Consider the following 57,671-nt stretch of genomic DNA (forward strand, 5'->3'; position numbering starts at 1 on the left):
CGGCACAGTGGCCGCGCAGCAGTTCGGACTTGTGCGCGAATTCGGCCGGATCCCCGGAGAAGTTGGTGTACTGCGCGTACTTCGCCGCAATGCGCAGTGTCACCTTCTCACCGCCACCCGCGATCCAGATCGGAATGCCGCCCTCCTGCAACGGAAGTGGGCGGACAATGGCGCCGTCGACCTGGTAGTGCTTACCGTCGAGCGTGACCGACCCCTCGGTCCAGGCCTGCTTGAAGATCTGCACACCCTCGTCCAGCCGGCCCAGACGCTCACCGGCGGGCGGGAATCCATAGCCGTAGGCGCGCCATTCGTGCTCGTACCAGCCGCCGCCGATGCCCATTTCGAGGCGTCCGCCGGAGATCAGATCCACCGTCGCCGCCACCTTGGCCAGATAGGCCGGATTGCGGTAGCTGATGGCGGTGCACATCTGCCCCAGCCGAATTCGCGAGGTGCTGGCGGCGAAGGCCGACATCAGCGTCCAAGCCTCGTGGGTGGCCTCCTCGGTGGGCTCCGGCACGGTGTGGAAGTGGTCGTACACCCAGACCGACTCCCAGGCCTCCGTCGCATCGGCGCGCAGGGCGAGGTCGCGCATCACGCCCCACTGCTGCGCCGGGTCGATGCCGACCAGGTCGAGCCGCCAGCCCTGGGGAATGAAATGGCCGAAGCGCACGAGTGACTCCTCCGTTTGATCTTGGTCTGCGAATACCGCGCACCACTGTTCCCGCTCCACGGCGGATGGGCAACCATTCGGCGCTGGGCGCGCCTAATGCTGGTGTCCGGGTCGTCCCGAAACCGGGAGATGTCGTCCGGGGACGAACTAGAATTCTGCGGCAGCGATCATCCCGTGTTCGCACGTCTAGGGGAGGGAGCTCGACTGTGGGCTCAATACAGTTGAAGGCGCCGGACGGGCCCGTCGAGGCCCACCTGGAAACGCCTGCCGGCGACGGACCGTGGCCGGGGGTGGTGGTCCTGCACGACATGGTCGGAGTCCACACCGCGATGCGCGAGACCACCCGGATGCTGGCTGACAACGGCTATCTGGCCCTCGCCCCGAACCTGTTCTCCCGCGGCGCGGTCCGGTGTGTGCCGAGCATGATCCGGGACCTGATGTTCAGCGGTAAGGGCGCGACGGTGCGCGATATTCTCGCCGCCCGCGACCAGCTCACCGCGGATCCGAACTGCACGGGCAAGATCGCGGTGGTGGGTTTCTGCCTCGGTGGCGGGTTCGCCCTGCTGGTCGCGCCCGAGGGCTTCGATGCCGCGGCCCCGTTCTACCCGGCCGGTCGTGCCAAATATGAAGAAGTTCTGCGCGGCGCGTGCCCCGTGGTCGCCAGTTACGGTTCGCGCGATCCGCAGAATATCGGCGGCGGTACCAAGCTCGAGCATGCGCTCACCGACCTCGGCATCGAGCACGATGTGAAGACCTATCCGGGTGTCGGGCACTCCTTCGCCGACCACCATCCCGGCCAGCCGCTGGTCCGCGTACTGGGCCTCGGCTACGACGAGGACGCCACCCGCGATGCCTGGTCGCGCATCTTCGCCTTCTTCGACACCCATCTGTCACCCGGCGACCAGCCCGGCGGACCGAACGCGTAACCGGCCCAGTCCCGAATCCTCCTGCTGGAGCGCAGGTCTCGCCAGAGCGCGCCGAATTCGTAGTACTGCAGGGTGAATACGCTGGTGCTCTCGATATTCTTGGTCAAACCGTAGGTGGGCCGGAAGGTTTCGGCGCGGAAGGTGCCGAACAGCCGGTCCCACAGAATGAAGATGCCGCCGTAATTGCGGTCCAGGTATTCCGCATCGCTGGCGTGATGCACCCGGTGGTGCGAGGGCGTATTGAAGACGAACTCGAACCAGCGCGGCAGCTTCCCGATGGTCTCGGTATGCACCCAGAACTGGTAGATCAGATTGCAGGACCACGCCGTGAACACCATCCACGGCGGCACGCCCAGCAGTGGCAGCGGAATCCACGCCAGCAGTTCGAACCACGGATTCCACTTCTGCCGCAGGGCCGTCGCGTAATTGAAGTACCGGCTGTTGTGGTGCACCTGATGCGCCGCCCACACCACCCGAACCCGGTGTGACGTGCGGTGATACCCGTACCACAGCAGATCCACCGCCAGCATCACACCGATCCAGCTGAGCGGGTTGCGCGGATCGATATGCCAGGGCGCGTGCACATAGAGCACCGCGTACCCGATCAGCGCGACGAACTTGGCCGCCCCGCTGACGAACACCGATACCGCGCCCATGACCAGGCTGTTGCGCGCATCGCCCTTCTCGTAGCCCGCCCGCTCCTCGCCGTGCGCGCGCAGCGAGAGGATCTCGACGACCAGGGCGAGCACGAAGAACGGGATCGCATACGTCACGGGTTGATTGATCTGGTCCCACAGGTCCACGGCGACCGCTCCACTCCCGCGCCGATGCCCGCGCACTCACTACATCTGCACCGACTGTAAGGCTCGCGGCGTTATCTCCGGAAGGGGCTCAGTCGCGGCGGCAGCGGGTGATGAGAGCGAGGCAGGCTGTGGCGGCCAGCGCGAGCACCGTGAACATGGCGGGATAGCCGACGCCGGTGCCGTCGTGCAGCATGGCCATGACCGCCGGGAAACCGAAGCCGAGGTAGCTGACCGCGTAGAAGACCGCGGTGAGTCCGGCGAGGTCGTCGGGGCGGGCCATGCGCTCGATCTCCAGCAGTCCGGCGACCAGGCCGATGCCGAAGCCCAGACCGAGGACGATCGCGGTGGCGACGGTCAGCCACAGTGTCAGTGCGCCCGAGGCCGCCGCGGCCAGCGCCAATCCGGCGACGATCAGGGCCAGCGCCAGTACCGGCAGCCGGATGGTGCCCGGCCGGTCCAGCCTGCGCGCCACCGATTGAATGCCGAAACCGCAGCCGAGGGTGATCACGGTGATCAGCGCCGAGAAGGCGATGGGCGCACCGTGCACCTTGGGCATCATGAGGGTCGGCATGATGGCGTATGCCGTTGCGGAACAGGCGAACAGCCACAGCGCGATCGGGAGGGCCACCAGTCGGAAGCGCCGATGCGCGCCGACCGGAACCTTCAGATCATCCAGCAGCCGGGCCGTGTTCCGCTGCGGCGCAGTCGTTTCCGGCGCGCGGGCCAGCCACGCCGCCGCGGCCAGGCAGAGTCCGGCATTGATCAGATACGGCAGGGTGTCCGGCCAGGGACCCCACTGCGCGAGCACACCGGCGACACCCGCACCCACGCCGAATCCACCGGTGAGACTCATGGCCGAGCGCCGCGCCCCCGTGCCGGACGCGGTTTCGGGCGCGAACGGCGGCTGCGACAGCTCCTTGAGCCAGCTGCTGCCGACCGCCATGGCCAGTCCGAGTGCGATGCCGCACAGCACACGACCGGCGGAAAGCATTGGTACGGATGACGATCCGAATGCCAGCAGCAGCGACCCGGCCGCGGCGATCAGCGGCGCCGGCCGCATGAGAAGCCGCCGCCCATAGCGATCCGACAGCGGCCCGCCGATCAGCAGCGCGGGCACGATGCCCAGCACATACTCGAACAGCAGCAGGTCAACCGTGGTGACCGGCAACCCGTCCCGCTTGTACATGACCAGCAGCGGCGTGAATTCGTTTCCACCCCAGGCAATCGCGAAGATCGCCCCCGCCACGCTCATCCACGCGCGACTCGACGACCGCGCTCCAGCGGCGAACCGACCGGAAGCAGCGCTGGAAGATATTGCGCCGGTGTCGGTCAGGCCGCCGGCGGAGGTCGATGTTGTCATCACAGTCCTCTCGACCTCATGTTGTCCGCATCCATCGGGTGGTCGGCATCAGCGGGGGTGAAAGCGGCGCTGGGAGTGGTGGCAGTCGCTCCAGCCGAGAGAGCGGCGGTCGTGCAGTGCGCCGAAGCGGTTGTGGCCGAGGCGGTCAGAGCGCCGGCGGAGGTCGAGGTCGGCATCACAGTCCTCTCAAGCGCACGCCGTGCACGGCCATCAGGTGGTCGGCGAGGGCGGTGGCGAATCCGGCGGTGTTCCCGGCCTCGATGAGGTCGGCCAGGCCCGCGTGCTGGGCGATGATGCGGTCGGTCTCGATCGGGCCGTGGCGCAGGGCGACGCTGTTCATGCGGCGCTGGCGTTCGCGCAGGGAGTCGTAGAAGCCGGCCAGGAGGGGATTGCCCGCGGCCACCACGTATTCGCGATGGAAGTCGGCGTCGATGACGGCGAACCGGTCGAGGTCTCCGGCGGCGGCCAGTTCCCGCTGATGGTCGAGCGACGCGCGCAGCTTCGTCAGGAGGGCCGACCGGTCGATGTCGGCCAGCATGCGTACCGCGCCCGTCTCCACGACGTATCGGGCCTGCGTGACGTCCTCGGCCTCGTGTGCGGGCACGGGCACGATGAGCGCACCGCGCTTGGGGTACAGCTTCATCCAGCCTTCGGTCTCCAGCCGGAGGAAGGCCTCCCGCACCGGCGTCCGCGAGGTGCCGAGCGTGGTCGCGATCTCGCCCTCGCTGATGAGCTCGCCCCCGGGAAGTTCCCCGCTCAGGATGCGTTCCTTGACCTCGCGGTAGGCGCGCTCGGCAGATGAATACGTCATAGACACAAGAGGCATCCTAGGAGTCCGACCGGTCGGATTTGCTGGGATGTGGCCGGACTCACGGGGCTGAACAGGTGGCAGGTGCCCGCAGACTTGCGCGACCTACACCTTTCGAACAATGATCTGGCGTGTTGGCATAGCGCCAGTAAGTGAGACAGGGAGGTCCGCATGGCGAACGACGCCACCCCGCCGCTGCATGAAATCGTGAACAGCGCGCTCGAGTTCACGGTTCCGATCGCGCACAAGATGGGTGTCCAGGCGACCGAGGTGCGGCCCGGCTACGCCTCCACCAAGGTCCCGGTCGAGGGCAATGGCAATCACTTCGGCGTCATGTACGCTGGCGTGCTCTTCACCGTCGCCGAGGTGCTCGGCGGGGCGCTCGCGCTCGCCAGCTTCGATACCTCGAAGTACTACCCGCTGGTCAAGGATCTGCACATTTTCTTCCGCAGGCCCGCCGCCACCGACGTGACGGCCGTGGCCACCATGTCGGAGGAGGAAATCGCCCGCGTCGCCGAAGAGGCGGACCTCAAGGGCAAGTCGGACTTCAGCCTGAAGGCCGTCGTCACCGATGCCAACGGTGTGGTCGTCGCGGAAACCGAAGGGCTGTACCAGCTCCGCGCGCACAACAAGTAGCGCGCGGGCTGTCGCGGCGCGGGCGGCTCATCCCTGGGTGAGCTGCCCGAACTGCGCCATATCGAAGTAGTCGCGCCAGGCGGCGATCTTGCCGTCGGCGATCTCGAACACGCCCATGACCGGCAGCTCGATCTGCTTGTCGCCGAGGGTGAAACGGTCGGTGCGCTCATTGAGCACCACATTCCCGTGGGCGGACTGGTGGTGAATGCCGAAGTCGATCCCGCCGAACGCGCCGATGAAACCGCGCAGGAAATCGAGAATGGCCGCCCTGCCGAGCAGCGGCTGCATGGGGATATTGTGGTAGACGGCATCCTCGGCGAAATACTTGGCAATGGATTCCGGTGTGCCGCTGAGCCATTCGGCACAGAAGGCGGTGACCAGGGCTTCGGGGGACTGAGTGGTCATGTGGCGGGGAGCCTTTCGATTCAGTGGATGTGCAGGGGGAGGGTCTGGTGGCGGCGCACGAGAATGCTCGGGAACCATTGCGGCGGTGCGTCATCGACGAGGGTGAACCGCGAGCTGCGTTCCAGTAGCGCCGTGAGGGCGGCGGTGGCCTCCATCCGGGCCAGCGCCGAACCGACACAGAAGTGCACACCGCGGCCGAAGGCCAGATTGTTCGCACCGCTGCGGCGGTCCAGGTCCAGTGTGTCCGGCTGCTCGAACCGGGCCGGATCGCGATTGGCGGCACCCCACATCAGCAGCAGATGACTGCCGGCCGGGAGAGTGACGCCGCCGAGCACGGTGTCCTCGGTGACGTGCCGATGATGGCCGCGGAACGGCGATTCCAGGCGCAGCGCCTCGTCGATGAAGGCCGGAATGAGGGCGGGCTCGCGGCGCAGTTCGTCCTGGAGTTCGGGATCGGCGGCGAGCATGCGCGCCGAATTGGCGATCAATCCGGCACTGGACTCGCCTCCCGCGCCGACCAATTGGACCAGTACCAGCACCGCGACGGTATCGCTCAGTTCGCCTGCCGCACAGGCGCGGGCGAGTACGCCGAGCAGATCGTCGCGCGGATTCGCCTCAGCGGCTTTGAATGTGGTGTACAGATACCCGGTCAGCTCGGCGGCGGCCGTCACCGAATGGCCGAATCGATCGCCGTCCACCACCCCGCCCAGCATTTCGGTGCTGTCGTAGGCCCAGGAAAGCAGTTGCGGCACATCCGATTCCGGGAGGCCGATGATATCGGCGACCAGTGCGAGTGGCAGCTGGTCGGCCATGCCGGTGGCCCAGTCGATGCGCCCGCTGTGCAGATTCCGTGACCACAGCTCGTCCACCAGTTCGCGCACGGTCGGGCCGAGACCGCGAATTCGCTTGGCCAGCAGCGGCTGCACCAGTTTGCGGTGGGTGAGATGGGCCGGATCGTCGGCGGTGGCCAGCACGTGCACGGCCTGCCCGCCGCCATCCATATCGAAGGTCACGTGCGGCCCGTCCGGCTGACGCAGCAGCACACCGGTGAGGTTCGAGGAGAACGCCTCGGGCTGATTCACCGCTTCGGCCACCAGATCCCACGAGGTCACCAGGTAGAAATCGGTGCCCGGAATGCGGTACACCGGCGATTGCTCACGCAGTTGCCGATAGAGCGGATTCGGATCGTCGAGGTGGACGGGATCGAAGATGTCGATCGCATCCGGTGAGGTCAGCGTCATTGCCACTCCGAAGTCGGGAACCTGTGCTGAGCACACGGTTTCCCGTGCCGAATCGACTGTCAAGAAGTGTCTCGGTGCGAGAATTATGCACAGGTGGATGCTGCGGAGACTTCCACGCCCATCTGCCATATTTGCTGCTCAGGCCATATATCAAAAGCGAGACAATCAGAAGTGATTGTCTCGCCATGAGATGCGGTGATCCGCGTCAGCGGCCGGTGGTGTCGCGCCGCCGGGTCGCTTCTATTCGCTGTGGGACAGGCGCACCAGCATCTTGCCGGTATTGGCGCCGTTCATCAGCGCGGTGAAGGCCTCGAGGGTCTGGTCGATGCCGTCCACCACCGTCTCCTCGGTGCGCAGCGAACCGTCGGCCAGCCAGCCGGCCGCCTTGCCGATCCACTCCGGCGCCTGGTGCAGATGATCGGTGACATTCATGCCGAGCAGATTGATCCGCTTGCCGATGGCGAGCACCAGATGGCGCGGTCCGGGCGGCAATTCGGTGTCGTTGTACACGGAGATGGCCCCGCACAGTGCAATTCGGCCGCGCAGGTTCATGGTGGCCAGGGCGGCGTCGAGATGATCGCCACCGACATTGTCGAAGTAGACGTCGATGCCCTCGGGTGCGGCGGCGGCCAGCTGCCCGGCGAGATCACCCTTGCGGTAATCGATGGCGACGTCGTAGCCGAATTCGTTCAGGAGCCGAGCGGTCTTCTCCGGCCCGCCCGCGGAGCCGATGACCTTGGCCGCGCCCAGGCGCTTGGCGATCTGCCCGGCAACGGAACCCACCGCGCCCGCCGCACCCGAGATGAAGACGACATCGCCCTCGCGCACCGGCGCGACCTCGGTGAGCCCCGCGTACGCGGTCAAACCGGTGGTGCCGAGAACGCCCAGATATGACTGCGGGGAGGCGATTTCGGTATTCAGCACCTGCACGCCCGCGGCGTCCGCCAGTGCGTATTCGCGCCAGCCGTAGAAGTGGCTCACGACCGTGCCGACCGGAACCGTCTCCGCGGCGGAGGCCACCACGGTGCCGACCGCGCCACCGGTCATGGCCTCACCCAAACCGAAAGGCGGAATATAGGATTCGACATCGTTCATGCGGCCGCGCATATACGGATCCACCGACAGCCAGTCATTGCGGACCAGCACCTGACCCGGAGCGGGCTCGGGCAGCGTCACGGTGGCGAACTCGAAATCGGCCGGCTTCGGCTCGCCGATCGGACGGGCGATCAAACGCCATTCGCGGCTGGATACGGTCATTGCTGTTCTCCTTCGGGAGGTTTCATCGGATTCGCGGCGAGGCCGCGCAGAATGGTGTCGGTCGCGCCGCGCAGCAGGTCCGGCCGGTCGGCCGCGAGCAGGCCGATTGCGGTGGCCAGCACGATCTGCGCGGCATCGCCGGGTTGTGCGATGCCCGCCTCGGTGAGCACGCCGGTGAGCAGTTCGCGCAGATCGCCGGTGAAGCTGCGGCAGATATCGCCGCACAGCCGCGCCTGCTCACCGAGAAGTTCCGCGGCATGCGGAGATTCGGCGAAAGCACCGGAGGCCAGGGTCGCCTTGGCGGTGACAATGCCGAATACCTTGTCCGCGAGTGGAATCGGTGCGGCGGCGGCCGCGTGCGCCTCCGTCAGCGCACGCTCGTGCAGCCGCTCGGCCAGCCGCCGCACCGCATCGTCTTTATTGCGCACGTACTGATAGACCGCCGACCGGGAAACGCCTGTCTCCGCGGCGATATCGTCCATGGTCGTGCGCCGCGCCCCGTAGCGCAGCAGACAGCGCAGGGTGGCGTCGAGTACGTCGGCGGTCCGGTCGGGCATGCGTGTCAGAGCGCCTTCAGCAACTCCGCCGCCAGTGGCGCCGACGAAGCCGGATTCTGGCCGGTGTACAGATTGCGGTCCACCACCACGTGCGGGGCCCACGGCTCGCCCTCGCTGTAGTCCACGCCCAGCGCGATGAGCCGATCCTGCAGCAGCCACTTCGCCTTGTCGGCGAGCCCGGCCTGGGTCTCCTCGGCATTGCTGAAGGCCGCCACCCGGTATCCCGCGAACGGGGACTTGCCGTCGGCGTCCACCGTCGCCAGCAGGGCGGCCGGGGCGTGGCAGACCACACCGAGCGGCTTGCCCGATGCCAGTGCGGCATTGAGCAATCGCCCCGAGGTGGCGTCGACGGCGAGATCCTCCATCGGGCCGTGGCCGCCCGGGTAGTAGACCGCGTCGTAATCGGCCAGGTCGACCGCGGCGAGGTCGATGGGCTGCGTCAATTCGGTTGCCTTGCGCAGGGTTTCGGCGATCTTCTCGGCGCCCTCCGGGCCGCCGTTGGCTCCGGGTGCGAGGCTGCCGCCGTCGACGGTCGGCACCACCGCACCGGGGGTGGCCACCACGATCTCGTGCCCGGCGGCCTTGATGGCCTCGTAGGGTGCGGCGAACTCCTCGGCCCAGTACCCGGTGGGGTGCCTGGTGCCGTCGGCCAGCGTCCAGTAGTCGACGCCGGTCATGACGAACAGGACCTTGGCCATGATGCTCCTCGAGTCTGTGGATGAACTGACACTGTGTATGCAGAATGTCAGGTTGTCGCAGTCCCTACCGTAGGTGCCGAAATATCGGCTGACCAATAGACTCGCCTATATGAGACATAGGCAGGCCGATGGTTCCGTGGACTTGACGCAGCTCCGCACGTTTCTGGCGGTCTACCGGGCCGGATCGATCACCGCGGGCGCCGGTCAGGTCGGCCTGTCCCAGCCCACTGTGACAACGCAGCTGCAGGCGCTCGAACGCCGATTGGGCCGACCGCTGTTCGAACGTCTGCCGCGCGGCGTCACCCCGACCGCCGCCGCCCACGATCTCGCGGCCCGGGTCGCCGGACCCTTCGACGCGCTGGAAATCGTGGTCGGTGATGCTCCGGCCGAGCACACCCAGGAGCCACCGGTCCTGCTCGGTGGTCCCGCCGAAATGCTGGCGGCGCTGACACTGCCCTCCCTTGCTCCGCTCGTCGCGCATGGCATCCGCTTCACCATCACCACCGGGCTGGCCGATGAACTGCTGGCGGATCTGCGTCTGGGCAAGCTCGATCTGGTGCTGTCCACCATTCGCCCGCGCGGCCGGACCGTCCTCGCGGAACCGCTGGCCGATGAGGAGTTCGTGCTCGTCGCCGCGCCACAGGTGGCGGCCGCGGTGGATGTGGCGCGGCTACGGGTCAACGACCTCACCGGGATTCCGCTGATCAGCTATGCGCCGGATCTGCCCATTGTGCGCCGATATTGGCGGCACGTCTTCGACACCCGGCTGGAAGCCGAAGCCGCCCTTGTCATTCCGGATCTGCGCGCGGTACTGGCCGCCGTGGTCGCGGGGGCCGGGGTGAGTGTGCTCCCGCGCTATCTGTGCGCGCGGGAGCTCGAGGCGGGCGGGATCGTCACACTGCTGGATCCCGAAGACTCCCCGATCAATACCGTGTATCTCGCGCGCCGGGTGGGCGGCCAGTCCCGTCCGCACGTCGATCTGGTCCGCACCCGGCTGCTCGAGGCGGCCGAAGTGTGGCGCACGTGCGTGCACTGACCGCCCCCGGGCCTATTTGCCGATCAGCCCGAATTCCGTGAGCAGTTCACCGATTTCATTGCCCTCCAGGCGCTTCATCAAGCGCTTGCGCAGAATCTGCGGTCCCGGTAGATCGATGGCCGCGCCATCGCGCAGCCGGCTGGTGGCCGCCAGCAGCGAACGGACGTCGTAGGTGGAGGCGAAGACCTCCGGTACCCCGCGCTCGATATCGAGCAGCTGATACGCGGCCTCCATACCGGTGCGCACCGAGTACTCGGTGGTGAAGATGCAGTCGCGGCTGGTCTCGGAGAACTGGCCGATGAAGGCGAAGTTCACCGAACCCTCCGGCACCACCTGCGGGCGGTCACCGGCCTTGCGCGGCATGAAGAACGAGGTCACGTACGGCATCATGCAGGGGACGCAGGTGCTGGCATTCGCGGCGAGCTCGGCGATGTCCTCGACCGGAACGCCCATGTGGTACAGCCACTCCTGGGTGATCTCCTCACCCGTGCACTCCTGCATGGTCTTCTTCACGTAGTCGCCGGGGACGTCCACGAACAGTGAGTAGACCCAGACGACGATCTGATCCTTGGGCTGCTGCTTGAAGTGCGGCTGCCGGTTGACCGTCCAGCTCAGCAGCCAGCTGGAGTCCTTCGCGGTGACGATGCCGCCGGTGACGACCTTGCCGCTGAACGGATCTCGCTTACAGATCTTCTGAATGTATTCGGGGATACGCTGATCCAGCGTGGTGACGGTGGCCGATTCCCATTTGGTCTTCTCGATATCGCCGGCGAACACGTCCGGATGCCCGAAGGCCGGATCCTTGGCCGCCAGCGTCCGCCACAGATCCCAGGCGGGTGCGGGGCCGGTCTTCAGCTTCGCGGGAGTGTGCTGGTCGCCCTCATCGGAATTCTCCGTCAGCGAGCCGATGGTCATGAGCAGCAGATCGTTCTCGCCCAGATCCACGCCGCCCTCGACGCCCTCGGACACCCAGTGGATTCGCTTGGCCTGCTTGCGTTTCGCGCTCAGATCGAAATCGACGTCGGTGACCGTGGTATCGAATTTGAAGGTCACACCCTGCTCGAGCAGCCACTGGTAGAGCGGCAGCACCAGTGATTCGTACTGGTTGAATTTGGTGAACTTCAGCGCCGAGAAGTCCGGCAGACCGCCGATGTGATGGATGAAGCGGTGCAGGTACAGCTTCATCTCCAGGGCGCTGTGCCACTCCTCGAAGGCGAACATGGTGCGCCAGTACATCCAGAAGTTGCTCTCGAAGAAGTCCTTGGAGAAGACCTCGTCGATGCGCTTGTCCTCCATCTCTTCCCGGCTCGCCAGGAAGATCTTGATGATGTCCTTCTGCGCCTTCTCGTTCAGCGTGAAGAGGCCGTCGGTGTGCGCGTCCTGACCGCGATCGACGGTGGCGCGCTGCAGCGAGGAGTTCGGGTCATCCTTATTGAGCCAATAGAATTCGTCCAGCACACTGCCGTCCACCTCCATGGAGGGGATGGTCCGGTACAGATCCCACAGGCATTCGAAATGGTTCTCCATTTCGCGGCCGCCGCGAATGACGAAGCCCTTCTTCGGCTTCTTGATGCCGTCGAGGGCGCCGCCGGGAAGCTTCAGCTCCTCCAGAATGGTGATCTTGCTGCCCGGCAGCTGTCCGTCGCGGATGAGGAAGGCCGCTCCGGACAGCGAGGCGAGGCCGGACCCGACGAACCAGGCCGTCTTCTTGTCCACCCCAGCGGGTTTGCGGGGCCGTGCGAAGGCTTCGTAGTTGCCATTGCTGTAGTACATATGACTCCTATTCCTGAAGCGGATTCGAACCGGTTGCCGAACAGAGCGTTACGCGGAGTACTTGTAAAAGCCCTCACCGCTGGAGATCCCGAGCTTGCCCTTGTCGATGTAGTTGTCCTTCAACCACTTCGCGAGCTGCTTACCGCCCGGCTCGGTGCTGTTGACGAGAATGTTGTACGGCGTGGTCAGCCCGATGACATCGAGAATCTGGAACGGACCCAGCGGCGCGCCGGTGGCAATGCGCCAGGTCTTGTCGACCGCCTCAGGTTCGGCGTAACCGCCTGCGCTGAGCGACATTCCGGCATTGAGCAGCGGCACCAGCAGCGAATTGAGAACGTAGCCGGCCTTCTCCCTGTGCAGCTCGATCGGCACCATGCCGATGGCGGAGGCGAAGTCGACCACCGCCTGGTACACCTTGGGATCGGTCTCCGGCGTGCCCATGACCTCGGCGGTATTGAACTGCCACACCTGATTCGCGAAGTGCAGCGCCAGGAAACGGTCCGGGCGGCCGGTGAATGCGGCCATATCGCTGGGCAGCAGGGTGGAGGAGTTGGTGGCGAAAATGGTTCGCTCCGGCGCGAATTCGCCCAGTTTGGTATAGGTGTCCTGCTTGATGCTGAGCACCTCGGGCACCGCCTCGATCACCAGATCGGCCTCTGCCACCGCCTGTTCCAGATCGGACCTGAGGGTAATGCCCGCGGCGGCCTTCTCGGCCTTGCCGTCACCGCCCCCGGCCACCTGGGACTTGTAGATCTCCGAGAGTTTGACGAACCGTTCGCGGGCGGCGTCGAGGGCCTTGTCGTCGATATCGTAGGCCGTGACTTCGAATCCGCTGAACGCTGTCTGGAAGGCGATCTGCGAACCCAGGACCCCCGTTCCCAGCACCGTTACCTTGCGGATGTCGATGGTCAATGTGTTCTCCTCTCCAGGGCGTCGTCGGACGCCGCCGGGAGGGCAGCGAAGAATCCGGCGACTATGTGGCAGATTTGGGCTCGCAGATCCGCGAGCGGGTCGTACTCCGGATGCGCGCCGGTCGCCGGCCGCGCCAGCGCCAGGTGCAGTACGGCGAAGACGCTGCGCCCGGCCAACCGTGAATGTTCTTCCAGCACTGCGCAATCGAGCCCGCGGGCGCGGGCCGCACCGGCGAGCCGTGCGGCGACCATGGCCTCCAGTCGCGCCACCAGGGCCAGGCCCTCGGCCCGGTACTTCTCGGTGGGCGAACCGAACAGCAACTCACGCTGATAGGCGACGGTGTTCTCGGCATTGCGCCCGGCGGCCCGCACGGTCGGACTGATGATCTCGATGACCGCCTCCGCCGGCTCGGTGTAGTCCCGCAGTCGGCGCTCCGCGAGATCGAGGGCCGCCCGGAAGTCGGCGTTGTAGACCATGAGCAGCAGCTCGCCCTTGGACGAGGCGTAGCGGAAGAGCGTCCCGGCGGCAATATCCGCGCGGTCGGAGATCTGCTGTGTGGTCACCTGCGCGAATCCGTGTTCGGCAAACAGCGCGGCGGCGGCCTCGAAGATGCGGTCCTGCTTGTCGAGCATGCCCCTGACACGGCGGCCGACCGGTGTCGCATGCTCTGGCGCGGTCATTCGACACCTCCGGATCAACGTCAGTAAATGAGCGGACTCATTTCCGAGCGTACCTCTGGCTATCGAAAGCGCAAGCAGCGATCACCGGTCGTGCGCACAAACGGCGTGATCAGTAACGCAGAACCGCGATGGAGGCGGGCGCGACCGAACTCTTGAACAGTGCGGTGAGCTCCTCGGGTTCGAGCATGTAGACCGAGCCCTTGTTCTCCAGGGTCTTGACCGTCGCGTACTCGGTCAGGTCGATCACCGATGTGCCGGGCTCCGAATGGGTTTCGACGGCATCGGCCATTTCGTCGAAGCGGCCCCACTCCACCGCGCCCGCGGTCAGCAGCAGTGTCTCGACGCGTCCCTGGAAGGCCGCGCGCACCACTTCGCCGATGGTGACCGCCACCTTGGTGGGCCCGTCCGCGAGCAGGTGCGCGGCTCGCTCGAGGGCGGCGCGCTGCCCGGCCTCGAAGTGCGGCCGCACCACGTCGTAGGTGGTGGCGTGCAGCTTGCCGTTGACGAGGGCCGCGGGATTGGTATCGACCGTGCCGACGAGCAACGGGCCCAGGGTGGTTCGCTTCTTGAACTGCCCGGTGAGCTCCGGATCGGCGACCACCACCAGGGGAATCGCGCGATCGGCCAGACGGCGATCGACCGCGGAGGCCACCTTGCCGACCCATTCGTCGAGGGCGGTTTTGCGCCAGTCGGTGGGGGTTTCGCCATAGGCCTGCGTACTCGTGGTGGCTTTGCCGCCGGTATGCGGTCGGGCGGTCGGGCTGGCCAGTATGCGGCTCTGATTGTCGTCGTCGAGATTGTCCGTCGGGCCGGCCGGCAGCAGGGTGTCCGGTTCCTGTGTCAGCGCGAATTTGGAGCCGCCGTAGAACGTCGCGCCGTCGGCGGTCATGGTGAGCACCGCGTATTCACCGTCGGCGGCCAGCAGCGGCAGCAGTGGCTTCACATAGAAGCCCGGTTCGATGTGTACCTGCTCGGTGAACGTCAGCGGCACGGTGAACTGATACTGCGAGCCGTCGGCCCCGAGGAAGAGCGCCAGCCCCTGATCTTGATACCGCCAGAATCGCTCATCCTCGATGAGTGCGTGCCCCGGAGCCAGCAAACTTTCCGCTTCGGATTTACCGACACCCGCCGCGAGTAACCGGCCGTGCGCGTCGGTGAGCAGATTGCGGAGCCGAATCGGGTCCTGCCGCGTTTCCGGGCCGCTGTTGTGCGTGGGCAGATAGATCGAGACACCACGCCCCGGCGCGGCGGAAATGAGCGTCGACAGGTCGGACTGTTTGAACATCGGCCGTCCTTCAAGTAGAGGTTGGTTGGTCGATTTTCATGCAGGTCTGGTTAGCCTACGCCCCGATCCGAGCCTTCGGGCCGGTGCTGGGACCAGGGCGCGACGCGCTCGATGGCCGCCGCCAGGCGCAGAACGGTGGCATCGGCGAGGTGACGGCCGATGATCTGCAGGCCCACGGGCAGACCGTTTCCGGTCCACCCGGCGGGGATGCTGGCGGCCGGCTGACCGGTCAGATTGGCCGGGTAGTTGAAGCCGATCCAGGCGGAGTCGGAGACCGTGCGGCCATCGATCTCGGTCGGGCCGTGACTGCCGATCGGGAAGGCCGGGACCGCCGAGGTCGGGGTGACCAGTACATCGATACCGCTCATCAGTCTGGCCATGGCATTAACCACAGATTTGCGGACGATATTCGCGTCGGTGAAATGCTGTGCGGTCCAGTCCTCGCGCATCCACGCCACCAGATGCGGTGACATGTGTTCGCCGTGCTCCTCGATCATGCGCCGCATACCGGTGAGGTCGGTGTCGGCGACAATGAGGGCGGAGAAGGCCGCGGCCGGATCGGGCCAGCCCGGGACGACCGTTTCGACATGGCAGCCGAGTTGTTGCTCGAGCACCTCGTGCACGGCCCGGTCGATCACACCGCGCACCTCCGGATCGACCGCCAGATACCCGAGATCGGGGCTGTATCCGATGCGCAATCCGGTGACGGCCCCCTCCCTTTCGCCGGCGCGGGCCGCGCCGATCCAGTCGATATCCCCGCACGGAATGGAGTGCCGATCGCGCGGATCGGGTCCGGCGAGCACCGACAGCAGCAGCGCCGCATCGCCCACGGTCCGGGTGATCGGCCCGATGTGTTCCAAACTCTCCCAACCGGATACGCCGGGCAACCGTTCGTCCCGGCAGCCCGGATAGACCGGCACCCGGCCCATGGAGGGTTTGAAGCCGACCAGTCCGCAGAGCGCCGCGGGTATGCGCACCGAGCACCCGCCGTCACTGCCCAGCGCCACCGGGACGATCCCGGCCGCCACCGCCGCCGCCGAGCCGGCGCTCGAACCGCCCGGTGTGAGTGCGGGATTCCACGGGTTGCGGGTGATCGGGAACAGCGTGTTCTGTCCCGTTGCGCTGTAACCGAATTCGGAGGTGTTCGTCTTGCCTACACAGAGCGCGCCCGCCGCCAGACTGCGCTCGACCACGATATCGTCCTCCTCCGGCACGAAGTCGCGATAGACCCAGGAGCCCGAGGTGGTTCGCACGCCCGCCGTGGACAGCAGATCCTTGATGCCCATCGGCACCCCGGCCAGCTGTCCCGGCGCCTGTCCGCGGGCCAGCGCGTCGCCCAGCCGAATCGCCTGTGCGCGAGCCAGATCCGGGGTGGGTGTGCAGAAGGCGTGCAGCGTCGGCTCCACCTCCCGCATCCGATCCAGCGCGGCGTCGAGGACTTCGACCGGGGACAGCTCGCGCCGGCCGATGCGGGCGACGATCTCGGTGGCGGGCAGGTAGCAGAGTTCGTCGCGCTGGGAGGTTCGCATCCGCTGTCCCGTTCAGGCCGTGGCGATTTCGACGGCCGGTTCCGGGGATGCGGCCGGAACAGTCCGGGCGAAGGTCAGCCCCGCCAGCGCGAGCGCGGCGACCACGAACCCGACCACGGCATCCACCGACCCGGGCAACTGATAGTGCGCCACGGCGGCGGCCAGCGCGCCGATTGCCCACGCCGCGAACGCAATCGGCTGCACTCCGGCGATCACGAGGGGGCGTGCCCGCTTCGACAGCAGTTGCCCGACGATCAATACCGCACCGATCGGCGGCACGATGACGCCCAGCAGCTGCAGCCAGTTCACGATATGACTCCAGATGCCGGTCAGTGCGACGAACGAACCGACCGTGCCGAGCAGCACCGCGAGCGTCCGCATGCGCAGCGGCGTGAGCCCCGACCAGCCCACCGCCCCGTTGTAGAGGCAGTGTGCGGCAACCGAACCCAGATTCGCCAGCACGAAAAGCACTGCCAGCCCGGTCAGCAGCCCGCCGTGCCCGGTGAGCAGACCGAGGAACGCGCCGCCGTTCGACGCCGGATCGTCGGCCCCGCCGATGGCCACCACCAGGCCGCCGATCAGGAATGCGATGGTGTTCGCGAAGGGGAACGCCGAGGCGGCGGCCACCAGGCCCGAACGGCCGTCCCTGGCCCAGCGCGTGAAATCGGCTGTCATGGTGCCGGAGTCGGCGAATCCCGCGATCACGATGCCCACGCAGGCCCAGAACCCGAGCCCATGGCCCGCGCCCGAGTACGAGAGTGCGTGCGAGAGTGACTGTCCGCCCTTGTCGAGGCCGAAATACAGTGCCACCCCGGCCATTACCAGGAACAGCGGCATGCCGATCATGCCGATCACCGAGAGCGCCCGGATGCCCAGCGCGGTGATCACGATGTAGATCACCGCGCCCAGCAGTCCGCCCCACAGCGGATTCCACCCGAACACGCTCTGCAGGGTCGTACCGGTCAATCCGACCTGGTACGAGAACCATCCGATCACCACGGTGGCCAGGAATCCCACGACCACCGCGCGCCCGCGCCGCCCGAATGCCGCCTCGGCCTGCAGTGAGAAGTTCCGCCCGCTGCTGCCCGCGATCCAGCTCAGGGCGCCCACGTATCCGAACAGCAGCAGATTGCCCAGCAGGATGGCCCAGAACCCCCGCAGCATGCCCTGGTTGTATACGATGAGCCCGCCAAAAACCGCATTACCCAGGCACATCGGAAATCCGGCCCATACCGCCGACACCGAGAGCAGGCTGCGTCTCGCGGACGCGGGTACCGGCTCGTGCTCGTATTCTCCCGTCGGAGCTTCGCTGATCGACTTGTCCGGAGCGCTCATGGTGCAGTCCCTCGCTAGCGTGAAACACAACATGTTTTGTATACGATCCACGTGTTGCGTTTGCCTGCACGAACTTTGACGGCCATGTAACAAACCGCCCCCTTCGAGGAAGGAGGCGGTGCGGTGAGCGGTATCGGTCAGTCCTTGGCGGGGGAGGGCGCGGCCGGTGCGGCGAGGAAGTCCCGCAGGTGTGTGGTGAAGGCCGCGGGTGTTTCGACATTGGGGCTGTGGCCTGCGGTGTCGATGAGTTCGAAGCGGGCGCCGGCGGCGGTGTAGCGATCGCGGGTGACCGCCCAGTCGTACATACCGTCCAGGCGTCCGTGAATGACGAGGGCGGGGAGGGCGAGGCGGCGGATCTGGCGGTCCAGGGGATTGGCGGCCAAGGCCTTCCGCCGATCGACGCTCACCGCGCGATAGGCCCGCCAGGACATGGCCTGGTGGTCCAGGAACATCTGATGGACCGAGGGTGTGGCTGCGGCGAGGTCGAACTTCGGCGCGAAGCCGGCACGAAGGGCCTGGCGGACAATGGGTTCGGGTGCGAAGCGCTGCAGTACGCGGGCGATGGGTCCGAGGGTGAGCAGCGGGGTGGCGGCCGGGACGTTCAGGTAACTCAGATCCGGGGCCTGGTCGAGCACCACGATCTCACTGATGCGCGGGGAGCGGGCGGCCACGGCCAGGGCGGCGTCCGCACCCCAGGAGTGGCCGACCACCGCGACATTCGCGACGCCCAGTTCGGTGAGCAGCGCGGCCAGCATGCTGCCCTGTCCCTCCTGATCGAAGCCGTAATCGCCGCCGGTGCAGCCGAATCCGAGCAGGTCCACCCGAATGACCCGGTAGGTGTCGGCGAGCAGCGGGGTGACCGCGTCCCACCAGTGCACGGAACCCTCGAAGCCGTGCAGCAGCAGGACGGGTTTGCCGTCGGCGGGGCCGTCCTGGCGGACGTGGATGGGCCGGCCCTGCACGGTGATGAGATCACCGATCCGGGCGCGTGACTTCACTGCAGTTGACGCCATCGTCTTCACCACCGGCTTTCTGTCATACGGTCGAGGGTGATCCTCTCATTTCGGACGGGCTATTCGGCGTCTCCCAGTAGGTTTGCAGACCGCCGCGTTGTGGCATGCGTTCGGCGAGCTGTTCGGCCAGGCGCAGGACCACCGGCTGATCGATGAGGAAGCGGCCCAGCCGTTCGAGCTCGGGCCCGGTCGCTATGCGCAGGACCGTCCGGGTGGTACCGGGGAAGAACCGGGCCACGCGGTAGCCGATCCAGGATTCGGGACGCAGCGGCAGCACCGCCTGATTGCGCCGCGCGGCGTCGACGATCTTGCGGCCCGCCTTGTCCGGGTCCATGCCGAGCAGCGTCATACCTTTGACGATCGCCTGCTTGCCGATCGACAGCTGTTCCTCGCTGACGGTGGCTATCGCGGCGGTCGCACCCAGGTTCGTCGCGATCAAGCCGGGGCAGACCACGGTCACGCCGATGCCCTGCCCCGCCAGCTCGGCACGCAGCGTCTCGCTGAAATGCTTTACCGCGTACTTGCCGATGCTGTACGGAGTGGCGAGCCGGGCGGGGGCGAAGGCGGCCATCGAGGCAATGTTCACCAGCTGCCCGCCGGTCCCGCGCTCGGCCATCTGGGCGCCGAAAATCCGGCAGCCGTGGATCATCGCCATCATGTTGATGTCGATAATGCGGCGCAGATCTGCCAGCGGAACATCGAGAAACGGTCCGCCGACGATGATTCCGGCATTGTTGACCACCACATCGGGCACGCCGTGGGTGTCGCGGACCTGTTCGGCGAAGGCTTCCAGCGCCGGGGTATCGGAGACATCGAGGACGTACGCGTGCGCCTCGCCGCCGTTCGCGCGAATGATCGCCACCGTGTCTTCGGCTGTCGCGTCATTGATATCGGCGACCACGACCATCGCACCCGCCTCGGCCAATGCCTTGGCGATCCCGCGGCCGATGCCGCTGCCCGCGCCGGTGACCACGGCGACCGCTGGATTGAAGGGTTTCATCGCACGACCTCCGCGGGTACCAGGCGTTCGAGCGCATCGTCTATCCGGCGTAGTGCCGCATCCGGCACGAAGCGCGTCACGAGATCGACGAGCTGCCGGGTGTCCATGAATCGCGCCGCGAGACGGGCGCCCGTCGGCGAGAGCCGGGCCGCGGTGCAGGCGATGCGTGCTTCGAACGGTGTCGGCGCGACGGCGGCATTGCCGGCGGCGATGCGGACGATATTGCGCCCCACCGTCTCCGGATCGCGCGCCACCAGCCGGGCGGCCGCCACCGAGAGGTTCCGCACCCGATCGCTCATCTCGGAATCGAAGCCCACCACCTGGGCCGAGGGGTAGAACCCGGTATTGATGAAGGCCGGAAGCACCGCGGTCACACCGACTTTGGTGCCCGCGAACTCCAATCGCAGGCATTCGGTGAGCATCTGCGCGGCGGCCTTGCTGGTGCAGTACGGCGTGCTGAGCGGAATCGGTATGACCGCGGCGGGTGAGGTCACATTGAGAATGCGCCCGCCCTGCCCGTCGTCCACCATCTGCCGCCCGAAGAGCCTGCTGCCGTAGACGAGTCCCCAGAAATTGACGCCCATGATCCGGTCCCAGTCCTGGGCGGAGTGGCCGAGAAATGGTCCGGCCGTGGTGTATCCGGCATTGTTGACCAGCACCGTGGGCGTGCCGTGCGTGGCGTACACATCGGCCGCGAACTGTTCCATGGCGTCCGCGTCGGACACATCGACCGCATAGGAGTGCGCCGCACCGCCCGCTCCGGTGATCGTATCGACCGTGGCCTGCGCGCCGTCCTTATTGATATCGCTGACCACGACGCGCGCGCCCGCGGCGGCGAAACACTCGGCGGTGGCGCGGCCGATGCCGCTCCCCGCACCGGTCACAATGACCAGCTTGTTCTGGAATGTGGACATGCCTTCTCCTCCGGCTACATTGCCTCGGCGGCCTCAACCGTCTCAGACAGTGTACGACGCGGGTGCCGGAGGGGGAAGGAAATGTCGCGGGGGAGCGCCGCGAATTCCGCTGTTACGTCATGGATTCCCGGCGACGGCCGGGCAGTACGGGTGGGTGGATCAGAGCCGCGACGGCGAGCAGGGCGACGGCGACTATGACATCGGCCCAGTAGTGGTTGCCGGTGCCGACCACAACCAGGGTGGTGATGAGCGGGTGCAGGAGCAGCAGCCACCGCCAGGGCGTGCGGGTGGCGGCGATGAGGCCCATGGCCAGCAGTAGCGCCCAGCCGACATGGAGCGAGGGCATGGCGGCGTACTGATTGGAGAGGGTGTCGGTATCGGGCGGGCCGTAGACGGATTGACCGTATTTCGCGGCCAGGTCCACGAATCCGTCTTCGGGCAGCATGCGCGGCGGTGCGAGCGGGATGAGCATGTGCAGGGCCAGGGCCGCACCGGTCACGGCCACCATGAGGTTGCGGGTGACCCGGTAGTACATGGGGCGAAAGGTCCACAGCCACAGCAGTGCGCCGACCGCCACCGCGAAATGTGCGGTGGCGTAATAGAAATTGGCCGGGACCGCGAGGAATCCGTGGTGCACGAAAATCGCCTGCACCGCCGTTTCGTGCGGCATCTGCAGGCGATGTTCCCAGTTCAGCAGGCTTCGGGCATTGGCGAGTGCGTGATCCTGCTCATCGGCGGCCATCATGCGGCCGATGCGATAGGTCAGATATCCGACGGTGATCACCACCAGTTGCACCACGGCTTCGCGTCCGCGCCCGTGGACGGCCGCGCGCGTGCGTTCGAGGACGCCGGTGCCGTCATGCGAAACGCTCACTGGTGCATCGAGATCCAGTGCCACCATTGGCACGGCCTCCTTCCGGGTCGAGCGGGTGGCCCCCGCTACGTTAACCGGAGTAACACCCTCCGTTTAACGTAGCACCACCCGCTCGCAATCAGAAGCGGGGATCCGATCCGATGCCCGAGCGCCTACCCGACCGCTGCCGTCTCGGGCAGCTGATCGGCCATGGCGACCGTCTCGGCGAGCAGATCCGCCGTCGAGACCAGTTGCTGCCGCGTGTGTTCCGAGGTCATGAAGAAGCGCAGGCGCTCCTTGCCGACCGGGACCGCCGGGGCCGAAATGGCGCCGGCGTACACTCCGCGCTGCAGCAGCACCCCGGAGACGAACCCGGCGCGAATCTCGCCCGGCACGATCACCGGGAAGATCGGCGTGCCCTGCGACTCGCCCAGGTTCAGTCCGCGCTCACGCAGGAGCGCATCGAAGAGCCGGGTGTTGTCCCACAGCCTGCTGACCCGCTGCGGTTCCGCCTCCAGCACTTCGAGACCCGCCAGCGCGGCGGCGATGGTCGAGGGCGCCGGACCGCCGGTGAGCATCGCCACCCCCGGTGCGGCGGCCTTCATGGCGCCGATGAGGTCGGCATCGGCGGCGATGAAGCCGCCGCAGCTGCCCAGCGCCTTGGACAGCGTGCCCATCCAGATATCGACATCCGCGCCGGCCATGCCGTAGTACTCGCGAATACCGTGTCCCCGCTCGCCGAACACACCGAAGGAGTGTGCCTCGTCCACCATGACCGCGCAGTCGAATTCCCGTGCCACGGCCGCCAATTCGGCGACCCTGCCCACGGTGCCGTCCATGCTGTAGTGGCCTTCGAGCACCACCAGCGCCCGATCGAAGCCGCCGCGCGACATGCGCAGCACCGCGCGCAGTGATTCGGGATCGTTGTGCCGGAAGTTGATTCGGCGGCAGCCCGCCCACTGCGTGCCGGAGACCACGCTGCCGTGGATCAGCGAATCGCAGATGGCCACATCGCCCTCACCGAGCAGGAAGCCGATGACGCCCGCATTGGTGAGGTAGCCGCTGGTCGTGACCATGGCATCGCCGACATCGTAGATACCGGCCAGCCGCTGCTCCAGCTCGCCGTAGAGCGGGATCTCCCCGGCCACGATCCGGCTGGCCGAGGCCGAGGCGCCGTACTGGTCCAGGGCGTCCTTGGCGGCCTGGATCACCTGCGGATGGTGCGAGAGCCCCAGGTAGTTGTAGGCGCTGAAGTTGACCAGATCGCGGTCATCGGCGTGAATCACGGTGTCGTTCGGCCCGGTTCGGGCCAGGAACAGCGGATTCACCAGCCCCGACTGTGCGCTGATGGCGGTGATCGCGGCCTGTTTGGCCACCGTCGCCGCCACCTCCGGATGGTCGGCGAACTGGCGGCCGGGACCGCGCACCTGACGGGCCGGTGCGCCGGCGGCGGGCCTGGGTGCGGGGGCCTGAATGGTGGCCGTTCCGCCACCGGTTCCACTGCCCGCCAAGAGTTTCCGTGCTAGATCGCGTGCTGATTCGGTCATGCCGTCACCTCCACCGCTGTGGGCGCCGCGTCGCTGGGTGCGCCGATAAGGATTTCGGCAGCGCGAGTTCCCGCCTGCTGCAGCGTGAAGGTACGCCCCAGTTTCAGCGAGATCAGGTCGATGCCGAGGGTCTTGCCCACCAGTGCGCCGAATTCGACCGCCATGAGCGAATCGAGGCCGAGTTCCGGCACCGGCACGGTCAGATCGATGGAGTCCGCGTCGACCCCCATGACCACCGCCAATTGTTCGGCGAGCATGTGCGCCACCACATCTCCGCGCTTCTGCTCATCGAGCGCGCGCAGTGCGGCGACCAATTGTGAGGCGGCCGAATCATCTTCGGCCGCCGCCGCGATCTGTGCCTCCACGCGGCCGGTCATGGCGAAGAACGGCGCGGTGGCCGAGACCTTGCTCCAGTCCACCGGAATCATGGCGACCTGGTGGTGCAGGCCGAGTTCCAGTGCGCGCTCCAGGAATTCGGTGCCCTCGTCCATATCGACGGAGTCGAATCCGGTATTGCGCAGGTACCGCGCCAGATTCTCCTCGGCCTCGGCCATACCGCCGCCGGACATATGGCCCCAGCCGACGGCCAGCACCTTGCCGCCGTCCCGGGCGACCACATCGGCGACGGACTGCAGCGCCAGATTCGCCGCGGTGTACGAGTACTGGCCGACACCACCGAAAATCGCACTGCCGGAGGAGAACAGCACGAACAGGTCCAGTTCCGCCCCGGCCAGCGCGAGGCCGTGCCGCAGCGCTCGCGCACCCTCGATCTTGGGCCGGTACACCGAGGCGAGGCTGTCGCGGTCCATGACAGTGATGCGCTTGTCGTCCACGACGCCCGCGGTGTGGAATACGCCCCGCAGCGGATGCTCGGGGGAGTGGGCGCGGCCGATGACCGCGGCCATGGCCTCGGCATCGGTGACATCCGCGCGCTCGGTGGTCACCTGTACGCCCTGGTGCTCCCACGCCGCGAGCTGATTGCGGCTCGCATCGGTGGTCGCGCCGCTGCGGCCCAGCAGGGTCAGATGCCGTGCACCCAATCCGACCAGCCAGCGCCCGATCGCCAGGCCGAACGCGCCGAAACCGCCGGTGATCAGGTACTGCGCTTCCGGATCGACGGTGACCTTCGGGATCTGCGGACGCACCAGTGGCGCTTCGGAATCGAGGCTGACGGCGATCCGCCCGATCTGGGTGGAGCGCGCGACATCCTCGAATGCCCGGACCACATCGTCGGTGTCGTACAGCGTGAAGGGCAGTCGCTTGTACTTCCCCGAGGCCAGTGACGCCTCGACCCGTTTCATCCGCTCCACCGATTCGACCCGGCGCAGTGCGAACATGCGGTCCAGATCGAAGGAGTGATAGGAGATGTTCTTGTCGAAGAAGCGCAGATCCAGCACGCCGCCGCCGTAGATATCGGCCTTGCCGATTTCCACGATGCGCCCGAATTCGGCCACCGCCTGGAAGTTCCGGCGCAGGATCTCCCCGGGTGCGGTGCTGATCACGATATCCGCGCCATTGCCGTCGGTGAGCGCGAGCACATCCTCGGCGAAATTCAGCGAACGCGAATCGAGCACGTGATCCGCGCCCTGTTCCAGGACGTACGCGCGCCGCTCCTCGGTGCTCGCCGTGCCGATGACAATCGCATTGTGCAGCTTGGCGATCTGTACCGCCGCCGAGCCGACACCGCCGGCCGCGCCGTGCACCAGCACCACCTCACCGGCCTGCAGATGCGAGAGCCCCAGCAGTGCGTGCTCCGCGGTCGCGAATGCCGTATCGCTGGTGCAGTATCCGGGCTGATGCTCCTCGGGCACCTGGGTGACGAGGCCGCGATCGGTGGTGTGGAAGCGGCCGAACATGCCCTTGGAGGACATGATGACCTTGTCGCCGACCGCGAGATCGGTGACGTCCGAACCGATTCGGACGATGACGCCGTCACCCTCCATACCCGGAACGAGGCCGAAGGCGGTGCCCGCGAGCTCCTCCTCGCCGAGGACGCCGAGCACCTTCAGGGGATCCTTGAAGTTGAGGCCGATGGCCCGCAGCCGGACCTCCACCTCGTTCGGTCCCGGCGCCTGCCGGTCGCAGCGCCGCCAGCCGAGGCGGGACAGCACCCGCGACTTCGGCAGCTCCAGGGTGAAATTGGCCTCCGGATCCGTGAGCGGCACCGGCTCGTCCAGGCCGTCGATCCGGCCCTGCAGTGAGGCGTCGACCACGGTGACCCAGCGCAAGCCGTTGCGCAGGAACACCTCATCGGAGTGGTCGTAGGTGAATGCTCCCGGAATGGTCAGCTCGGCCGCGAGTTCCTTGGTGGTGACCTCGGATTCGATATCGACCAGTCGCCAGCGCAGTCGCGGCTGCTCGTTCAGCAGCACCCGGCGGGCGCCCAGCAGCGCGGCGTGCGCCGGATCGGGCGCGGTCTCCTCGTGCGGATGCGCGAAGGCGTGCTCGGTAATGAGGGTGACGTGCATGGAACCGTCGCCCATGATCGGCACGTCCACGCCGCGCTGCGTGACCCAGTCCTCGAAGAATGCCTCGAAGGCGACGGCCACCCGGCGCAGCGTCCACAGATTGTCGAGGTCGTCGTATTCGTTCCCGGCGACCAGCACGACGTGCAGGCGTTCCACACCCTCGTGCGCGATCGCGGCCTCGAGGCGTTCGCGGACAAGGGTTTCCAGATCCTCGCGGCTCGGCTCGCCCAGCACGAGGGTTTCGCCCCGGCCCGGCGCGACGATCTCCGCGGCGCGTGCGCTCGGCTGTGTTCCCAGATCGAAGACGAGCGTGAACGCCGCCTCGGCGCTGGGCAGCCCACTGCGGTCCACCGGCTCGCGCATTTCCCAGCGGTCCTCGTAGAAGAAGTCCGTCATCCGTTGCAGCGCAGCGCGACCCGGTGCGATGGAACCGAAACGCATACCGATGATCTGCAGGACGACCCGCTGCTGGGCATCGAGCAGATCGATATCGGCGACCGGGGCGGCGCTGGTATCCAGCCGCGCCACCACCGTCACCTGATCGGGAATGATCCCGAAGGCCCGGACCTCGTCCACGCCGACCGGGACCATGGCCCCGTCCTCCGTGCCGCCGGTGCCGGCGAGCAGGGCGGCCACGCTCTGCAGCGCCGCGTCGACCACGGCCGGATGTGCCAGATGCCCGGAATCGGTGGCGATAGTACCGTCGAGAGTGGCCAGGACCGTCGATCCGGAGACCCGGATCGACGTGGTGCGCTGGAAGGCCGGACCGTATTGCAGTCCGCGCGCGGCCAATCCGGCGTAGAACGCGGCAGGGTCGACGTCGTGCATCTCGTCGATCTCCGGCAGGGTCACCGTGGGCGGTTCGAAAATGCCCTCGACGAGCCTGCCGGTCGCATTGGTGGTCCACAGCGCATCGGCCTTGGCGCGCGAGCGAATCGTGAAGCGCCGGGTGGTCTCCTCCACGTGCAGCTCGAGGGTCGGAGCCGTGCCGTCGTCGATGATCAGCGGCGCCAGGAATCGCACCTGTTCGACCCCGACCCGGGTCGATTCGGTGCGCAGCGCCGCCGCGCTCAGTGCCGCATCCAGATACGCTGCGCCGGGCAGGATTCGGGCTCCGCCGACCACGTGGTCCTCGAGCCAGGGGTAGGCGCCGACGCTGAGCTGAATCCGCCACGAGGTGGTCGAATTGTTCAGGTCCGGATCGCCGAGCATGGTGTACACGCCGGGTGTTCCGTGCTGCAGCTGCTGGAAGACCGCCAGCTCATGGCGCAGGTGGGTGCGCTGCCAGGGGTAGCGGGGCAGCTCGATGTGCGGGGTGACGAGGTCCCCGAACAGCGCGCCTATATCCAGTACTCCCGCGCTGTAGAGCCCGGCGATGGTCTGCCGGATGCTCTCGCCGTCGGCCTGCTTGCGATCCAGTGTGGCGACGGTGGTGCCGGTTTCGTCCGCGCCGATGAGGATTTCGCGAATATTCGCACCCAGCACCGGATGCGGGCCGACCTCCAGGAATACCCGGCTGCCGGTGCCGACCAGGGCGGTGACGGCATCGGCGAAGCGGACGGGCTGCCGCACATTCGAGCACCAGTATTCGGCGTCCCAGTCACCCGCGGTGACGGTCTGCCCGGTGACGGTCGACAGCAGCGGCAGCGTCGGGTCGGACAGCTTCACATCGGCGAGCACGGTGCGCAATTCGTCGAGAATCGGCTCCATGAGGTAGCTGTGATAAGGCACCTCGACCTGGAGTCGGCGCGCGAAAACACCCTGCTCGGTGAGACTTTCGGCAATCGCGTCCAGGCGCTCCACCGCACCCGCGAGCGTGACGGCGCTCGGGCTGTTGACGGCCGCGATATCGACCAGTGCATCGCCGTCGATCAATTCCTGTGCGGCGGCGCGGGGCAGGCCCACCGCGAGCATGCCGCCGGAACCCGCGGTGGTGGCCTGCAATCGGGCGCGGTGATAGCTGACCAGCAGCGCGTCGTGCAGCGAGAGCATGCCGGTGACATAGGCCGCCGACACCTCGCCCACACTGTGGCCGACCACGGCGGCCGGGTGGATGCCCAGCTCCGCGAGCATGGCGAACAGCGCCACCTGCACCAGGAAGTTGGCGGGCTGGGCGATCGCGGTGCTGGTGACCCGCGATTCCTCCTCGGGCCGCCGCAGCTCCTCGATGATGGACCAGCCGGAGATCTCCTGGAACTCCGCATCGATACGCTCCGCCTCGGCGGCGAAAGTGCCACCCGCCGCGAGCAATTCGCGGCCCATGCCCCACCATTGCGGGCCCATGCCGGTGAAGACGAAAACCGGTTCGGCGACCTTGCGCGGAATCACCTTGGTCGCGGCGCGGCCACTGCCATTGGCGAATTCGATGAGGGCGTGCACCAGTTCGGTGTCGTCGGCGAAGGTCAGACCGGTCCGGAACTGGTGGTGCTGACGGCGCGTCCACGCCGCCTCGGCCAGCAGGCCCGGGTCCGCGCCGTCGGCGATCAGCTCGGCGAAGCCGCGGGCCAGATCGCGGGCGGCCTGATCGGTGCGCGCCGAGAGCGGCAGTACGCCGAAGTGCCTGGGCTGCCGCACCGCCTCGGCCGCCGGCAGATATTCCTGCAGGATGGCGTGCGCATTCGTGCCGCCGTAGCCGAAACCATTGACCGCCACGGTCATTCGCTCGACCTCGGGGCCGACGGTTTCCGCCTCCAGCTGCAGTTTGATGCCCAGCTCGTCGAACGGGATATCCGGGTTGGGCGTATCGAGCCAGCCCTGCGGTGCGATGGTGCGCTTGGAAATGGCCAGCGCGGATTTGATGATGCTGGCAATGCCCGAGGCGGCCTCGGTATGCCCGAGCTGCGCCTTCACCGAACCGACGCCGACCGGCTCGGTGCGGCCCTCGACCTGACCGTAAGCCCTTCCGATGGCCCGCAATTCGAGCGGATCGCCGACCGGGGTGCCGGTGCCGTGCGCCTCCACGTAGGTGACCTCGTGCGGTGCGATGCCCGCCCGCGCGGACACCTTCTTGGCCAGGGCTTCCTGCAGATCGGCATTGGGCACGGTGATCGCGGTGGTGCGGCCGTCCTGATTGGAGCCGGTCGCCTTGATGACCGCGTACACCCGATCCCCGTCGCGCTCAGCGTCTTCCAGCTTCTTGAGCACGACCATGCCGGAACCCTCGCCGCGACCGTAGCCGTCCGCCGCCGCGTCGAAGGGCTTGCTGCGGCCGTCGGTCGCCAGGAAGCCGCCCTTGCACATGGTGACGAAGGCTTCCGGCTGCAGCAGCATGGTGACGCCGCCCGCCATGGCGACCGAACAGTCCCCGTTCTGCAGCGCCTGACAGGCGAGATGCAGTGCCACCAGTGAGGACGAGCAGGCCGTGTCCACCGTCAGCGCGGGGCCGACCAGATTGAGCGCGAACGCGATTCGGTTCGACAGCATGGTGTACGACGCACCCGCCGCGGTGTGCATATCCACGTACGGCAGCGCCTCGGTGGTATTGGAGACCGCGAGTTGATCGAGGGTGAACGCGCCGATGTAGACGCCGATCGACGTCCCGGCAATATGCCCCGCGATGCCCGCGTCGTCGAGCGCCTCCCAGGCGACCTCCAGAATGAGCCGCTGCTGCGGATCCATGGATGCCGCCTCGCGCGGCGAGATCCCGAAGAAGTCGGGATCGAAAGCCCAGGGGTCGCCGGTCATGAAGGCGCCCCGCCTGGTGTACATGCGACCGGGCGTACGCCGGTCCGGGTCGTAGTAGCGGCGGTAGTCCCAGCGCGTGGCCGGAATGTCGACGACGCCGTCGCCCTTGTTGATGATGAAGTCCCAGAAGGATTCCGGTGAATCGATACCACCCGCGTATCGGCACCCGATTCCGACAATGGCAATGTCAGACACTACGACTCCTCGGCAAAAAATTGAACTGGTGATTTCCCCCCCCGAGCAGGCTTTCGCGGGTCCGGCGCGCTCAGGGCGCCGCCGGAACCGGCTGCCGCAGCATGAAATTCATCGCAGGTCCGGTACTCCCGATACGGACCTGGCGATCGACGTCGTAGCCGAATGCGTTGTAGTACGCGATATTGCCGTCCTTGCAAATCCCGCCGACGGTCTCCGACCGCTCATCGGCCAATGCGTCGAGCCAATTGACCAGCGAGCGCCCCACTCCGGCGCGCTGCACCGCCGGATCCGCGCCGAGGTACACCATGAAGTGGTGCCCCTCGGTGGGTCTGACCTCGGCAATGGCCTCGTCCACGTGCATGCCCCGGGTGGTCCCCGCACCCATGGCCCACAGCAGCATCGGTCCCGAGATCGCTTCTCGCCAAAGCGATTTCCGATATCCCGCCGGATACCAGAGCAGTGCGCCCACCACCTTGCCGTCGACCGTGGCGACCGCTGCGCCGTCGGCGGGCAGGAAACGGTACCGAATCATGATGCGCAGCATGCGCGGTGATCTGCGGTGCCGATCCGTTTCGTCGGGGAAGACGTACTCCTCGATCGGGTCATCGGTCGCGAACGCCCTGCAGATGATTCGCGCGATGTCGTCGATGTCGTGCTCGGTGGCTCGGCGGATTACCGGTACAACCGACTGATCCAAGACTATCCCTCTACTTTGTGCTACCTGATGCCCGGCCGCGCTGACGGGCAGTTCTGCACGCCCATACCCAGGGCGGTAGCACTTAGGCTACTGACCAGTAGGTTACATTGGCTAGTCCGAGCCGCGACTGATACAAGTTGTGGCATAGAACAATTCGCTGAACCATTGCCAATGCGCCGGGGATCGCTTAAGGTATCGCGCTTAAATCAACTGTCGCGCAATGCAATTGACCCAGACAGCTTTGCCGGAATTCATGCCCCGGCAAGGAATGCGCGATCAGAGCAAAGCTTGAGCGGTGGTGTAGGCGAGCAGGGTTGCGCCGAGTCCCGCGATCACGCTGACGCTGACATTCAGTGCGGCATAGAGATACGCGCGCTGCTCGGCCAGCCGGACCGTCTCGTAGCTGAAGGTGCTGTAGGTGGTCAGCGCACCGCAGAAGCCGGTGCCCAGGAGCGCGAAGAACGGCGATGACACTGCGGCCCCGGTGATTCCGCCGAGCACCAGGCAGCCGATGAGGTTGACGGTGAAGGTGCCCCAGGGGAAAAGACTGTCGTGCCGGGTCTGGACCGCGCGATCGGTGAGGTAGCGCAGCGGCGCACCGACAATCGCGCCGAGTACCACGAGTAGGGCCGTCACTGTGCGACCTCCTGCCTGCGACGGAGTGCGGCCGCGTGGACGCCTCGGGTCAGGCGCATGGCGGCCAGCGCTGCCAGCAGCGCGCACAGCAGTGTGGCCGCCAGATAGGTGAAGGCGAGTGCGACGGTGCCCGGCTGAATCAGGGCCCGCGTCTCATTGGCATAGGTCGAGAAGGTGGTGAAACCACCGAGAATGCCCACGCCCAGGAACGGGCGGGTCAGCGGATGGGCCTTGCGAATATCGGTGATCACCACCATGAGCACGCCGATGAGGAAGCAGCCGATCACATTGGTGACGAAGGTAGCCCAGGGAAACCCGCCGGCCGGGGTCGGCCACACCTGAGCCAGCCCGTATCGAGCCAGTGCTCCGAGTGCGCCGCCCGTCGCGATGACGGCCAGTACCAGGCCGTGTGTCGCGGAGAGTTCCTGCCGCTGCCCGGAGGTATGCAGATCGACATCGGGATCGATTGCCGTGAAGGGTGTTCCATCCTTCTCGGTCCGCTCACTGGTCACACACGTCTCCTACCTCAGCCACCCGCAGGTGTTCCATGGGTAGGGACTGTTGGCGGCCACCGTGCCGCGGTTGTTCCGAATCGCCGGATTCATTCCGGATCGATCGGAGCGGCGAGCCCCACCGCCGCATCGGTGACCAGGATAGTCAACGTGTGTGCGATTGCGCGCATCGATGACCTGAGGGAGGCGCGCGACGCGTGTCACATTGCTTGACTGAAAAATTGGTCAGGATTACGTTGTGGGAGTCCGCTGGGCGGCCGTGATGTGCGCACGGTTGCGGGACCAGCGGATCTATCAGCTTTTGGCGCGCGGAAAGTAGGGAGTCCTGGCCCGAAGCCCCATACGAGGAGTGATGTGATGCGACGACGCCAGTTCATGCGGACGAGTGCGGTGACCATGGGTGGGCTACTGGCCGCGGCCTGTGACGGCCCGATCTCGTCCTGGTTCGGTGATTCCTCGACCACGGCGGACGATGGGCGTTCCTGGGTGATGCCCGATGAGGGGGAGCCGCACAAGCGCACCTGGATGGCGTTCGGGGCCAGTGAAAGGATCTGGGGCGCACAGCTTCTGCCGCAGGTGCGCGCGGATCTGGCCACCATTGCCACGACCATCGCCCGATTCGAGCCGGTGTCGATGCTGGTGCGCCCGGGTGAGCTGGATCTGGCGCGGGGCATGGTCGGCCCGAACGTCGAGCTGATCGCGACCGAGATCGACGATCTGTGGATGCGCGATACCGGTCCGGTGTTCGTCAGGGGCAATGGCACCAGGGCCGGGGTGGACTTCAACTTCAACGGGTGGGGCGGTAAGCAGGAACACCGGAAGGATGCCAAGGTCGCCGGGTTCGTCGCCGGGCGCGCGGGTGTCGAAACCGTGCATACCGATCTGGTGCTCGAAGGCGGCGGTCTCGAAGTCGACGGACAGGGCACCGCGCTCATCACCGAATCGTGCGTGCTCAACAACAATCGCAATCGCGGGTGGAAGAAGTCCGATGTCGAGGCCGAGCTGGACCACCTGCTGGGCATCAAGAAGGTGATCTGGCTGCCGGGCATTGCCGGGCACGACATCACCGACGGCCATACCGATTTCTATGCCCGATTCGCCGGGCCCGGCGTGGTTGTCGCGGGCCTGGATACCGATCCGGATTCCTTCGATTACGACGTCACTCGCCGCCATCTCGACATTCTGCATTCGGCCACCGATGCGGCGGGTCGCTCGCTGCGGGTCGAAACTCTCGAAGCGCCTACGGAACTGCGGGCCCGCGGGGCCGGTGACGATTTCGCGGCGGGCTACATCAACTTCTATGTGTGCAATGGCGCGGTCATCGCCCCCGAATTCGGGGATGCGGACACCGATTCGGCCGCCGAGGCGACGCTGACGCGGTTGTTCCCGGATCGGCAGGTCGTGCAGATCAATATCGATGCCATCGCGGAGGGCGGTGGCGGCATTCACTGCACCACCCAGCAGGAGCCTGCCGCCTAGTGATGCTCGGGCGTCACCCGGCTGTCGACTACCGCGACGGGGTGGTGAGCAGCCGGGTGGCGCGCAGGGCCAGATAGAGCTCCGCGGTCTGCTTGGGATCGGTGTAATCGCGCCCGGTGAGTTCCTGGATGCGGCGCAGCCGATGGTGAATGGTGTTGCGGTGGTAGTGCAGCCGGGCCGCGACGGCGGTGCTCGAACCATTGCATTCGAACCACATGTCCAGGGTGTCGAGCAGGGTGGCTCGTTCCTGCGGATCGGGTAGATCGAGAACGGGCCCCAGAATGTGCTGGGCCAGTTCCTGTCCGGCATTCGGGGCGTGCGCGATGAACAGTGGGATGGCCGTATCACCGTAGGTGGTGACCGCGACGGCGCCGGGTTCGGTGCAGTGGCAGGCCAATTCGGCTTCGCGGAGCGCGGCGACGGCCTCGGCGGGCGTGGTGAAGGGGCGGCTCAGGCCGATGCGACCGGTGGCGGACGCGCGCAGCAGGGCGGGCAGTGCGGCGACCGAGCGGGCGGCGGTGAGGCTGAGCAGGCCGATCTGGGTGTCCAGCTCGGTGAGCCAGATGGAGTTGATATACCTTGCGGCCAAATGGGTTTCGATGCCCTCGAGCGCGCAGACGCCCCGGGTCGCGAGCTCCGCGCTGACCACCACGAAGGTTCCGGACTGCGGAAGTTGCAGGTGGCGCGCGACTTCCCACAGTGCGTTGCTGTCGATATTGCCGTCCAGCAGGGAGCGCAGCATCAGCCGCCGCTCCTCGCGGTCGCGGCGTGCGCGGTCGGCGACATGCCCGCTGTAGGCCTCGGCGGCCGCGCTGGAGTACTCGTCGATGATCTTCCACACCTCGGAGGCCAGGTGCGGCAACGATTCTCGCGACCCCTCGCCCACCTCGTCGAGTAGCCGGTCCCAGATGAGCCGCCCGCACAGCCGGTAGGCGTGCAGCAGTGCGGCCAGCGGCACGCCCTGTTCGGCCTTGAGTCGTCCGGCCGCCGCGGCGGCGGTCAGCGAGACGTGCCCGGATCCGGCCAGCTGGGTGAGCACCGAGGCGACATTGTCACGCACCGAATTCGTGAGTTGGTCGTCGGTGAGCTGGGTGGCTTCGGCGTAGGCGTGATCCCCGGCGCGAATGTGCACAACCAGATCGGCGGTGAGCTCCTCCAGCCGGGCGAGCAGGCGCTGCGCGAGCACAGTCGAATGGTCCAGTTCAGGGCGGATCGCAACCGACATGGGCTGATTTTAGTCGCCGGGTGGTCGATTCGGGTTGTGCTCGAGCACAGTCGCACGCCCGGCTATTGGAAACTCGCGCCCATGGTGGCGGGCGGTCCCCGAGCGGCACCATCGAATTCGGTAGTGACCCAGGCCACAGTGTCGCCCGGGGCATCGGAGCGAGGAAAGAAGTTCGAGCATGTACGACTACGTTGTCGTCGGAGCCGGATCCGCCGGGTCGGTGCTGGCCGCGAGATTGTCCGAGAACCCCGATGTCACCGTGGCGCTGATCGAGGCGGGCGGCGCCGATACCGCCGACGAGATCCATATCCCCGCCGCCTTCGGCTCCCTGTTCAAGAGCCGCTGGGACTGGGATCTCGATACCGAACCGGAGCCGGGACTGCTCGGCCGGCGCGCGTATCTGCCGCGCGGCAAGATGCTCGGCGGCTCCAGCTCGATGAACGCCATGATCTACATTCGCGGCAATCGAGCCGACTACGACGAGTGGGCCGCCGGCGGTGCGCAGGGCTGGGGGTACCAGGATGTGCTGCCGTATTTCCAAGTGGCCGAGGACAATGAGCGCGGCAAGGACGCCTATCACGGTGTCGGCGGACCGCTGACGGTGGCGGAGGGGCGCTCGCTCAATCCGCTCGGCGACGCCTTCCTGGAGGCCGCCGAGCAGGCGGGGTATCAGCGCAATGACGATTTCAACGGCGCTACTCAGCTGGGTGTCGGCCGCTATCAGGTGACGCAGCGAAACGGCATGCGGTGCAGTGCCGCCGTGGCCTATCTGCACCCCGCCGCCACCCGGCCGAATCTCACGGTCATTACGGATGCGCTGGCGCACAAGGTGATTCTCGACGGCGGCCGGGCGGTGGGCGTGCAGATCAGCCGTGGTGCGGAGCTGGAGGAGATTCGCGCCGAACGTGAGGTGGTGCTGGCGGCCGGCGCGTACGGGACGCCTCAGCTATTGCTGCTGTCGGGCGTCGGACCCGCGGATCAATTGCTGCCCTTGCAGATCGAGGTGCAGCACGAGCTTCCGGTGGGCGAGGGGTTGCAGGACCACCTGATGGTCATGCTGAACTACCTCACCGAGCAGGAATCGCTGATGACCGCGCTGACGCCGGAGAATCTGGCGCTGCTGCAGGGCGAGGGGCGGGGGCCGCTGACCTCCAATGTCGGTGAGGCGGGCGGATTCTTCGAGAGCAGAGCCGGTCTTTCGGGCCCGGATGTGCAGTTCCACCAGGCGCCGGTGCTGTTCTACGAGGAGGGCCTCGGGGCGGCGGTCGCGCACGGGTTCGCTATCGGCTCCTGTGTGCTGAAGCCGACCAGCCGCGGCCGGGTGACGCTGCGTTCGGCCGCGCCGGATACCGCGCCGCGCATTCTGCACAACTATCTCGCCACCGAGGCGGATCGGGCCAGCCTGCTGGCGGGATTGCGGATCGGACTCGATATCGCGAGCCAGCCGGCGCTGCGGGCCGTGCGCACCGGAGATTTCACTGTGCCGGAAGGTGATTCGGACGCGGAGTTGCTGACCTACGCGCAGCGCACCGCGCAGACCCTCTATCACCCGACCTCCTCGTGCGCCATCGGGTCGGTGGTGGACAGCCGGCTGCGGGTGCTCGGCCTCGACGGCCTGCGGATCGCCGACGCCTCGGTCATGCCCAGCGTGACCCGGGGCAATACCAATGCGCCCACCATCATGATCGCGGAGAAGGCCGCCGCGATGATCCTCGAAGACGCCGATTCGACTGTAGGAGTGCAGGAATGAGTGCAACAGCGGACACCATCGAAGCGGCGGTCAAGGCACTGCGCGCGGGTGAGGACGAATGGGCCCGCACGCCGCTGTCCGGACGCCGTGCGCTGCTCGATCAGATCCACGCGCTGACCGAGGCCAATGCCGAGGAGTGGGTGCGGATCGCGGCGGGCATCAAGGGGTTGCCCGCCGATTCGCCGCTGCTCGGCGAGGAATGGGTGAGCGGTCCGTATCCGCTGCTGACCGCCACCACCGCGCTGGCGGGCAGCCTCGCCGCGCTGGAGGCGGGACGCAGTCCGGTCGACGGATACGCCATTACCGCCGCGCCCGAAAACCGTTCGGCGGTCAAGGTATTGCCGCACGGCATCTTCGACTGGCTGCTGCTCAATGGTTTCACCGCGGAGGTGTGGACCAAACCGGGTGTGGACGCGAGCACCGTGCGCGCCAAAGCCGGACTGGCACAGCTCGATCCGCAGCGAACCCATGGCATCGGCGTGGTGCTGGGCGCGGGGAACATCTTCTCCATCGCGCCGCTGGACGTGCTGTATCAGCTGTTCGCCTACAACCGGGTGGCGGTGCTGAAGCTGAATCCGGTGACCGATCCGCTGCTGCCGGTCCTCGAGAAAATCTTCGCCCCGGCCATCGAGCGGGGCTTCGTGCGCATTCTGACCGGGGGAGCGGAGGTCGGGAAGGAGCTGGTCGACCATCCCGATATCGCCGCAGTGCACATGACCGGCAGCTCGATCACGCACGACGCCATCGTATTCGGCGGCGGGGCGGAGGGCGCGCAGCGTAAGGCGGCGGGTACTCCGCTCATCGACAAGCCGATCACCAGCGAGCTCGGCGGCATCTCGCCGACCATTGTGGTGCCGGGCAAATGGTCGAAGGCCGATCTGAAGTTCCAGGCCGAGCATCTGGCCACCCAGCGCCTGCACAACAACGGCTACAACTGTGTGGCCTCGCAGGTCGCGGTCATCAGTTCGGACTGGGAGCAGAAGGCCGAATTCCTGGCCGCGGTCCGAGAAGCGTTCCAGCGGGCCCCTGTTCGCACCGACTACTATCCGGGCTCGGCTGCGCGGGTGAGCGCGGCGCGCACCGCCTACCCCGATGCGGAGGCCGTCGGCAGCGACGGTGCCCGGACTCTGATCTTCGGCCTGCACGCCGACGAGGCGGAGGACGCACTGCGCGTGGAGTACTTCGCACCGGTGTTCGGCGTCATCGAATTGCCCGGCGCCGGAGGCGATTTCCTGCGCGAGGCCGTACAGGCCGCCAATGAGAAGTTCGAGGGCACGCTCGGCGCGAACATCATCGCCCACCCCGCCACCATCAAGTCGCTGGGCGCGGAATTCGACTCGGCGGTCACCGATTTGCGCTATGGCACCATCGGCATCAATGCCTGGACGGCGGTCGGCTATCTCACCGCGCTGGCCAGCTGGGGCGCTTTCCCGGGGCACACGCTCGACAATGTCCAGAGCGGAATCGGCGTGGTGCACAACGCCTTACTGATCGACGATCCGGAACGTACCGTTGTGCGCGGCCCGTTCCGCCCGTCCCCGCGATCGCTCGTGAACGGTGAACTGTCGCTCGCCCCGGTGCCGCCGTGGTTTGTCACCAACCGCACGGGCGTCACCACCGGTCGCCGCCTGACGTACTTCGCGGCCAGCCCGAGCTGGGCCAAGATCCCCGGCATCTTCGCCTCGGCGCTACGCGGCTGAGGACCTGAACGGAGCGGCATGCGGGTCGGTATCGCCGCCGGCCCGCTCCACTTCGCCCGCAGCCTCCGGACTGACCGGTCGGCTGTATACGCTCGGAGGGCGAGGCGAAGGAGTGATCATGCCGAATGACAATGCCGACCTGGTGATTCGTGCGGGAGCGGTGCACACGCTGGTTCCGGGCCAATCCGTGCAGCGGGCGATCGCGATCATGGGCGATCGGATCGTGGCGGTCTCCCCGGACCCGCACGGACTCGGGGACTGGATCGGTCCCCAGACCGTGGTGATCGACAGGCCCGAGGCGACGGTGCTGCCGACCTTCGACGACACCCACACCCACCTGATCATCGCCGGCAACAGCGCCCACGATGTGCCCGTCCACCTGGCGAACGATATTCCGCAGCTGCTCGACATGATTCGCGAGCGCGCCCAGCAGACCCCGCCCGGCCAGTGGATTCGCACCACCGCCAACTGGCAGGAGATCAATCTGCCGGAGCGGCGCTTCCCCACCGCCGATGAGCTGGACACCGCCACCGATAAACACCCGGTATTCCTCATGCGCGGCGGCCACAATGTCGTGGTCAACAATCTCGCGCTGGAGCTGGCCGGAATCACGGCGGAAACCGCCGATCCGGCGGGTGGGCACCTCGGGCGTGCCGCCGACGGCCGTCTCACCGGACTGGTGCAGGACAATGCCATTCCACTCGTGGCGCGACTGCTGCCCGCAGCCACCGCCGAACAGCGGGTCGAGGGCTTGCGCGCGGCCAGCCTCGACTACGCCGCCAAGGGCATCGGCCTGGTGCGTGATGCCATGGTTCCGGTGGACGATCTGGCCATCCTGCGCACGGCCATGGAAACAGGCAACCTCAATGTGCGAGTCCGGGCCATGGCCTCGGCACTGGGCTATTCGACCGTCGAAAGCGTCGACGAGCTCCTGGACCGACTCGAGCCGTGGCGCGACCGCGCCGACCCGTGGTTGTCGGTATGGGGTGTGAAATTCGGCCTCGACGGCGGTATCGAAGCCGGAGCCACCCGCGAGCCCTACGCCTGCGACCACAGCTTCTTCGGCTACCTGACCTGGAAGCCCGAAGTGCTCATAGCCGCCATGGACCGAGTTCTGTTGCGAGGCTGGAAGATCGGCACCCACGCCTACGGCGACCGCGCCATAGAAACCCTGCTGGATGTCTACGCCGAGCTGCAGCGCCGCTACCCCGACCTGCCCGCCGGATCACTGGTCATGGAACACGGTGGCCTGGCTGACGCCGAACTGCGCTCGCGCACAGTACAAATGGGCATCCCCGTAACCATCCAACAGCCACTCCTGCACGACGTAGCCCGTATCGAAGACACCTACTGGGGCCCAGACCGCGTCAACGCCCTCTTCCCCGCCCGCGGCTGGCTGGACCAGGGAGCCCTGGTCACGGGAGGCTCCGACTACCCCGTAGGCCGCTACGGCGCCATGCGCTCAGTCTGGGGCATGGTCACCCGCCAGACAGTCACCGGAGTACGAGGCCCAGAACACGCCATCACCACCGCCGAAGCAATCGCCCTCCACACCACCAACCCCGTTGCCTTCCTGGCCGATTCAGATTCCCGAGGCTCCCTAACCCCAGGCCGCCTAGCCGACCTAACAATATGGAACCTAGACCCCACCACCGCCACCCCAGAACAACTACAAGACCTGAACCCCACCCACACAATCATCGGCGGCCGCCAAATCCACCACCCCACCTAACCCCGCCCCACCCCTAGACCGCAGATCCACCAAAAACCAAGCGACTCCAGGTCTTTCGCGTTTTGTTCTCGAGAACGGCACCACAGCCGGTCGACTCAGCCGGTACCGCACAGCCCCTCCCAACTGCGGAAGGTAAACCGGGTACCCCTCCCCACGTGCCCAGCACGGCCATCTCGGGCTTTGCCCGCACCCCCGTGCTGACCAACCCTGCCCGGGAGGCAAGAAACCCAGGTGCACCGACCGTTTCGGCATAGAAACCATCGGCCACCGGGGACGGAACAGCGGGTGTCTCAGCGGCACAACGGTTATCGGGTCTGTGCCATACGGATACCTGCTGTGCGGTCGGCGAGAAGCGCTGTGTGGTGCCCGCTTCAGGTGGTTTCGAGGCCGAGATGAGGTCGGTGCACCTGGGTTGCGTGCGTCGAGAGGCGGTGTTCGGGTTTCTGGGTGCGGGCAGGGCCCGAGATGGCAGTGCTGGTGACGTCGGATGGGGTACCCGGCTTACCTTCCGCAGCAGGGAGGTACCTGCGGTACCGGCGGGGTCGACCGGCTGTGGTCCGGTTTCAAAGACAAATACGAAAAGACGAAGAACCCGAAAGACCAAGACAGGCAACGGCTTGTAGCACCGTCAGGACCAGCCTGACGGTGTCTACAAGGGGGTGGCCCGCCTATTCGCGGACGGGGGTGGGGGTGGTTTTGCGGGCGTCGAGCCAGGCTTGCCGCCGTTCGCGTTGTGCCCGTTCGCGAGTGCGGATCTGGTTCAGGGCACCGGCCATCACCTCACCGGTGTGGTGCATGTGATTGACCTGCGGGGTCCCGGTCGGGTCGATATGGGTGGGGGCGATCCACCCGGTCCGGCCCGGGAAGGGTGTGTCTTCGCCCATGACGATGGTTTTCCAGCCGCCGGGACCGTCGTGGATCATGGCGTGGCACCCATCGCACGCCAAGGTCAGGTTGTCGATATCGGTACGCCCGCCCTCGGCCCACCCGGTGACATGATGGGCCGCGGACACCGACGCGGGGGCACTGCACCCGGGGCGGGTGCAGCCCTTGTCGGAGGCGATCAACGCCAGTCGTTGTGCGGGACTGGCCAACCGGTCCCGGCCTCGCCCCAAATACAGGGGCATTCCGGCCTTGTTCAGCACCACCAGCAGGGGCCGGGTTCCGGCAGCAAGTTCCAGGGCTTGCGCGATGGTCAGGGTGCCCCGGTCGCGGTGGTCGCGATCCCGGCACCCCGCTCCACATCCTCGAGGCGCATGGTGATGATCGCCTCGACCGGCAGGCCGCGGTGGGAGCCGAGTTTGGGGCGGTCGAGCTGAAACCGCAGCACCGCCAGCAACGCATCGTGGTTGCGTTGCGCGGCCGAGCGGGTATCACGCTCGGCGGCAGCCTTGAGTTTGGTCCGGTCGAGGGTGCGGTCGGCGACCTTCGGGCTGTCCGGATCAGCGGGGTTGCACATACCCGGGCGGGCGAACTTGGCCAGCAAGGGTTCCAGGACTTCCCGCAGCGGTTCGGTGATCTCCCCGATCAGCGGGGACATGGCGTCGGCACGCTTACGCCCCAGGGTGAGCCCGCGCATGCGGTCGCGGTCCTTGTCCTGGGTCAAGGTGCCGTCCGGATCGATGTGCGCCAGGATGATCTCCCCGAGATCGATCAGTTTGTCCGGGCTGCCGGTACGCGCGTAGGTGGTCAAAACGTCCTGCGCGAGGTCTTTCTGGCCCGGGTCGGCGGCGCACGGGATGCGCTTGAGGACCTGCGTGATCCGGCGCACGTGATCGACCGAGATCGCCCCGGCCCGTTGGGCTTCGGCGACATACGCCAGTTCCGGTTCCAGGTCCCCACCCAGGGCTGGTTGCGGGCTCAGTTGCTTGGCAGCGTTGACCCGCGAGGCGGCGTCGGCGTGGGACAACCGCAGGGTTTGTTCGAGGAATTTGATCGGGGAGGTTGATCCGGCGCGGGCGGCCAGGGAGCGGGTGCAGGTTTCGGTGACGAAGCGGTGTTTGACGGCTTCGAGTTTGCGCATGCTGGTCTCGACCTCGCCCATGAGCGTGATGAATTGTTCGTCGCACAGGGGGGTGAGGGAGGTGTTGAGGAGGTTTTCCACGGCGGTATCGAGTGCGTGTGCACTCGATACGATTGTGGTTTCTGCCCCCGGATTCATGCTTCTATTCTACCGTCGGGGAACGGGATCGAACAGGTGAATTGTGTTGTGATATAAGGATATTCAGACTGGCGGACCGTCCAGCATCTTTTCTCGTTCTTGTTCTTTTGTTCTTTGCTAGCCTTGGTTCCGAGCACTTCAACAGCAACGGGAGGTCCACGACCATGCAGCTATCACAGGAACAACTCGTGGATCTGGTCGGTGAAAAAGCTTCGGCGGCAGCGGCGTTCGGTGAGCCTGTCACCGCCGACGGCATTACTGTCATTCCGGTTGCCCGTGCATCCCTCGGATTCGGTGGTGCGTCCGGCAGCGTCGGCGGAGGTACCGAGGTGCGGCCGCTCGGCTATATCGAGATCCGCAATGGGGTGGCCCGTTATCGGCCGATTCGGGATACCCGGACCCGTATCCTTCTGCCACTCACCGCGATTGCCGCCGGATTCGCCGCACCGTGGCTGATTCGCTCGGTGAACACGGTGCGCAGCATCGGAATTCGTCGCCGGTCTGGTGCCGAGTAGCTGCGCTACTTCGTGCTCTCGGCCAGGTCGATCAATCGCGCTCGCACCAGTTCCGGGCGTTCGTCGACGATGAAATGGCCGCAGCCGCTGACACCTTCGAAGGTGTAGTCGTCGGCTCGTGCGGTGGCGGGGTCGGCGAGCGAGAAGTGTACGGCCGCATCGTTGATTCCGAAGAGGGCGCGGATCGGGATGGTTCCGCGCCGGCGCTCGGGGGTGCGTGCGGTGGCGGGGATTTCCTTCAGCCAGAAGGTTCGGTAGGTGTCGGTGGCGGCTCGGGCGCAGACCGGATCGCGGAAGCGGTCGGCGAAGATCTGGACCATCTCGGGGCTTACGGCATTGCGGTCGGTCATGGCGGAGCGGATCAGCCATGGCAGGAAGCCGGTTCGCTGTTGTACGGGGACACCGGCAATGGCGATCAGGGGCTGATAGGTCAGGAATCGCCACAGCTGTCGCGAGACCACGCGGGTCGGCACCCAGGGGTGCGCCATATTCATCGCGAGGTAGCCGGAGAATCGGTCCGGCTCGCGCAGCACCATGCGGTATCCGATGAAGGCGCCCCAGTCGTGGCCGCCGAGCAGCACCCGCTCCACGCCCAGCTCGTCGAGCAGTGCGAACAGATCCGAGGCCACGTCCTCCTTGGCCCAGCGGTGCGGCGCGGGGCCGGACCAGCCGTAGCCGGGCAGGTCGGGGGCGATGATGCGCAGGCCCGCAGGCGGATCCGCCAGGAGGTCGCGGTACGCGTAGTGGTGCTGCGGCCATCCGTGCAGCAGGAGCACGGGGCGTCCATCGGGGTCGCCGCTCTCGGTCACATGGAATCGGACGCCGCGCGCTTCGACGAACGACCTTCGGACTCCGGGTAGGGCAGGCGGCTCGGAAAGGACGACACCGGTGGATTCAGCCATACGGTCACGGTAGCCGGGCGTGTGGTGTGCCGGAATGCGTATATGGCGGCGATCTTGCACGTAACCTTGCAAAGAGAGTCTCCGGTCCGGCAGGCCGCTGATCCGAAAGGCCGTGCGTGGATCGACGACTAGTGCTCGAGTTGATCTCCATTCCGCTGTTCACCGGCGTTATCGGGTACATCACCAACTGGACCGGCATTCTGATGTTGTTCGAGCCCATCCGGTTTCACGGTTTCCGGCTGCCGGGGCTGCGGTGGGTATTTCCGTATCTGCCGCGCCGCATTCAGGTGCTGCCGCTGCTGTCGCACGACGGGCGGATCGGCTGGCAGGGGATTGTGCCGTCGCGGGCCGAGAAAATGGCCAGTATCGCCGTGGACAAGGGGCTGTCCAAGCTCGGGAATATGTCGGACTTCTATCGGGAGCTGGACCCGGACAGCATTGCCGATCAGCTCGTTCAGCTGACCAGGCCGCAGATTCCGGCCATGGTCGCCCGCGTGATGGAGCGGCGGAATCCGCAATTGTGGTTCAACCTGCCCGAGCCCGCGCAGGAGCTGGTGTATCGCCGTGTCGCCGACCAGCTTCCCGAAAGCGCGCACACCATCACCACGACGATCGGCGAGCATATCGAGGAGCTGATCGACCCCAAGTGGATGACGATCCGCCACCTCACCGAACATCCCCGGCTGATCAACCGCATCTTCCGGGAAATCGCCGCGTCCGAACTGCGGTTCATGAAGAACTTCGGCTTCTACTTCGGCTATCCGATGGGCTTCGTCCTCGTCGCGATCCTCCACTACTGGCCGTACTGGTGGATCCTGCCGCTGGGCGGCGTGATCATCGGCTATGTCGTGAACTGGGTCGGCATCACCATGATCTACGAACCGCTGCACCCGAAGTGGTGGGTGCCGTGGCGGCAGGGGCTGCTGCTCAAGCGCCGCAATGAGATCGCGGACGGCTATGCCGAAATCATTGCGGGCGAGGTCATGACGCCGCGCAATCTGGCCCGCGAACTGCTCACCGGACCGCGATCGGACCGCACGGCGGCCATGCTCGAATCGGTGCTAGGCGCCTCCATCGACAAGGCGGCGGGTCAGGCCAAGCCGGCGGTTCGCTTCTCGCTGGGACGCTCCGGCTACGACCAGATCAAATCCGATGCGGCCCCGGAGCTCATGAGCCTGGCCAAGGTGGCCTTCGCCGACCCCAGCTTCCTGTCCACTCAAACCGTCCGCATTCGCGACTTCGTGGCTACTCAGATGCGCACGCTCGACCGCCGCGATTTTGTCGACCTGCTGCGCTCGGCCACCCGCCAGGACGAATGGCTGCTGTTCGTGCACGGCGCAGCACTCGGTGTGGTCGGCGGGCTAATCCACCTGGCGATCTTCCCGGTGTGAACCTCGGGGCCGTGGGATCGGTCAGGGCCGCGGGGTTATCAGCTCACGGGTGAGCGCGTCCAGCGTGCGGGCCGCCGTGGGATCGAAAGCCCGTCCGGTGACATTGATTCGCCTGCCCTCGATGACCGCGGTCAGCGGATCGGCGGGCGGATTGTCGACCAGTTCGAAGATGGGCGCGGCGGCCACCGGAATCGGTTTGCCGTAGCGCCGCAGATTGGCCACCATCAGCTCGGTGGCCCGGTCGTAGTCGCCGATCTGCGCGGTGGCCGTGACGCCGGGATGGACCAGCACATAGCGGGTCTTGCCGGTGGGGTACTGCTGCACGAAGGCGACGCCGAGCAGATCGTTGAGCTTGCCGCCCTGGCCGAGCGCACCGCCACCGGTGTAGTGCTGGGTGAGCTGAATATCGTTCCAGGACACCGCGGAAAGATCGCCGCCCGGGCCCGCCACATTGACGATGACCGGCCGGGCGGCGCGCTCCAGATTCTCGTGGAGTTCATGGCCGAACAGGAAGCGGCTGAGATAGAAATGCGCGAAGGTCGCTTCGATTCCGTCCTCGGTTTCGGCGCGGTTCGAGCGAAAGAATCTGGCGCACAACACCAGTGCGTCGATGACGGGATAGCTGTCCCGAAGCTCGTCCAGGACAGCCCGGTTCTGCGCAAGCGAGCCGAGGTCGGCGGGCAGGAACACCCCGTGGCCGCCTGCCCGCTCGAGGAAAGCCTTGCCCTTCTCGGCATTTCGGCCGATCACCACGACCCGGTCACCCCGCTCGGCGTACGCCTGAGCGAGGTAGCGGCCGATCCCGTCGGTGCCGCCGGTGATCACGATCGTCCTCATCGCCGGCATGCCTCGAGTGTAGTCCTGCGCGCGAGTGCCGACTCCGCTATACGGGCACGATGGTGGCGACGATGGTTTTGATCGAATCGTCCGGAATGACGAAGGTTTCGGTGATGTCCACCGTCGCCAACCGCACCCCGAGGAGGCCGGAGTCCAGCAGATAGCGGGTCGTCACCAGATCCCCGTCCTGGGACATCCGAAGATCGTGGATGCCCTGGATCACCGAATACTGCACGCCGTGATTGAGATCCTCCGTCAATTGCGGTCCGGAGTAACCGGTTTGCAGTCCGGCCTCGACGCGCGTCGCATCGGGCGTGAATTTCACCGCGCTGGCATTGTGTGAAACCAGGGCGTCGATATAGGCGCGCGCCATCGCCTCCTTCGGGGTGATCGCGTAATCCGCCTCTGCCGCAGCGATTCCCGACCCGGCGACGAGCGCCGCCGCCACCGTTGTCGACAAAACTGCAACTCGTTTCAGTTCCATCCGCTCATCCTGGCGTAAACACCGCAACCTCGCAGCGGATCCGGCCACGCCATCATGACGAAACGGCCGAACAACGTGCGAACAGCGGATAAGGCGCGATTGCCCGGCCGCCGGGATTCATAATCTGAGCTATGCCGAAGCCGTGCCTACTCCTGCAGTTGCGGCCCGAGACGGCGGCCGCGGACGACGAGTACCAGGCCATTCTGCGCATTGCCGGACTGGACGCCGACGAGGTGGTGCGGGTGCAGATGGACCGCGGCTTCCCCGAGGTCGTCCTCGATGAATTCGCGGCGGTCATCGTGGGCGGCGGGCCGAGCAATGTCGGCAGCCCTCCGGAGCGTAAGTACGAGTACCAGCGCAGGTTCGAGCCCAAACTGCGCAAGGTGCTCAGCGAAGTGGTCGAGCGGGACTTCCCGTATCTGGGCGCCTGCTACGGATTGAGCATTCTGGCGGACGTGCTGGGCGGGCGGGTCAGCGATGAGCGGTACGGGGAGAAGACCGGCGCGCAAACCATCGAATTGACCGATCTGGCGCGCGAGGATCCGCTCATGCACGATCTGCCGCAGACCTTTCGGGCCTTTGCCGGACATAAAGAAGCCTGCCAGGGCACGCCTCCGGGAGCGGTACTGCTGGCGCGCTCGGCGAATTGCCCGGTGCAGATGATCCGGGTCGGCGAGCATGTGTACGCGACGCAGTTCCATCCCGAACTGGACGGTGACGGCCTCGCGGTGCGGATCGAAATCTACCGGCACTCAGGCTATTTCGATCCGGACGAGGCCGATGCCCTCACCGAACTCGGTCATCGGGAATCGGTGCCGGTCCCGGGCGAGATCCTGCGCAGATTCACCGCCCGCTACCTCCGCTAGCGTTTCACCACCCGGGCCGGTCGCCGTGTTTGAGGCGGTAGGTGTTCTCCACGATCGCGCGCGTGAGGGCCCGCTCGGGCGGGGTCTGGGCGCGGCGGGGTGAGTGGATGAGGATGAACTCGATACTGGACGGCCGTGGTTCGGGCAGCCCCGATACCGGGTACAGGTCCGGGGGCAGCAGGCTCTCGCTGTGCACGACGTACCCGAGTCCGGCCAGGACGGCGGCCCGAAGTCCCAACTGCCCCTTGGTGGTACACGTGATCCGGTAGTCCAGCCCCGCGTGCTCCAGGGCGGCGAGCGCGGATTCCCGCGACAGCCCGGGCGGGGGATAGGTGACGATCGGCACCGGCCGGGTGAGATCGGGGACGGCATCGGCCGGACCCGCCCAGACGAAACGGTCCTCGAACACGAGTTGCCCGTGCCGGGTGCCGGGCCGGCGTTTGACGAAGGCCAGATCGAGGCGGTCGGCGCGCAGCTCGGCGTGCACCTCATCGCTGAGCCCGATATTCAGTTCCAGATCCACCTGCGGATAGGCGCGGCGGAACTCCAGCAGAATGGACGGCAGGGCCTGGGAGACCAGATCCTCCGAGACGCCGAAGCGGATCCGGCCGCTCAATTGCTCGCCGTCGAAGAAGCGCACCGCCTCGTCGTGCGCGTCCACAATGGTGCGGGCGAAGCGCACCAGGGCCGCGCCGTCGGTGCTGAGGGTGACCGAATGGGTATCGCGGACGAACAGTTCGCGGCCGAGCGCGGATTCGAGCTTCTTCACATGCCCGCTGACCGTCGGCTGTCGCAGGCCCAGCTGGCGGGCGGCCTGGCTGAAGCTGCGGTAGTGCTCGACGGCGAGGAAGCTGCGCAGCAGTACGGGGTCGAGCATGTGCTGGTCCGCCTATCGCGATATGTGATAGCGAATATAGCTCATATCACGTTCCGCAATGCCCTGCGGCTCCGTAGCGTCGCGGTTTGTGAAGGTGCTGAGCAAGTTCCACATCGACGGATTCATTCTCGGTCTGCTGAGCATGGTGGTCCTGGGCGCGGTACTGCCCGCCTCCGGCGCGGCCGCCGACGTCCTGGGCTGGGTCACCAAGGTCGCCATCGCCCTGCTGTTCCTGCTCTACGGCACGCGGCTCTCGCCCGCCGAGGCGTGGGCCGGGCTGCGGCACTGGCGACTGCATCTGACGGTGCTCACCGTGACCTTCGTAATCTTCCCGCTGCTCGGCTTCGGACTGTGGCTACTTGGCCGTGGATTCCTGCCGTCGGACCTGCGCACCGGCGTCCTGTTCCTGTGCCTGGTGCCGTCCACCGTGCAGAGCTCCATCGCCTTCACCTCGATCGCGCGCGGCAATGTGGCCGCCGCCATGGTCAGTGCGTCGGCCTCGAATGTGCTCGGCGTCGCGCTCACCCCGCTGCTCGTCGTGCTGCTCATGACCACCAGCGGTGAGGTGCACATCGGCGCGGGCGCGATCATCGCGATCCTGACCCAGCTGCTGGTGCCGTTCCTGGTGGGGCAATTGCTGCGCCCGCTGGTCGGGCCGTGGCTCGCGCGGCATCAGCCGATCGTGAAGAACGTCGACCGCGGCTCGGTGCTGCTCGTCGTCTACACCGCCTTCAGTGCGGGCACAGTGGAGGGCATCTGGCAGGCGGTGCCGCCCTGGCGCATTGCCGAGGTCGCGGTGATCTGTGCTGTTCTGCTGGCAGCCGTGCTGACCATTACCGGTGGCCTGGGCACACTGCTGGGCTTCGCACTGGCGGACCGGATCGTGGTGACCTTCGCCGGTTCGAAGAAGAGCCTCGCCTCCGGGCTCCCGATGGCGGCGGTGCTGTTCGGCGGGCAGTCGACCGCGCTGATCGTGCTGCCGCTCATGATCTTCCATCAGATTCAGCTGATCGTCTGCGCCTTCCTCGCGCCGCGATTCGCCCGCAAGGCCGAGGTCGACACCGAATTGTCGGACTCTACTGTCGGCCAACCCATTTCGGGTGATACTCGAGAATCTCACCCGGTGGGCGCCTCCGCGGCGGGATAGTGGGGGCAGTCGAGTGAGAGTTGGTACGCGCGGTGTTGAAGCGGGTCCCGTCCGGTAGGCGTTGGCGCCTGCTGGCCGTTGTCGCAGTGGTGGTGGTTGTGGTCGGTGGTATCGCCGGTTTCCTGCGCGCGGGGCCCGGGCCCTCGCATGCCGCGGCGCAGCCGCTCGCGCTGGAAGTGACTGCGCCGCAGACGGTGCTGTCCTATCGGGCGCCGATCACGCTGCGCGGCAAGGCGACCGGCGCGAAGAGCGTGGCGGTCGGCGGCCAGTCCGTCACCCCGGGCCCCGACGGTTCGTTCGAGGTCACGCTGCCGCAACTGCCGGTCGGCGCGGCGGTGGTCGCGACGGATGCCGACGGCAAGACGACGACCCAGCCCATCACCACACGCGCCGAGGTGCCGCGGATTCGCGCGGTGCACGTGACCGCGTATGCCTGGGCCTACCAGCCCATGCGCGACGATGTGCTGAATATGGCGCGGGAGGGGCGGATCGATACCGTCCAGCTCGATATCAAGGATGAGGACGGCGTGGTCGGCTACGACTCGCAGGTGCCGCTCGCCCGTGCGTCCGGGGCGTCGGCGGGCATCTACGACGCCGGATCCGCGCTGAAGACCCTGCACGATATGGGTATTCGAGTGGTCGGCCGGATCGTGGCCTTCCGCGATCGCACCATGGCGGAATGGGCCTGGCACTCCGGGCATCCGGACTGGGTCATCCAGAACCCTTCGGGGCAGCCGTATTCCAGCGGCTACGGGTCCATCGCCTTCACCAATTTCGCCAGCCCCGACATGCGCCGGTACAACATCGATCTCGCCGCCGAGGGCGCGCGGCTGGGGTTCGACGACATCATGTACGACTACATTCGCCGCCCCGACGGACCGCTGTCGAATATGGTCTTCCCCGGCCTCACGGTGCCCCCGAGCGTCTCCATCGCCGACTTCCTGCACGAGAGCCGCGATCCGGTCCGGGCCGCGGGCGCCTTCCAGAGCGCGGCGGTTTTCGGTATCGCCGCGACGCGACCGGACGAGATCGCCCAGGACATTCCGCTCATGGCGCCCAATCTCGATTACGTCGCGCCCATGCTCTACCCCTCGCACTGGAATGCCGGTGAGTACGAGGTGGCGAATCCCAATGCGCAGCCCTACGACATCATTTTCCGCTGCCTGCAGGATTTTCAGCGCCAGGTCCAGGGCACCGGAGCCGAGATCGTGCCGTGGCTGCAGGACTTCAGCCTGGGGGTGACCTACGGCGATGCCCAGGTCCGCGCGCAGATCGCCGCGGCCGCGGCCCAGGGCATCCCGAGCTTCTTCCTGTGGAATGCCGCGGTGAGCTACCACTCCGGCGCGCTGGACCCGGCCTGATCGGCTTTCTCCGGGCGGCGGGGGATAGTAGCGGGTAGATAACCAACCGGTCGGAACCCGCAGGGAGTGATCATGAGCAGCCCCGAAAAGCAGTCAATCCTCGCCCGCGTCTCGCCCACTCAGTGGGTGGCACTGGCGCTGACCGTGCTGGCCGTCGTCTTCGTCGCCGAGAACCGCACCAAGGTCTCCATCGAATTCCTGCTGCTCACCATTAGCTCACCGATGTGGCTGGTGCTGTTGGTGCTGTTCGTGGTCGGCTGGCTCGCGGGCCTGCTCACCGCCCGCCAGCGCCGCCGGTCCCGCTGACTGTCCGATAGACCAGGTGGTTCCGGGGCGGGGCGCTCAGCCGCGGCTCATCAGTTTGGTGAGCGTAGCGGTGTCGGTGGTGCGGGAACCACCCGCGAAAGCCAGTGTGGCGTAAGAGCGTTCGGCTGCCTCGGGGTGACCGGTGCCGCAGGCGTCGGTCACCAGGACAGGGAGGTAGCCGAGGTCGGTGGCATGGCGGACGGTGGGTTCTATGCCTACCTCCAGAGCAATGCCGGCGATGGCGAAACTGTCGATTCCCAAGTCGCGCAGGGCGATATCCAGCGGGGTCGCGGTGAAGGCCGACATGGTGATCTTGTCGAAGACGATCTCGTTCGGGCCCGGGGTGAGCTCGGGCGTCAGCTGATACTGCGGTGAGCCCTGCGGGAACGCGGCATGCACCTCGTTCACGCTGTCCACGTGCTGCCACTCCATGGCGGTGCGCAGTTGGGCGACGCCCGCCGCGGCCACCGGGATCGACATGTGCCGGGTGTAGAAGATCCGGAAACCGTTCTCCCGCGCGGTATCTCGCAGTCTGCGGCAGGATTCGACAATGCGGTCGCCGTCGGGGAGCTGGCGGACGATCCCGACCTGCATGTCATAGATCAGCAGCGCCATGCGCGCCGGATCGCAGGCCTCCTCGACGGTCTGCGGAATGGTCAGGCCGTAGGCGTATTGCACGTCGGCCTCACTTGGTCCGGTCGTAGGGCTCGGCCACATCCACGGCCGGATCCATCAGCGCCTCGAGCGGCAGCGGGGCCATGACCGGGACGTAGGTCCACTCCAGGAAACCCTTTTTGGTGAGCGGGAAGTCGTCGATATACCGCTTGGCCTCATCGACGCTGTCCACCTCGAACACGATCACCACACCGGGTTCGTCGGCGCGCGCGTAGTTCTCGCGCACAATGCCGGCCTTCCAGAGTCGCCACACATTGGCGACCTCCTCGGGCAGGAACGGGGTGATGGTCTCGAGGGTGACGCCGGGCTTGAATCGGTCGAAAGTAATGACCTTCATGTGTGGTGAACTCCGTATTCGCGGATCGTGCCGCGGCCGTGCGCCGCAGTCCAGAATCCATGGAAGCCCGATGATTACAGTGTTACAAGAACGCACTTTTCGGTAAGTACCGGAGGCCAGACATGCCCGTGAAGCGCTACTACTGCCCGGTCGAGGTGACCGTCGACCTGATCGGCGGCAAATGGAAGCCGGTGATCCTGGCACACCTCAAAGAGGGTGTGCGCCGCTACGGGGAGTTGCGCCGGCTGATGCCGAGCACCAGCGAGAAGATGCTGATTCAGCAGCTGCGCGAACTGGAGGCGGCCGGGCTGGTGCGGCGCACCGCCTTCGATACCGTCCCGCCTCAGGTCGAGTACGACCTGACCGAGGAGGGCTGGAGTCTGGTGCCCGTGCTGACCGCCCTCTACGAGTGGGGCGAGAAGCGGTGTGAGCGAACCGGCATCGCGGTCGAACTGCCACGGTGACCATCTGGCCGTAGCATTCGGACCTGTCGCGCCCTCGCAGGAGAGTCAACGTGGAGTCGAAAATGCCATCCGCACCGTTGTTCACCCGCTTCGTCGCACTGGGGGACAGTCAGACCGAGGGGATCGGTGATCCCGACGGTCAGGGCGGGCACCGCGGCTGGGCGGATCGGCTGGCGGGCACCCTCGCCACCGTGAGTCCCGGTCTGCACTATGCCAATCTGGCCGTGCGCGGCCGCCGGGCGGCGCAGATCCGCGCGGAACAGCTCGGTCCCGCGCTCGCGCTGCGCCCGGACCTCGCCGCGGTGGTGGCGGGCATGAACGATGTCATCCGGCCCCGCTTCGATCAGGCCGCGGTGCTCGCCGATATCGAGGCGATGTTCGCCGCCCTCACCGGTGTCGGGGCTCGGGTCATCACCTTCACCTTCCCGGATATCGGCAGTGTCGCTCCGGTGGTGCGGCCGCTCTCGGGCCGGGTGCGGGCGTTGAACGAGCGCCTGCGCGCACTGGCCGCCCGGCACGAGGTGACGCTGGTCGATTTCGAGCCGGTTCCGGCCACCGTGCATCGGAATGCGTGGGCGGAGGATCGGCTGCATCTGAGTCCGCTCGGGCATACGCTCGTGGCCCGCGCGGTCGCCGACACCCTCGCGCTGCCCGGATCCGATGCCGAGTGGCGGCAGCCGCTGCCACCGCTCGAACGCACCCTGCCCGCCGTGCTGACCGATGAATTGCGGTGGGCCTCTCGGCATCTGGCGCCCTGGGTGGGACGCCGCCTGCGCGGTGAGTCCTCCGGTGACGGTGTGGTCCCGAAGCGACCGGATATGACTCCCGTCTGAGCTCTCGCTCAGCCGCGTACGCCAAATTTTTCACGCTGCATGTGACGGGGTAGACAGTCCGCGGACCATCTGAAAAGATCTCTTACCAATAAGGGTAGGAGGGCGGAAACATGAACGTGCGCAAAGGTGGGCGCGTCTTGGTCGTGGCTGTCATGGCGATAGCGGGAGCGTGGACCGGTTTCGGTTCGGTGGCGGCGGCGCCGGAGGTGCAGCCGGCCGATATTCGAATCGAACCGGCGCCCGCGCTCACGCTGCCACCGGAATTGGATGACTTCTATCGCCCGGCGGCGGGTGTGGTCGCGGCGGCGCAGCCCGGCGAAATTCTGCGGGTGCGGTCGATCAATCCCGCGTTCTTCGGTGTGCTGCAGCTGAATATCGATGCGTGGCAACTGCTCTACCGAACCACCAATAGTCATGGTGAGCCCATTTCCACGGTCACCACGATTCTGCGTCCGCGGGGGGAGGCGCCGCAGGGCGGGCGCAAGCTGCTGTCCTATCAGATCGCCGAGGACAGTGCGGCGCAGTATTGCGCGCCGTCCTATGTGATCCAATCCGGTGCTATTCCGGCCGATTACGTCAATGCGGCCGAAACCCTCATCCCCATTGCCGCGGGTGTCGGGCAGGGCTGGACCGTCGCACTGCCGGACTACGAGGGTCCGAATTCGGCGTACGGGGCGTCGCGGATGAACGCGCAGGCCACGCTGGACGGTATTCGTGCCGCGGAGAATTTCGAGCCCGCGCAGCTGATCGGCCCCGGCACTCCGGCCGCGCTGTGGGGATACTCGGGCGGCACCATTCCCAGCTCGTTCGTCCCGGAGATCAAGGACAGCTACGCGCCGGAGTTGAATATCGTGGGCGCGGCCTCGGGCGGCGTGGCTCCGGCCGATTTCGCAACCGTGGTGCGGCACAACAATAATGGCGTCTACGCGGGCCTCATCTCGGCCGCCTTCACCGGGATCGCGACCGAATATCCGGAGATGCAGCGCGTGCTGACCGAACGCGTCGATCTGCTCGGGCAGTTCGTGCTGGCGTCGAAGAAGGTGCTGTGCCATCCGGAGGGTGCGTCCCTGTTCCCCGGATTCAATTACCTGGGCACGTTCCAGGGCGCGGATCCACTGCAGCTGCCCGAGATTCGGCAGGCGATCGCGGACAATACGCTGGGACAGCGCACTCCGACGGTGCCGATCTACTTCTACCACGCGCAGAACGACGAGCTGATTCCCATCGGCGGCACCGATGCGATCATCGACAAGTACTGTGCCGAAGGCGCTCCCAGCGTCACCTACGTGCGTGAGTTCGCGGCCGAGCACATCTCCGGTGTACTCACCCACCTGCCCGGGGCCTTCGATTGGCTGCGGGATCGCCTCGACGGTGTCGCCGCACCGGCGGGATGTTCGATCACCAGTCCGACCACCACGGTGACGGATCCGCAGTTCGCGCAGGCGCTCTCGGAGATCCTGCCGCCGCTGGCCCAGGTCCTGGTCGGGCAGGCCATCGGGCGTACGAGCTAGGTCGTGAGCTGCCGTTTGCGCAGGGCGGAGGCGTCCCGCGCAATAGGTAGGATCAGCCGATGGCGCGACAGCGGGACGATACGAGTATTCGTCGCAATTACGGTGGACTGTCCAGCGAGGAGCGGGCGGCGCAGCGGCGGGAACGACTGCTCGAGGCGGCGCTGGAATTATTCGGCACCCAGGGTTATGCGGCGTCCCCGATCGAGCGATTGTGCACCGAAGGCGGTATTTCCACCCGCAGCTTCTACGAGGAAATGGGAAGTCGCGAAGCGCTATTGATCGCATTGGTCGATCAGATCACCTCGCGGGCGGTCCAGCGGGCACTGGAGGTGCTCGCGAATGTGCGTGATCAACCGCTGACCGTTCAGGTCGCGGAATGCGTTCGCGCCTATCTCGAGGTCACCTGTCACGACCGGCGCTCGGCGAAGGTCTGCTATGTCGAAGTGATCGGAGTCAGCTCCGCGGTGGAGGATTGGCGGCGGGAAAAGCGCCTGCTCATCTCCGGAATGCTGGCGCGGGAGGCCGAGCAGTCGGCCGCGCGCGGTGAGATAGCCGAGCGGCGGTTCGACCTGTTCGCGCTGGCGATTATCGGTGCGATCAATTCACTGGCCCAGGAGCTGGTGCAGACCACCGATCCGGGCACCGAGATCACACTCGATGAAATCTGCGATGAGATCGCATATCTCGTGAATTACGGGCTGTCCGCAAGCTGAAAACAGCTGGTCGATTTTCGACGGGCTGAACGCTGAAGATCATCTGAAAAGAAATCTTGCCCAATTGGATCGAATCTCCTACAGTCGTATTCGGTTCATCTCGTTCGAGGTGAGTGAATGATTCTCTGGACGGAGTGTTCATGCCCTCCCTCGGTAGCGCGATCCGCGCGGCGGCGGTCAATCTGCATTCGATAGGCGTGCTCCAGCGCGCAGGAGTGATCGATCTGCGCGCGCCCGCCCGGACCGTGCGCACCGCCCGGGCGGTCCGGGACTACGGCACCCTCGCCGGGCCGGTGCACAGCGCCGCCCGGCGTGAACCGGACCGGGTGGCGGTCATCGATGAGCGCGGCGCACTGACCTATCGGGACCTCGAACTCCGCGGCAATGCACTCGCGAGGGGATTCGCGGCGCGCGGCATCGGTCCGGGCAGTACGGTCGCCACCCTCGTCCGGGACAGTCGCGAACTCGTCGACACCATGCTCGCCGCCGGCAAGGTGGGCGCACGGCTGGTACTGCTCAATACCGGATTCGCCGCACCGCAGCTGGCCGATGTCGCGGCGCGGGAAGGGGTGAATGTCATTGTGCACGACCAGGAATTCACCCCGCTGGTACGGATCTTGCCGCCGGATATCCATCGGGTACTGGCGCAGCACGACGGCGGCGGGACGCTGACCGTAGATGAGCTGATCGCCGCGAACGACAGCGCGGAACTGCCGCCGCCGGCATCGCAGGGTGGGTTCGTACTGCTGACCGGCGGGACCACCGGCACGCCGAAGGGGGTGCCGCGCGAGGTGCGATCACCGCTGGCGGCCGCGGCCTTCCTGGAGCGGATTCCACTGCGGCGCAATCAGACTCTCGTGCTCGCCGCGCCGCTGTTCCACGGTACCGCGCTGAACCAATTCATCATGTCGCTGGTGCTGGGATCAACGGTGGTGCTGCGCAGCCGATTCGACGCCGAGGCGACCCTGGCGGCGGTGGCCGAGCATCGGGCGAGCGTGCTGGTGCTGGTGCCGACCATGCTGCGGCGCATTCTCGATCTCGGCCCGCGGGTCCTGACCGAGCACGATACCTCCGGTCTGCGTGTGATCTTCAGTGCCGGGTCCGCGCTGCCCGCGGCGCTCGGTGATGCGGCCACCGTCGCCTTCGGCGAGGTGCTCTACAACTTCTACGGCTCGACCGAGGTCGGCGTGGCAACCATTGCCACACCGCGGGATTGGCGGGCCGCCGCCGGAACCGTCGGCAAGCCGCCGACCATGTGCACGGTCCGGCTCTACGACGAGGAGGGCAACCTCGTCACCGAACCGGGCAGGCGCGGAACCGTGTACGTGCGCAGCATGCTCTCGTTCCGCGAATACTCCGGTGGCGGCGGCAAGAACAGCATCGGCGGCCTGCTCTCCTCCGGCGACGTCGGGCACTGGGATGCGGGCGGCCGCCTGTTCATCGACGGCCGCGATGACGACATGATCGTCTCCGGCGGTGAGAACGTCTTTCCGGGCGAGGTCGAGGAGCTGCTGTACGCCCACCCGGAGATCGCGGAGGCGGCGATCGTGGCCGTGCCCGATGCCGAATTCGGCCAGCGGCTGGCGGCATTCGTGGTCCGGCATCCGGGTGCGTCGCTGGATGCCGAGGCGGTCCGGGCGTATGTCCGGGCCAACCTGGCGCGCTTCAAGGTGCCGCGTGATGTCGAGTTCGTCTCGGAGCTACCGCGCACGAATACCGGCAAACTGCTGCGCCGTCAGCTCGAAACCCAGTGAACAAGAAGAGAACACATCAATGAAGATGCCAGGCAGGTTCTTCGCCGTCACAGTTCTGCTCATCTCTTCCGCCCTGATGCCGCTCGCCGTCGCACCCGCGACCGCCGAGCCCGACCCGGACGCCACCTTCGCAAAGGCCAACGCCCGCACCGGATTACCCGACGGCTGGAATCCCGCTCCCGAGACCTACGGCGTCGGCGAAACCAAGAATGTCGAAATTCCCATGGCCGACGGCGTGGTGCTGCGGGCCGATGTCCGATACCCGACCGATGCGTCCGGCGCCCCCGCCGTCGGACCCTTTCCGATCGTCATGACCCAGACCGCGTACGGCAAGGACAGCGCCGGTCTCATGCGGCTGCTCTCCTACGACGGCATCGGCCCGGCGCTCGACAGCGCATTGCCCAGTGTGGTGGCCGTGGCCCGGCAGATCGCCGATGCCGCCGGATACGGCGACTACTTCGTGAAGCGCGGGTACATCAGCGTCGTCACCGATATCCGGGGCACCGGATCCTCCGGCGGCCAGTGGAGCATCCTGCAACCGCAGGAGCGCGAGGATTCCAAACGCGTGGTGCAGTGGGCGGCCGGACTGCCGAACTCCACCGGGCAGATCGGACTGTGGGGGCTGTCGTATCTGGGCATGAGCGAATTGCTCACCGCCGGAGTCATGGAGCCGGGCTCGCCGGTGAAGGCGCTGTTCCCACTCATGGCCGGTAACAACGCATTCCAGGATCTGCTCGAGCACGACGGGTACTACAACATCTCCTTCCTCGCCTCCATGCTGGAGTTGCCGATCACGGCGCTGCCGCAGCTCGATCCGATTCTGGGTCTGTACCGCGAGCCGGACAAGATGATGAGCGTTTTCGTCGATCACCTGCTCTCGCACTTCCGGCCGGACGGGACCTGGCCGTCGGTGCTCAATGCGCTCGTCGACGGGGACAAGGCGTACAACAGCCCGTACTGGGAGTCGCGGGCCATCGACAATGTGCTGGATCAGGTGGCCGCCAACGATATTCCGACGTACCTGATCGGCGGGCAGTACGACCTGCTGCAGGACGGCACCCCGCGCACCTTCGCCGGACTGCAGAACGCCTTCGCCGGGCGACCGCACTCCGGGCCGATGCCGGCCGATGCGTCCTCCACCGGCCGCGTCCAAATGCTCACCGGCCCTTGGTTTCACATCCAGCCGGGTGTGCAGCGCAATACCGCGGACATCGATATGCA

General features: G+C 66.6%; 52 protein-coding genes (2 of these 52 cut by a window edge). 19 read left to right on the forward strand and 33 right to left on the reverse strand.

Annotated elements, in window-relative coordinates; all coding sequences use genetic code 11:
* A protein-coding gene (locus tag OG326_RS09005) for an LLM class F420-dependent oxidoreductase (protein ID WP_327144145.1) crosses the window boundary here: on the reverse strand, window positions 1-670 show its 5' portion. 323 nt of this gene lie to the left of the window's left edge; 670 of the gene's 993 nt are visible here — the first part of the coding sequence; it begins with the start codon at window positions 668-670; its stop codon lies off the left edge, out of view.
* A 206-nt stretch (window positions 671-876) separates the two neighbouring features.
* Between OG326_RS09005 and OG326_RS09010 the strand changes: the two genes are divergently transcribed.
* The gene (locus OG326_RS09010; RefSeq protein ID WP_327144146.1) at window positions 877-1,596 is read left to right on the forward strand and encodes a dienelactone hydrolase family protein; all 720 of its coding nucleotides are present in this window, start codon (window positions 877-879) and stop codon (window positions 1,594-1,596) included.
* On the opposite strand, the gene OG326_RS09015 is transcribed toward OG326_RS09010, so the two are convergent.
* The 3 genes from OG326_RS09015 to OG326_RS09025 form a co-directional block, all read right to left on the reverse strand.
* Entirely contained in the window at window positions 1,497-2,399 is a 903-nt protein-coding gene (locus OG326_RS09015) for a sterol desaturase family protein (RefSeq protein ID WP_327144147.1), read from the reverse strand. The two genes, OG326_RS09010 and OG326_RS09015, sit on opposite strands and share 100 nt — an antisense overlap.
* A gap of 88 nt (window positions 2,400-2,487) precedes the next feature.
* Window positions 2,488-3,759 (reverse strand): MFS transporter, encoded by a 1,272-nt coding sequence (locus OG326_RS09020; RefSeq protein WP_442790931.1) that lies wholly within the window; start codon window positions 3,757-3,759, stop codon window positions 2,488-2,490.
* Window positions 3,760-3,934: 175 nt separating this feature from the next.
* A complete protein-coding gene (locus OG326_RS09025; protein WP_327144148.1) occupies window positions 3,935-4,570 on the reverse strand; it encodes a GntR family transcriptional regulator in 636 nt (211 codons plus the stop codon).
* A gap of 168 nt (window positions 4,571-4,738) precedes the next feature.
* Between OG326_RS09025 and OG326_RS09030 the strand changes: the two genes are divergently transcribed.
* The gene (locus OG326_RS09030; RefSeq protein WP_327144149.1) at window positions 4,739-5,203 is read left to right on the forward strand and encodes a PaaI family thioesterase; all 465 of its coding nucleotides are present in this window, start codon (window positions 4,739-4,741) and stop codon (window positions 5,201-5,203) included.
* 27 nt (window positions 5,204-5,230) lie between these two features.
* On the opposite strand, the gene OG326_RS09035 is transcribed toward OG326_RS09030, so the two are convergent.
* The 5 genes from OG326_RS09035 to OG326_RS09055 all read right to left on the reverse strand — a co-directional run bounded on the left by OG326_RS09035 (window position 5,231) and on the right by OG326_RS09055 (window position 9,361).
* A complete protein-coding gene (locus OG326_RS09035) occupies window positions 5,231-5,608 on the reverse strand; it encodes a limonene-1,2-epoxide hydrolase family protein (protein ID WP_327144150.1) in 378 nt (125 codons plus the stop codon).
* Window positions 5,609-5,628: 20 nt separating this feature from the next.
* Window positions 5,629-6,849, reverse strand: a complete 1,221-nt coding sequence (locus OG326_RS09040) for a cytochrome P450 (protein ID WP_327144151.1) — start codon at window positions 6,847-6,849, stop codon at window positions 5,629-5,631.
* 240 nt (window positions 6,850-7,089) lie between these two features.
* The gene (locus tag OG326_RS09045) at window positions 7,090-8,106 is read right to left on the reverse strand and encodes an NADP-dependent oxidoreductase (RefSeq protein WP_327144152.1); all 1,017 of its coding nucleotides are present in this window, start codon (window positions 8,104-8,106) and stop codon (window positions 7,090-7,092) included.
* Window positions 8,103-8,663 (reverse strand): TetR/AcrR family transcriptional regulator, encoded by a 561-nt coding sequence (locus tag OG326_RS09050; protein WP_327144153.1) that lies wholly within the window; start codon window positions 8,661-8,663, stop codon window positions 8,103-8,105. Before OG326_RS09050 ends, OG326_RS09045 begins: the two co-directional genes overlap by 4 nt.
* A 5-nt stretch (window positions 8,664-8,668) precedes the next feature.
* Window positions 8,669-9,361 carry a type 1 glutamine amidotransferase domain-containing protein gene (locus OG326_RS09055; RefSeq protein WP_327144154.1) on the reverse strand — a complete coding sequence of 231 codons (693 nt, stop codon included), beginning with the start codon at window positions 9,359-9,361 and terminating at the stop codon, window positions 8,669-8,671.
* 109 nt (window positions 9,362-9,470) lie between these two features.
* On the opposite strand from OG326_RS09055, the gene OG326_RS09060 reads away from it, so the two are divergent.
* A complete protein-coding gene (locus OG326_RS09060; RefSeq protein WP_327144155.1) occupies window positions 9,471-10,397 on the forward strand; it encodes a LysR family transcriptional regulator in 927 nt (308 codons plus the stop codon).
* A 12-nt stretch (window positions 10,398-10,409) separates the two neighbouring features.
* On the opposite strand, the gene OG326_RS09065 is transcribed toward OG326_RS09060, so the two are convergent.
* The 15 genes from OG326_RS09065 to OG326_RS09135 form a co-directional block, all read right to left on the reverse strand.
* Window positions 10,410-12,170, reverse strand: coding sequence for an oleate hydratase (locus OG326_RS09065; RefSeq protein ID WP_327144156.1), 1,761 nt, complete (start codon window positions 12,168-12,170; stop codon window positions 10,410-10,412).
* A gap of 48 nt (window positions 12,171-12,218) precedes the next feature.
* Window positions 12,219-13,082, reverse strand: coding sequence for a 3-hydroxyacyl-CoA dehydrogenase (locus tag OG326_RS09070; RefSeq protein ID WP_327144157.1), 864 nt, complete (start codon window positions 13,080-13,082; stop codon window positions 12,219-12,221).
* On the reverse strand, window positions 13,079-13,762 hold the full coding sequence (locus OG326_RS09075; protein ID WP_327144158.1) for a TetR/AcrR family transcriptional regulator: 684 nt from the start codon (window positions 13,760-13,762) through the stop codon (window positions 13,079-13,081). The genes OG326_RS09070 and OG326_RS09075 overlap by 4 nt, the downstream gene beginning before the upstream one ends.
* Window positions 13,763-13,871: 109 nt before the next feature.
* A complete protein-coding gene (locus OG326_RS09080) occupies window positions 13,872-15,047 on the reverse strand; it encodes a baeRF3 domain-containing protein (protein WP_327144159.1) in 1,176 nt (391 codons plus the stop codon).
* A gap of 50 nt (window positions 15,048-15,097) precedes the next feature.
* Window positions 15,098-16,576, reverse strand: a complete 1,479-nt coding sequence (locus tag OG326_RS09085; protein ID WP_327144160.1) for an amidase — start codon at window positions 16,574-16,576, stop codon at window positions 15,098-15,100.
* Between the two features lie 12 nt (window positions 16,577-16,588).
* Window positions 16,589-17,911 (reverse strand): purine-cytosine permease family protein, encoded by a 1,323-nt coding sequence (locus OG326_RS09090; protein ID WP_327144161.1) that lies wholly within the window; start codon window positions 17,909-17,911, stop codon window positions 16,589-16,591.
* Between the two features lie 137 nt (window positions 17,912-18,048).
* On the reverse strand, window positions 18,049-18,924 hold the full coding sequence (locus OG326_RS09095) for an alpha/beta fold hydrolase (RefSeq protein ID WP_327144162.1): 876 nt from the start codon (window positions 18,922-18,924) through the stop codon (window positions 18,049-18,051).
* 22 nt (window positions 18,925-18,946) lie between these two features.
* A complete protein-coding gene (locus tag OG326_RS09100) occupies window positions 18,947-19,924 on the reverse strand; it encodes an SDR family NAD(P)-dependent oxidoreductase (RefSeq protein WP_327144164.1) in 978 nt (325 codons plus the stop codon).
* Window positions 19,921-20,838, reverse strand: a complete 918-nt coding sequence (locus OG326_RS09105; protein WP_327144165.1) for an SDR family NAD(P)-dependent oxidoreductase — start codon at window positions 20,836-20,838, stop codon at window positions 19,921-19,923. Before OG326_RS09105 ends, OG326_RS09100 begins: the two co-directional genes overlap by 4 nt.
* A 112-nt stretch (window positions 20,839-20,950) precedes the next feature.
* Complete coding sequence (locus OG326_RS09110; protein ID WP_327144166.1) at window positions 20,951-21,739, reverse strand: phosphatase PAP2 family protein; 789 nt, start codon at window positions 21,737-21,739, stop codon at window positions 20,951-20,953.
* 125 nt (window positions 21,740-21,864) lie between these two features.
* Window positions 21,865-23,238: an aminotransferase class I/II-fold pyridoxal phosphate-dependent enzyme gene (locus OG326_RS09115; RefSeq protein ID WP_327144167.1), complete on the reverse strand. Its 1,374-nt coding sequence runs from the start codon at window positions 23,236-23,238 to the stop codon at window positions 21,865-21,867.
* Window positions 23,235-29,585, reverse strand: a complete 6,351-nt coding sequence (locus tag OG326_RS09120) for an SDR family NAD(P)-dependent oxidoreductase (protein WP_327144168.1) — start codon at window positions 29,583-29,585, stop codon at window positions 23,235-23,237. The genes OG326_RS09115 and OG326_RS09120 overlap by 4 nt, the downstream gene beginning before the upstream one ends.
* A 70-nt stretch (window positions 29,586-29,655) precedes the next feature.
* Window positions 29,656-30,282, reverse strand: coding sequence for a GNAT family N-acetyltransferase (locus tag OG326_RS09125; protein ID WP_327144169.1), 627 nt, complete (start codon window positions 30,280-30,282; stop codon window positions 29,656-29,658).
* Between the two features lie 276 nt (window positions 30,283-30,558).
* Window positions 30,559-30,918 carry a fluoride efflux transporter CrcB gene (crcB, locus tag OG326_RS09130; RefSeq protein WP_327144170.1) on the reverse strand — a complete coding sequence of 120 codons (360 nt, stop codon included), beginning with the start codon at window positions 30,916-30,918 and terminating at the stop codon, window positions 30,559-30,561.
* A complete protein-coding gene (locus tag OG326_RS09135; RefSeq protein WP_327144171.1) occupies window positions 30,915-31,430 on the reverse strand; it encodes a fluoride efflux transporter FluC in 516 nt (171 codons plus the stop codon). Before OG326_RS09135 ends, crcB begins: the two co-directional genes overlap by 4 nt.
* 357 nt (window positions 31,431-31,787) lie before the next feature.
* Here OG326_RS09135 and OG326_RS09140 point away from each other — a divergent pair, with 357 nt between their 5' ends.
* Entirely contained in the window at window positions 31,788-32,909 is a 1,122-nt protein-coding gene (locus tag OG326_RS09140; protein WP_327144172.1) for an agmatine deiminase family protein, read from the forward strand.
* 28 nt (window positions 32,910-32,937) lie between these two features.
* Here OG326_RS09140 and OG326_RS09145 read toward each other — a convergent pair whose 3' ends face one another.
* On the reverse strand, window positions 32,938-34,134 hold the full coding sequence (locus OG326_RS09145; RefSeq protein WP_327144173.1) for a PucR family transcriptional regulator: 1,197 nt from the start codon (window positions 34,132-34,134) through the stop codon (window positions 32,938-32,940).
* 178 nt (window positions 34,135-34,312) lie between these two features.
* Here OG326_RS09145 and OG326_RS09150 point away from each other — a divergent pair, with 178 nt between their 5' ends.
* The 3 genes from OG326_RS09150 (at window position 34,313) to OG326_RS09160 (ending at window position 39,316) form a co-directional block, all read left to right on the forward strand.
* On the forward strand, window positions 34,313-35,884 hold the full coding sequence (locus OG326_RS09150; protein WP_327144174.1) for a GMC family oxidoreductase: 1,572 nt from the start codon (window positions 34,313-34,315) through the stop codon (window positions 35,882-35,884).
* Window positions 35,881-37,584, forward strand: coding sequence for an aldehyde dehydrogenase family protein (locus OG326_RS09155; protein ID WP_327144175.1), 1,704 nt, complete (start codon window positions 35,881-35,883; stop codon window positions 37,582-37,584). Before OG326_RS09150 ends, OG326_RS09155 begins: the two co-directional genes overlap by 4 nt.
* A 118-nt stretch (window positions 37,585-37,702) precedes the next feature.
* Window positions 37,703-39,316, forward strand: coding sequence for an amidohydrolase (locus OG326_RS09160; RefSeq protein WP_327144176.1), 1,614 nt, complete (start codon window positions 37,703-37,705; stop codon window positions 39,314-39,316).
* 668 nt (window positions 39,317-39,984) lie between these two features.
* Here the strand turns inward: OG326_RS09160 and OG326_RS09165 are convergent.
* Both OG326_RS09165 and OG326_RS09170 read right to left on the reverse strand, forming a co-directional pair.
* On the reverse strand, window positions 39,985-40,443 hold the full coding sequence (locus OG326_RS09165) for an HNH endonuclease signature motif containing protein (protein WP_327144177.1): 459 nt from the start codon (window positions 40,441-40,443) through the stop codon (window positions 39,985-39,987).
* 68 nt (window positions 40,444-40,511) lie between these two features.
* The gene (locus tag OG326_RS09170; protein WP_327144178.1) at window positions 40,512-41,477 is read right to left on the reverse strand and encodes a DUF222 domain-containing protein; all 966 of its coding nucleotides are present in this window, start codon (window positions 41,475-41,477) and stop codon (window positions 40,512-40,514) included.
* 164 nt (window positions 41,478-41,641) lie between these two features.
* Here OG326_RS09170 and OG326_RS09175 point away from each other — a divergent pair, with 164 nt between their 5' ends.
* Window positions 41,642-41,992 (forward strand): hypothetical protein, encoded by a 351-nt coding sequence (locus OG326_RS09175; protein ID WP_327144179.1) that lies wholly within the window; start codon window positions 41,642-41,644, stop codon window positions 41,990-41,992.
* A gap of 5 nt (window positions 41,993-41,997) precedes the next feature.
* On the opposite strand, the gene OG326_RS09180 is transcribed toward OG326_RS09175, so the two are convergent.
* On the reverse strand, window positions 41,998-42,894 hold the full coding sequence (locus tag OG326_RS09180) for an alpha/beta fold hydrolase (protein WP_327144180.1): 897 nt from the start codon (window positions 42,892-42,894) through the stop codon (window positions 41,998-42,000).
* 116 nt (window positions 42,895-43,010) lie between these two features.
* Here OG326_RS09180 and OG326_RS09185 point away from each other — a divergent pair, with 116 nt between their 5' ends.
* Complete coding sequence (locus tag OG326_RS09185; protein ID WP_327144181.1) at window positions 43,011-44,285, forward strand: hypothetical protein; 1,275 nt, start codon at window positions 43,011-43,013, stop codon at window positions 44,283-44,285.
* A 21-nt stretch (window positions 44,286-44,306) separates the two neighbouring features.
* Here OG326_RS09185 and OG326_RS09190 read toward each other — a convergent pair whose 3' ends face one another.
* A complete protein-coding gene (locus OG326_RS09190) occupies window positions 44,307-45,131 on the reverse strand; it encodes an SDR family NAD(P)-dependent oxidoreductase (RefSeq protein ID WP_327144182.1) in 825 nt (274 codons plus the stop codon).
* A gap of 37 nt (window positions 45,132-45,168) precedes the next feature.
* The gene (locus OG326_RS09195; RefSeq protein WP_327144183.1) at window positions 45,169-45,606 is read right to left on the reverse strand and encodes a hypothetical protein; all 438 of its coding nucleotides are present in this window, start codon (window positions 45,604-45,606) and stop codon (window positions 45,169-45,171) included.
* Between the two features lie 131 nt (window positions 45,607-45,737).
* On the opposite strand from OG326_RS09195, the gene OG326_RS09200 reads away from it, so the two are divergent.
* Window positions 45,738-46,472, forward strand: a complete 735-nt coding sequence (locus OG326_RS09200; RefSeq protein ID WP_327144184.1) for a glutamine amidotransferase — start codon at window positions 45,738-45,740, stop codon at window positions 46,470-46,472.
* Window positions 46,473-46,476: 4 nt separating this feature from the next.
* On the opposite strand, the gene OG326_RS09205 is transcribed toward OG326_RS09200, so the two are convergent.
* Complete coding sequence (locus OG326_RS09205; RefSeq protein WP_327144185.1) at window positions 46,477-47,349, reverse strand: LysR family transcriptional regulator; 873 nt, start codon at window positions 47,347-47,349, stop codon at window positions 46,477-46,479.
* A gap of 88 nt (window positions 47,350-47,437) precedes the next feature.
* On the opposite strand from OG326_RS09205, the gene OG326_RS09210 reads away from it, so the two are divergent.
* The 3 genes from OG326_RS09210 (at window position 47,438) to OG326_RS09220 (ending at window position 50,163) form a co-directional block, all read left to right on the forward strand.
* Entirely contained in the window at window positions 47,438-48,496 is a 1,059-nt protein-coding gene (locus OG326_RS09210) for a bile acid:sodium symporter family protein (RefSeq protein WP_327144186.1), read from the forward strand.
* 32 nt (window positions 48,497-48,528) lie between these two features.
* The gene (locus OG326_RS09215) at window positions 48,529-49,857 is read left to right on the forward strand and encodes a putative glycoside hydrolase (protein WP_327144187.1); all 1,329 of its coding nucleotides are present in this window, start codon (window positions 48,529-48,531) and stop codon (window positions 49,855-49,857) included.
* A gap of 72 nt (window positions 49,858-49,929) precedes the next feature.
* Entirely contained in the window at window positions 49,930-50,163 is a 234-nt protein-coding gene (locus OG326_RS09220; RefSeq protein ID WP_327144188.1) for a hypothetical protein, read from the forward strand.
* 36 nt (window positions 50,164-50,199) lie between these two features.
* Here OG326_RS09220 and OG326_RS09225 read toward each other — a convergent pair whose 3' ends face one another.
* A complete protein-coding gene (locus OG326_RS09225; protein ID WP_327144189.1) occupies window positions 50,200-50,841 on the reverse strand; it encodes a cysteine hydrolase family protein in 642 nt (213 codons plus the stop codon).
* Window positions 50,842-50,848: 7 nt separating this feature from the next.
* On the reverse strand, window positions 50,849-51,175 hold the full coding sequence (locus OG326_RS09230) for a hypothetical protein (protein WP_327144190.1): 327 nt from the start codon (window positions 51,173-51,175) through the stop codon (window positions 50,849-50,851).
* 122 nt (window positions 51,176-51,297) lie between these two features.
* Between OG326_RS09230 and OG326_RS09235 the strand changes: the two genes are divergently transcribed.
* From OG326_RS09235 to OG326_RS09260, 6 genes are all read left to right on the forward strand, one after another.
* Window positions 51,298-51,639, forward strand: a complete 342-nt coding sequence (locus tag OG326_RS09235) for a winged helix-turn-helix transcriptional regulator (RefSeq protein ID WP_327144191.1) — start codon at window positions 51,298-51,300, stop codon at window positions 51,637-51,639.
* A 62-nt stretch (window positions 51,640-51,701) separates the two neighbouring features.
* Complete coding sequence (locus tag OG326_RS09240) at window positions 51,702-52,472, forward strand: SGNH/GDSL hydrolase family protein (protein ID WP_327144192.1); 771 nt, start codon at window positions 51,702-51,704, stop codon at window positions 52,470-52,472.
* Window positions 52,473-52,582: 110 nt separating this feature from the next.
* A complete protein-coding gene (locus OG326_RS09245; protein ID WP_327144193.1) occupies window positions 52,583-53,983 on the forward strand; it encodes a lipase family protein in 1,401 nt (466 codons plus the stop codon).
* 59 nt (window positions 53,984-54,042) lie between these two features.
* Window positions 54,043-54,696 (forward strand): TetR/AcrR family transcriptional regulator, encoded by a 654-nt coding sequence (locus OG326_RS09250; RefSeq protein WP_327144194.1) that lies wholly within the window; start codon window positions 54,043-54,045, stop codon window positions 54,694-54,696.
* Window positions 54,697-54,836: 140 nt separating this feature from the next.
* Window positions 54,837-56,450 carry an AMP-binding protein gene (locus tag OG326_RS09255; RefSeq protein WP_327144195.1) on the forward strand — a complete coding sequence of 538 codons (1,614 nt, stop codon included), beginning with the start codon at window positions 54,837-54,839 and terminating at the stop codon, window positions 56,448-56,450.
* 19 nt (window positions 56,451-56,469) lie between these two features.
* Window positions 56,470-57,671, forward strand: partial view of a CocE/NonD family hydrolase gene (locus OG326_RS09260; RefSeq protein ID WP_327144196.1) — the 5' portion only. 868 nt of this gene lie beyond the right edge of the window; only the first 1,202 of its 2,070 coding nucleotides appear in the window; it begins with the start codon at window positions 56,470-56,472; the stop codon falls past the right edge of the window.

It is taken from the genome of Nocardia sp. NBC_01327 (assembly GCF_035958815.1).
Classification (GTDB): Bacteria; Actinomycetota; Actinomycetes; order Mycobacteriales; family Mycobacteriaceae; genus Nocardia.

Coding starts and splice junctions, on each gene's coding strand:
- OG326_RS09105 (WP_327144165.1), bottom strand. CDS start 20,838: ATGTCCACATTCCAGAACAAGCTGGTCATTGTGACCGGTGCGGGGAGC.
- OG326_RS09115 (WP_327144167.1), bottom strand. CDS start 23,238: ATGACCGAATCAGCACGCGATCTAGCACGGAAACTCTTGGCGGGCAGT.
- OG326_RS09155 (WP_327144175.1), top strand. CDS start 35,881: ATGAGTGCAACAGCGGACACCATCGAAGCGGCGGTCAAGGCACTGCGC.
- OG326_RS09175 (WP_327144179.1), top strand. CDS start 41,642: ATGCAGCTATCACAGGAACAACTCGTGGATCTGGTCGGTGAAAAAGCT.
- OG326_RS09110 (WP_327144166.1), bottom strand. CDS start 21,739: ATGGTGGCACTGGATCTCGATGCACCAGTGAGCGTTTCGCATGACGGC.
- OG326_RS09085 (WP_327144160.1), bottom strand. CDS start 16,576: ATGCGAACCTCCCAGCGCGACGAACTCTGCTACCTGCCCGCCACCGAG.
- OG326_RS09060 (WP_327144155.1), top strand. CDS start 9,471: ATGAGACATAGGCAGGCCGATGGTTCCGTGGACTTGACGCAGCTCCGC.
- OG326_RS09050 (WP_327144153.1), bottom strand. CDS start 8,663: ATGCCCGACCGGACCGCCGACGTACTCGACGCCACCCTGCGCTGTCTG.
- OG326_RS09200 (WP_327144184.1), top strand. CDS start 45,738: ATGCCGAAGCCGTGCCTACTCCTGCAGTTGCGGCCCGAGACGGCGGCC.
- OG326_RS09065 (WP_327144156.1), bottom strand. CDS start 12,170: ATGTACTACAGCAATGGCAACTACGAAGCCTTCGCACGGCCCCGCAAA.
- OG326_RS09025 (WP_327144148.1), bottom strand. CDS start 4,570: ATGACGTATTCATCTGCCGAGCGCGCCTACCGCGAGGTCAAGGAACGC.
- OG326_RS09100 (WP_327144164.1), bottom strand. CDS start 19,924: ATGAAACCCTTCAATCCAGCGGTCGCCGTGGTCACCGGCGCGGGCAGC.
- OG326_RS09250 (WP_327144194.1), top strand. CDS start 54,043: ATGGCGCGACAGCGGGACGATACGAGTATTCGTCGCAATTACGGTGGA.
- OG326_RS09095 (WP_327144162.1), bottom strand. CDS start 18,924: ATGGCGTCAACTGCAGTGAAGTCACGCGCCCGGATCGGTGATCTCATC.
- OG326_RS09240 (WP_327144192.1), top strand. CDS start 51,702: ATGCCATCCGCACCGTTGTTCACCCGCTTCGTCGCACTGGGGGACAGT.
- OG326_RS09230 (WP_327144190.1), bottom strand. CDS start 51,175: ATGAAGGTCATTACTTTCGACCGATTCAAGCCCGGCGTCACCCTCGAG.
- OG326_RS09170 (WP_327144178.1), bottom strand. CDS start 41,477: ATGAATCCGGGGGCAGAAACCACAATCGTATCGAGTGCACACGCACTC.
- OG326_RS09165 (WP_327144177.1), bottom strand. CDS start 40,443: ATGCCCCTGTATTTGGGGCGAGGCCGGGACCGGTTGGCCAGTCCCGCA.
- OG326_RS09035 (WP_327144150.1), bottom strand. CDS start 5,608: ATGACCACTCAGTCCCCCGAAGCCCTGGTCACCGCCTTCTGTGCCGAA.
- OG326_RS09205 (WP_327144185.1), bottom strand. CDS start 47,349: ATGCTCGACCCCGTACTGCTGCGCAGCTTCCTCGCCGTCGAGCACTAC.
- OG326_RS09140 (WP_327144172.1), top strand. CDS start 31,788: ATGCGACGACGCCAGTTCATGCGGACGAGTGCGGTGACCATGGGTGGG.
- OG326_RS09080 (WP_327144159.1), bottom strand. CDS start 15,047: ATGTTCAAACAGTCCGACCTGTCGACGCTCATTTCCGCCGCGCCGGGG.
- OG326_RS09220 (WP_327144188.1), top strand. CDS start 49,930: ATGAGCAGCCCCGAAAAGCAGTCAATCCTCGCCCGCGTCTCGCCCACT.
- OG326_RS09145 (WP_327144173.1), bottom strand. CDS start 34,134: ATGTCGGTTGCGATCCGCCCTGAACTGGACCATTCGACTGTGCTCGCG.
- OG326_RS09020 (WP_442790931.1), bottom strand. CDS start 3,759: ATGACAACATCGACCTCCGCCGGCGGCCTGACCGACACCGGCGCAATA.
- OG326_RS09255 (WP_327144195.1), top strand. CDS start 54,837: ATGCCCTCCCTCGGTAGCGCGATCCGCGCGGCGGCGGTCAATCTGCAT.
- OG326_RS09245 (WP_327144193.1), top strand. CDS start 52,583: ATGAACGTGCGCAAAGGTGGGCGCGTCTTGGTCGTGGCTGTCATGGCG.
- OG326_RS09150 (WP_327144174.1), top strand. CDS start 34,313: ATGTACGACTACGTTGTCGTCGGAGCCGGATCCGCCGGGTCGGTGCTG.
- OG326_RS09030 (WP_327144149.1), top strand. CDS start 4,739: ATGGCGAACGACGCCACCCCGCCGCTGCATGAAATCGTGAACAGCGCG.
- OG326_RS09235 (WP_327144191.1), top strand. CDS start 51,298: ATGCCCGTGAAGCGCTACTACTGCCCGGTCGAGGTGACCGTCGACCTG.
- OG326_RS09090 (WP_327144161.1), bottom strand. CDS start 17,911: ATGAGCGCTCCGGACAAGTCGATCAGCGAAGCTCCGACGGGAGAATAC.
- OG326_RS09055 (WP_327144154.1), bottom strand. CDS start 9,361: ATGGCCAAGGTCCTGTTCGTCATGACCGGCGTCGACTACTGGACGCTG.
- OG326_RS09195 (WP_327144183.1), bottom strand. CDS start 45,606: ATGGAACTGAAACGAGTTGCAGTTTTGTCGACAACGGTGGCGGCGGCG.
- OG326_RS09045 (WP_327144152.1), bottom strand. CDS start 8,106: ATGACCGTATCCAGCCGCGAATGGCGTTTGATCGCCCGTCCGATCGGC.
- OG326_RS09040 (WP_327144151.1), bottom strand. CDS start 6,849: ATGACGCTGACCTCACCGGATGCGATCGACATCTTCGATCCCGTCCAC.
- OG326_RS09075 (WP_327144158.1), bottom strand. CDS start 13,762: ATGACCGCGCCAGAGCATGCGACACCGGTCGGCCGCCGTGTCAGGGGC.
- OG326_RS09160 (WP_327144176.1), top strand. CDS start 37,703: ATGCCGAATGACAATGCCGACCTGGTGATTCGTGCGGGAGCGGTGCAC.
- OG326_RS09180 (WP_327144180.1), bottom strand. CDS start 42,894: ATGGCTGAATCCACCGGTGTCGTCCTTTCCGAGCCGCCTGCCCTACCC.
- OG326_RS09190 (WP_327144182.1), bottom strand. CDS start 45,131: ATGCCGGCGATGAGGACGATCGTGATCACCGGCGGCACCGACGGGATC.